Raw genomic sequence first — 57,671 nt, 5'->3', positions numbered from 1 at the left:
GATGAGAACTCTATGGATATAGCTTCCTTGAAAGGAAATGAGGAGCAGATGAAACAAAATGTCAAGGGGTCCTTGAATGTGTCAGAGCCGGCATTGAAAGTATTCTTGGAGGCATGTGTGAAGAATAACAAAGGTCTGGTTTATCGCTATGTGGGGGATGTTTCCGGTGATAGTACGGAGTTTATGTTCAGTGTTGCTGAGATAACAATGCTCTTGAAATAGAGGATATTTTTTTGCATATAATACGCACTGTAAGAAATGCGCTGAGCTTTTTATACGTAAATATGGAGGAGAGGATTGAGAAAACTGTCGGTTTTGCAATCCTCTTTTTCGTGTTTGTGCGGATAAATCGCTATATTTGTCACATTATGGAAAAATTTGAGTTACATGTTCTTGGTTGCGGTTCCGCTTTACCCACAACGCGTCATTTCCCTACGTCTCAAATCGTGAATGTGCGCGACAAGCTGTTTATGATTGATTGTGGGGAAGGAGCGCAGTTGCAGTTCCGTAAATCGCATCTGAAGTTTTCACGTTTGAATCATATCTTTATCTCCCATTTACATGGAGACCATTGTTTTGGCTTATTGGGGTTGGTTTCCACACTTAATCTTTTAGGACGTACAGCCGAGCTGCATATCCATTCTCCCAAAGGACTGAGAGATTTGCTGGTGCCTATGTTGGAATTTTTTAATAAACAGATGACGTACCAAGTTCTTTTCCATGAGTTTGATGCTAAAGAACCGATACAGATTTATGAAGACCGTTCGTTGACGGTTACTACCATTCCCTTACGCCATCGTATGCCATGCTGTGGCTTTTTGTTTGCAGAGAAGCAGCGTCCTAACCATATCATCCGTGAAATGATAGACTTTTATCAGGTGCCGGTATATGAGTTGAATCGCATTAAGAATGGAGCCGATTATGTAACTCCGGAGGGAGAAATTATAGCAAATGCCCGTTTGACGCGTCCTTCTGAATCTCCCCGCAGTTATGCATATTGTTCGGATACAATTTATTTGCCTTCTATTGTAGAGCAGATAAAAGGAGTTGACTTGTTATTTCACGAGGCTACTTTTGCTGATGAAGATGCGCCGCGTGCCAAGGAGACATTCCATACCACAGCCACGCAGGCTGCATGGATAGCCAGGGAGGCAGGAGCAAAAAAATTGATGATAGGACATTTTTCTGCCCGTTATGAGAATGAAAATGTTCTGTTGAAAGAAGCTGTTGCCATCTTTCCGGACACACAGCTTGCTAAAGAGACACTTTGTGTATCGGTATGAATTAAACTTTTTGTATCTTTGGCAGTCTAAAAAATAAATGCGAATAGAAAAACATATGACCCCTTCCTATAATGAACGCGAAGTGTTGGCTCTTCTACAAGACGAAAGCACACAAAAGCGGGGATTTGAGATGATTGTTACCCAATATAGCGAGCAGCTGTATTGGCAGATTCGTCGTATGGTCCTCTCTCATGAAGATGCCAATGATTTACTTCAGAATACTTTCATTAAAGCATGGATTAATATAGATTATTTCAGGGCAGAGGCTAAACTCTCTACCTGGCTCTATCGCATAGCCTTGAATGAATGCCTCACTTTTCTGAACAAACAACGGGCTGCTTCCACAGTCTCTTTGGATGACCCCGAGGCAGATGCACTTCAAAAGCTTGAAAGTGATCCTTACTTCTCCGGTGATAAAGCAGAGATGGCTTTGCAAAAAGCCTTGCTTGCCTTGCCGGAAAAACAACGTATGGTGTTTAACCTGAAGTATTACCAGGAAATGAAATACGAACAGATGTCCGATATATTTGGTACTTCCGTAGGTGCCTTGAAGGCTTCCTATCACCATGCCGTGAAGAAAATAGAAAAGTTTTTGGGTGAGGAGTATTAAACCTTTGCCACAAAACAATGTCTAATTAAACAGAAAGGAGAAAGCTTATGAAAGAAGAAGATAAAATACTGAAAAAGATAGGGACGGAAAATCCTTTCCGCGTTCCTGACGGCTACTTTGAGAATCTTACTTCAGAGGTAATGAACCGGCTTCCCGAAAAAGAAAAACTCACTGCTGTGCAGACAGAGCCTACAATATGGCAGAAGGTAAGGCCTTGGTTGTATATGACCGCCATGTTTATAGGTGCTGCATTGATTATCCGCGTGGCTTCTTCGGAGCATACTCCCTCTGTGGAGCGTATAGCTGCTGATGATACGGAAACAGAAATGGAATATATTAATATGGCCGTAGAGAATTCCATGCTGGATGATTATTCATTGTATGTTTATTTGGCAGACTCTGATGTAGAATAAGGTAACAACACTCAACTATTGAAAAATGAAAAGACTGATTGTTTTATTGGTTATGATATGTGGCATGATGCCCCTGCTTTGGGCTAGTGATGGATGTGACCAACATCTGTCACCCGAAGAGTTCCGTGCCAGACAAAAAGCGTTTATCACCGAGAAAGCTGGACTGACAAGTGAGGAAGCGGACAAGTTCTTCCCATTGTATTTTGAATTGCAAGACCGGAAGAAACAGCTCAATGACGAGGCTTGGAAACTGCTCCGGCAAGGGAAAGACGAAAAAACAACCGAAGCCCAGTATGAGGAAATTATGGAAGGCGTATATGATGCCCGTATTGCTTCTGACCGGTTGGACAAGACCTACTTTGATAAATTCAAGAAGATATTGTCTTGTAAAAAGATTTATCTGGTGCAAAGAGCTGAAATGCGTTTCCATCGTGATCTGCTGAAAGGCATGCATAAAAAGGGGGATGCTTCTCCACGGAAAACACAAGGGAAAAGATGAATAGTGAATGAATACAAATTAAGAAAGGTTGCCACAATGATGTGAGCAACCTTCTTTTTAAATGATAGATACCTCGTTTTGGCCTTGCTAAACCTCTACTTTAGTTCCCTAAACCTTTGCTTTAGCCCGCTAAACCTGACCTTTAGAAGAATCATCTTGTTTGCTTTCTTTTTCCAGTGCTTTCGCTTCATTCCATAGCTTATCCATTTCTTCCAGCGTCATGTCATGGAGGTTTTTGCCCTCCTTGATGCTGTGCGCTTCTACATAGTTGAATCGGTTGATGAACTTCTGGTTGGTGCGTTCCAGCGCATTGTCCGGATTGATTTTGTAGAGGCGGGCAGCATTGATGAGGCTGAACATGACATCGCCGAATTCAGCTTCAGCCTTTTCTTTATCCATGTGGGCGACTTCAGCCTGGAATTCTTGGATTTCTTCTTTTACCTTATCCCACACCTGCTCGCGTTCCTCCCAGTCAAATCCTACATTACGGGCCTTGTCCTGGATACGATAGGCCTTGATGAGTGAGGGTAGGGCAGCGGGTACACCGCTCAGCACTGTTTTGTTCCCATCTTTTTCCTTCAATTTTAGCTGTTCCCAGTTTTCAGAAACCTGGCCTGCGGTTTCGGCCTTTACATCACCGAATACGTGCGGATGGCGGAAGATAAGCTTTTCGCAAAGACAGTCGCAAACATCCTTCATGTCGAAATCATCGGATTCACTGCCTATCTTGGCATAAAATGCTACGTGCAGCAGTACGTCGCCCAGCTCTTTGCAGATGTCATTCTTGTCATCGCGTATCAGGGCGTCGCAAAGTTCATAAGTCTCTTCGATGGTATTGGGGCGCAGGCTTTCGTTGGTCTGCTTGCGGTCCCAGGGACATTTCTCGCGCAGCTCGTCGAGTATGTCGAGGAAGCGGCCGAAGGCTTCCATTTGTTCTTTTCTTGTATGCATGATTATATTGTTTAATGTACCATTTATATTGTTTATTCTTCCGGAATTACTTTCCCGTGGTTCTTCCATTCTTCGTAAGAGATAAGCAATCCTATTACTTCCGAATAGTTCTTGCGTCCGCTTTGAATCTTGTTTCCTTTAAGGTACAAGTCGTAGATAAAGTTCTGGATGTCTCCGATGAGCGGACTGTATTTCTCCATCCAGTATTGCTGGTTCTTTTGAGCCAGGTCCATGATTTCAGGACGTATCCTATTAAATAGTTCTGTATATTCTTCTTCGCTCATCAGTCGGCGGGCGTTACCCAGCACATGTGATAGCACGGAAAGATAGCCGCTGAAACGAATCTCTTTCACCTGCGAACGGGTGCAGACCTGGTAAGCGTAGAAGTTGGCTTCTGCCTCGCTGGTGATGCCTAAAAGGTGTGCCAGCTCGTGGGCATAAGTAGCGGGATATTGCGATGGTAGCAAATCACCGTTCAGTGTAAATTCGCAGAAGAAAGGTCCCATACTTCCCGTAACACCGACCATGGAAATGAACGGAGTGAAAAGCATGGTCTTTACGCGCGGAGAGGAGTGGGGAGGGCGGTGTATCCCCAGCGTATCGCTGATTTGGTTGTATCCGTGTACGCTTTCCCGGCAGACCAATGGTTCGTCAATGGAGGTGACATCTGTATAGGAAGCATTCAGCTTGTCGATATAGTTGTCTACAAATGACTGAAAGATTTCGGGAGTATAGGCAGTATAAGGAATGTTTGTCCTGCCATAAAAGTCCTTTTGTGAGTAGTTCAGTCCCCATGCCAGATAGAACCATGCATATATCCACAGCAAGTATTCCATTTCGTTCAGCAGAATCTGTTTCCACTTTTTCTTTTGGATATAGCGTGCCCTGATTGGATTGAAAAGAAGTCCGAGTACACTGAGGAAAATAAACAAGTCGCCTATGGCAAAAGGCATGAGTTTTGAAAAGGAGGACAAGAAATGGGAAATCACCGGATATACAGACTGTGCATATACTTCTCCCAATATTGGAATGAGCTGCGTTGCCCATACAACAGACAGTAATACGATTAATACGACATACCGGATTTTCAATTTGTCTCTCATTTTTATTTTCAACCTACCATTAAGAGGACTATCGACCTCTAACTCCTAAGCCCGGAGGGCGATAACTCCCTTTAACTCCTACTAACTCCTGACTCATTTTGTAGGGACAAAAATATATATTTAAATTTTAATTCATTAATTTTGCGCCCGTTATTCGCAATAAATTAATTATAGAGATTTAAAAACATGGAATTAGCAAGTAAGTACAATCCCGCTGACGTGGAGGGAAAGTGGTACCAGTATTGGTTGGACCACAAATTATTCAGTTCGAAACCCGATGGTCGTGAGCCTTACACCGTCGTCATCCCGCCCCCCAACGTCACTGGTGTGTTGCATATGGGACACATGCTTAATAATACCATACAAGATATTCTGGTACGCCGCGCCCGTATGGAAGGCAAGAATGCCTGCTGGGTGCCGGGAACCGACCATGCATCCATTGCTACCGAGGCCAAGGTGGTGAATAAGCTTGCCGCACAAGGCATCAAGAAGACGGACCTTACCCGCGACGAGTTCTTGAAGCACGCCTGGGAATGGACCGATGAACACGGTGGCATCATCTTGAAGCAGCTCCGCAAGCTGGGCGCTTCCTGCGATTGGGACCGTACGGCTTTTACTATGGACGAGAAACGCAGTGAAAGCGTGCTCAAGGTCTTTGTCGACTTGTATAACAAAGGTTTGATTTACCGTGGTGTCCGCATGGTGAACTGGGACCCGAAGGCGCTGACTGCTCTTAGTGACGAGGAAGTTATCTACAAGGAAGAACACAGCAAGCTGTACTATCTGAAGTACATGGTAGAAGGTGACCCCGAAGGACGTTATGCAGTGGTTGCTACCACCCGTCCCGAAACCATCATGGGAGATACTGCCATGTGTATCAATCCGAATGACTCCAAGAATACTTGGTTGAAGGGCAAGAAGGTGATTGTTCCGTTGGTAGGACGCGTGATTCCGGTCATTGAGGACGATTATGTAGACATCGAGTTCGGTACCGGTTGCCTGAAGGTAACCCCTGCCCATGATGTGAACGACTACATGCTGGGTGAAAAGTATAACCTGCCGAGCATCGACATCTTCAATGATAACGGAACGCTTAGTGAAGCTGCCGGCTTGTATATCGGCATGGACCGTTTCGATGTGCGCGAGCAGATTGAGAAGGACCTGGCTGCTGCCGGATTGCTGGAAAAAGTGGAAGCCTATACCAACAAGGTAGGTTTCTCCGAACGTACCAATGTGCCCATCGAACCGAAGCTTTCCATGCAATGGTTCCTGAAGATGCAGCACTTTGCCGACATGGCTTTGCCGCCGGTAATGAATGATGAATTGAAGTTCTATCCTGCCAAATATAAGAACACGTACAAGAACTGGCTGGAAAATATCAAGGACTGGTGTATCAGCCGCCAGTTGTGGTGGGGACACCGTATTCCTGCCTATTTCTTGCCGGAAGGTGGCTATGTAGTGGCTGCCACTCCCGAAGAAGCCTTGGCTTTGGCAAAAGAGAAAACGGGTAATGCCGGTCTTAAACAGGAAGACCTTCGTCAAGACGAAGACTGCTTGGATACTTGGTTCTCTTCCTGGCTGTGGCCTATCTCTTTGTTTGACGGTATCAATAATCCGGGCAATGAGGAAATCAGCTACTATTATCCTACCAGCGACTTGGTGACCGGTCCGGACATTATCTTCTTCTGGGTAGCCCGTATGATTATGGCAGGCTATGAGTACGAAGGCAAGATGCCGTTCAAGAACGTTTATTTTACGGGTATTGTCCGTGACAAGCTGGGACGTAAGATGTCCAAGTCGTTGGGTAATTCTCCCGACCCGCTGGATTTGATTGAGAAATACGGTGCCGATGGTGTACGTATGGGCATGATGCTTTCAGCTCCTGCTGGCAATGACATCCTCTTTGACGATGCACTGTGTGAGCAAGGACGTAACTTCAATAATAAGATATGGAACGCTTTCCGTCTGATTAAAGGTTGGGAAGTCAGTGCGGAAGTTCCGGTACCGGAAGCTTCAGAACTGGCAATACGCTGGTTTGAGGCCAAGCAGAATGAAGTGGCTGCCGAAGTGGCTGATTTGTTCAGCAAGTACCGTTTGAGTGAAGCGCTGATGGCTGTTTACAAACTGTTCTGGGACGAATTCTCTTCCTGGTATCTGGAAATGATTAAACCGGCATACGGCCAGCCCATCAACCGGAAAGTGTATGAAGCAACTATCGGTTTCTTTGATAACTTGTTGCATCTGCTCCATCCGTTCATGCCATTTATTACAGAGGAGTTGTGGCAGCATCTTTGCGACCGTACAGACGGTGAGAGCTTGATGGTAAGCCCGTTGTCAATGTCGGCATTGGTAGATGAGGATATCATCCGGGAGTTTGAAGTGGTGAAAGAGGTTATCAGCAATATCCGTTCCATCCGTTTGCAGAAGAACATCGCCCAAAAAGAGGCACTTGAGTTGCAGGTTATCGGTGAGAATCCGGTTGTGGCGTTCAACGCGGTTGTTACGAAAATGTGTAACCTTTCGTCCATCAATGTGGTGGAGAACAAGGCCGACGGTGCTGCTTCCTTCATGGTAGGTACTACGGAATATGCCGTACCTTTGGGTAACATGATTGACGTGGAAGCCGAGATAGCCCGTATGGAGGCTGAACTGAAGCACAAGGAAGGATTCCTGCAAGGCGTATTGAAGAAGTTGGGTAACGAGAAGTTTGTGAATAATGCTCCTGCCGCCGTTCTTGAGATGGAACGCAAGAAGCAGGCAGATGCTGAAAGTATCATCAAATCTCTCAAGGAAAGTATTGCAGCATTGAAAAAGGCATAACTGTCCATCACATAAAACAGAGAAAAAGCTCCGGAACCTTCAACTCCGGAGCTTTTTTTAGCGGTATAATGAACTGTTTATTTGAACAGTTCTGCTACGCACCACATCAGGCGTGCGGTGGTGTGTGTCCAGATTTCCTTGTAAGTGCAGTTATTTTGCATCGGGAAGTAGGGTTCGTCCTCATTTTCGAATGTTTCGATTCCTACGGGCACGGCTCCCACAACATTTCCGGCGTATGCCCCGTAAAGCGGCGGATAGTCATATCCGTCTCCATAAACGGTACTCATGGCAAACGGGTTGTAGCCTAATATGTATTCTACCTGGCGGGTTGCAATATCCCTTAACGCTTTGTCGTTGAATAGGCGTGCAAGAATAAAGGCTGCTTTGGCTTTGCCCATGACAACAGCGTGGAATCCCCTGAACTGATAGGCGACGGGGAAACGGCGCAGATAGAAATCCTTCGAGAGAGGGATGCCGTTGCGCACTTGTGTATTGTATTCTTCCAGGCTGGGAAGCCCTACCTGCTCTCCTTCGTGGTACAGATTCTTATAATCGGTATTATCCACCTCGTATACGGCGCTTGGCAGTATGCCGTACGGCTCAATCAGTTGTGAAATCCCGCGTAGATAGTCTGCATAGGCTTCACAGGATGCCTTCCACAACGGGGCGTCCGGATGGGTGGGGGCATCTGTCAGTAGCATCGAGAGTCCTTCGGCCATCAAGTGCTCTTGGCTTTGGTGATAATAGGCCAGAATACGCTTTTTCCGGGAAGATTCATAGAAGAAACCTCGCAGGGGGATTTTCCAGTCGGTACGCTTTTCCAACTGTTGGCCCGCCATGACGGTACGTGCCAGCCGGGTTGCCCAGTCCAGATAGTAAACATCTTGTGTAAGGCGGTACAAACGCATGGCTGTGACGGTGGCAAGGGCATAAAGTTCGGTTTCGTTCTGTTCCGTCCTTTGTGTATCCAGCAGGTCGATGGCGAATTGGAAATCCTCAATGGCACTGTTCCGGCACCACCGGGCAAACACCGGGTCTTTCTTTTCAAAATGAGGGGCGGCGAGTGCGCAACTGGAAGCGGCTTTCAGATTGTCCGTAGGCGTATTTCGTGCTTCTGTCTGCATGTCGTCTTTGTCACCACGGATATTCTTTGTCCAAATGCCGATAATCAGTCCGCCCAGTCGGTAGCCGTCACCGAAGCGGGTACGCAGAATCCAGTTCACTCCCCAGCGTGCCTCTTCCAGCAGGCGTTCGTAGAAGATACTGTCTTTGCCTTGTACGGCACCGGCCATTTCGAGGAGGGCGATGCACGATTCGGCTGTATTTCCCGTTCCTTGAGTCAGGTCGGCTGCATCGTGCCATCCTCCGGCAATACTCATGCTCCGTCCGTCGGGATGATAGGCGAATACATCCTGATGGCATTCCTGATGAATGCCGGGCTGGTCGAAACCGCAACGTTCGGAAAAGAAGAAGTTCAGCGTGTGCCAGGCGGTAGACAGGTAGGCATCATTTCCGATGGGGAAAGGCTTTGATTGTACGTCGCCGATGGAGAGGAAGTATTGTCCGGGCGTATTGAAACTGCTGAAGTCCAGCACAAGAAATCCTTTGTCCTGCTTCTTGTCCTGATTCAGAGGACTGGCCTTACCTTGATAAACGGTTTGTCCCGTGGCGGCATCGTGTAGGCTGAAAGTCCTTTCCGGTACGTGCTGCACCAAAGCCTGCTTGCGTGCTCCCGGCTTGTATCCGCTGTGGCAGTAGGCCATTGCATCTTTTCGCAGGTCGAATCCCCGGCTGTTTTCCGCTTCTACCTTTTCGATGCGCATGTCGTCTATGTATAGGCTCATGTGTTCGCTGGCTCCTGCAGGAGCACCTGCCAGCATGATGTTTACCGAAAAGCCGGTGACACAATCACGGTATAGGTCCGGTATTTCCCATATGATGTGCTGCCATTTGTTGGGATAGACAGTCTCGAAGTGTTGTCCTTCAAAGCGTCCGGGAGTCGGCATGATTTTCTCCCCTTCATTGTATAGGGTGAATCCGGCAAAGGTCAGATAAACGCCCGGTGCATCCACATATACCCAAACGGAAAAGCGGTTGTATTCCCGCAAGTCTTCCCGGTCGAGGGGACGGATAATCTCCGGGGTGGCGTAATTCCGGTTTGTTGGATTCTTCTTGCCCAAGGAGGCAGGAGTGTCCAGACGGACACTTCCTTTGCCTGAGACAGTGACTTTACGGTCTACATGTATGGTTCCGGGTCCGGTATGGCGCAGAGCACCGAAATCTTCGGCCAGAGGGAGTACCCTGCTTTTCAATACCTCTTTCTTTTCCCACCGCGTCAGTCCGGCGTGTGCGGGATTAGCTTTCATTATGCGGTGCACATGATTGCTTTGCTGTAATTGTTTCTCCAGTTCCGTATCGGGTTTCCACGGAGCTTGTGCTTGTGCCTGCATGCAGCAGCATGCCAGCAGCAGTGTTCGGATGATGTATTTCATGGTATTCAGTGTTTGGTTTCAGGGTAAGCATGAAAAGGAGCCTTGAACTCCGGACGTAATGTATAAGTATCCTTCAGTGGGAAATCTGTGGGAACTTCTTGGGTGACGGCACCGGTGGCAGCCCATTCGCATCCCCGGAGTAAAGTCACCTGGAAACCGGTGCAGCGCATGGAGTAAGTCATGTTCGGGTCGTTGCCGCAGTGCCCCAGGAGGTCGACGAATATGCGCCCTTTCCCGTAGCTTACTGTCCACATCAACGGTTCATGCCGTCCGCGTTCGTAGGCGGTGGCCAATATTTCCATGTTTCTTACCGGACTGCGTAGGCGGGTATATATCTCGTCCTTGAAGTGTTTCCATTGAGGAGGCAATCCTTGCAGGATAGGATGATGGGGGGCGCGATGTTCTATGACGGTTTCGTGCTGCAAGCCGTGGTAGCCGGCATACCCCGGAGAGTAGTCGTAGACGTATTGTCCGTCTTTCCAGTACAGATACGGACCGTCCTTTTCGTTTCGTCCGTCCCAGGCCCCCATGCCTATTATCTCGTTGTATTCTTTCCAGTCGGCCATCGGGACGACGGAGGAATGTATCACTACCACACCGCCTCCATCGGCAACGTATTTCTCGAAATTCTTGCGTACGGGTTCTGTCCATGTAGCTCCGCCGTAGTTGATGACGATTAAATCATATTGGTGGAAATCGGGTTTGAAGGTGGCGATGTCTCCACCAAAGTCGGGTGTAAAGGCAAAGTCCACTTTGAACATTCCGCTGTTTTCCAATATCTGCTTCATGGCTTCGCAGGCGCCTTGCCAGTAATGGCTGCCGTCCTGCCCGGCTATCATCATGGTTTTGATTACTTTCTTTTGCTGTGCGTGTGTGTGCGAGGCAGCTCCTATATAAATAAGGAGTACCAGGATAAGTGTCAGTCTTGTTTTCATTTTCCGGAAGATTTAAAGTTTTTGCCAATAGGGTTCCATTCTATACGGTCGTAGCAGCGTGTGGTGCGCAGATTGTAACCTTGTTCGTCTACGCTGAACTTTCCGTCTTTGAAGTAGGATATGTAGAGCTCGGAGATGCCGTCCTTGTTGCGGTCTTCTACAAGGAGATTGTACTTGTCGGTGACATAAATCTCGTCGGAAATGTATTGTATTTCTTTGGTATAGTTGTCTACGATTGCATAGTAGGCCTTGAAAAGGTCGAAAGTGGGGTAGTGTCCGTTGTCACGTCCGAAAAGCATTACTTCTTCAAGGGCATCGTCCCCGTCCATATTGGCAAGTACGGATTGCTGAAAGGAAAATCCCGGTTTTTGTACTTGTGGAGGGATATTGTCCCATCCTTCCTGATGGGCTGTCACTGAAAATTGCGCTTGTGCATGGATGACGTACACCAGCGCCGACAATAGGATAATCAGTTTTCTCATTGCGTGCATTTTGAGGTTATGATAATAATAGGGTTACTTCTTGCTTATATGACCGGTGGCCCGGAGTTTTCCCTAACTTTTTTTAGAATAATTAATGAATACGGGATGTATAGGGACTTAGTGCCTCTCCCATCAGGACTGAACCGGTCTGACCCGTATACTGAGAGGTCATAACATCCGCATCCTTTCCATTAAAACACCCGGATGTTTTTGGGTAATACATCCGGGTGTTTTGGGTGAAAACATCCCCATGTATTGGGGTAAAACATTCGGATGTTTTGACCTCTCAGTCCTATACTCTTTAGGGCTAAGTCCCGGTGTGTAGCCGGCACGGTATAGGGGACGTTCTGCTTGTGTATGGTCTTAATGCGAGGTGAGCAGGTGCATCAATATCAGTGGCAGATAATCTTTCAGCTTGACCCTTAATATCTTCAAAGCCTGCTGAATGCGGTAGTCTACCGTTTTGGGGGAAACGTTGAGTAGTTCGGCAGCTTCCTTGTAACTCAGATTCTGGAAACGATGCATGATGAAAGCTTCCCTATAAGTAGGCGGCAGTTCGTTGATGGCCCTTTGTATATGCTTGCTTAATTCGTTGATTTGATAGATATCCACCTCCTGCAGCATGGCGAACATTCGTTCATAGTAAGCGGTGTCTGCCCGTTGCTTCACTTCATTTTGGGCAATCCGGGTCATGCAACGATGGTAGACAGCCTTGAACAGATATTGCTTGAGCGAATATTCGATAACGGGTCTTTCTCGGTTTTCCCAAAGCCATAGCATGACGTCCTGAACAATCTCTTCTGCATCTTCCAACCGGACAAAACGATAGCAGTAGGTGCAGAGCACTGAATAGTACTTTTGAAATAACACATCAAAAGCACTTCTATCTCCTTTTTGTATGGCGGATAATAAAGATGTATCTTCTAATGGTATGTTTCTCATAGGGTGGGGGTTCATTATTGTTGGGCAAAAATAGCTTTTTTTCCTATTATAATCTAAGTATATAAAATATTTTTAGTTTTTTGTTTAGGAGTTCTTTTCACCCGTTTGTCTTTAGATTAAAGCTAGCAATAAAAATTATGGTAAAAAGAGAGGGAATGGAGAACCTGCTTCTCAGCTATTATGAAGGAGAGACAACGGAGGATGAAACTGCTCTGGTAGAGGAGTGGCTGGAAGCATCGGAAGAGAACCGCAGGACAGCCCGCCAGGTTCAGACACTCGGTCTGGCGGCGGACATGGCGCAGATTTCATCCAGGCTGGATGTAAAGAAGGCCTTGGAGGATGTACATCGTAAGATGAAACAGAAAAAGGTCAATAGGTATCAGGTATTATTTAGAGGGATGCAACGGGCGGCCGCCATTTTATTCATCCCTTTGATGGTATCGTGGTCTATCCTTTATTGGGACAAGGATAAAGAAGAGATACATATGATGGAAGTCAGGACAAATCCGGGAATGACTACTTCTGTCGAATTGCCGGATGGAACGGAAGTCGTTCTGAACTCGTCGTCGTCGTTGCGCTATCCTTCCCGATTTGCCGATGATAAAAGGGAAGTGAAGTTGGTGGGTGAAGCATTCTTTTCTGTCGCAAAAGATGAAAAGAAGTTCATTGTCGGCACGCTGAACAATTCCAAGATAGTGGTACATGGAACGGAGTTCAACGTAGAGGCTTACAAAGGGAGCAGGACGGTACAGACCACTTTGGTTTCGGGTAAAGTCAGTTTCTCCTATGTGAATAACGGCAGGAGAAATAATGTAATGATGATACCGGGGCAAAAGGTTATTTATGATATCGTGCGGGAAAAGGTCGTTGTGAAAGAAGTCAATGTAGACGTGGAAACATGTTGGAAGGACGGACGTTTGATTTTCAGGAACACTCCGTTTGAAGATATATTGAAGAGTTTGAGCAAAAGATATAATGTGGAATTCATTCTGAAAAAGGCTTCATTGAAGCAGAATTCCTTTACGGCTACATTTACCAAACAACGTTTGGAGCGAATATTGGAGCACTTCCGAATATCCTCGAATATTCATTTCAAGTTTGTTGAAGATGGTGATGTGGATGCCGAGAGACAGGTAATAGAAGTTTATTAACCCTTTAAAAAGTAGTATGATGAAACACAAGTCCGTTTAGAAAAACATGCAGGAAAATGTTGGCGCATTTTCCTGCATGAAACACAGTAACTTTTAAATATCTGTTTGGCGACAGATAAAGTAACTTTATTTTTTCACTAGAAATCAATACAAAATTATGAAAAAACACTATTGTATCCAATCATTTAGGGCAAAAAGTGTCCTGATGAGATGCATGAAAAAAATTCCTCTTGCTATGAGATGCACATTATTTATGTTGTTTTGTTTGGTTGGTATGACTTTTGCCAATGAAGGTTATGCTCAAAAGACAATGGTAAACATTGCTCTTGAGAACAAGACTGTTGATGAAGTACTGACGGAGCTGGAACAAGGTACCGAATTTGTTTTCTTCTACAACAACAAGCAGATTGACGTTAAGCGCCGTGTATCGGTCCGGGCAAATAACAAAACCATATTCAAGGTTCTGAACGATGTATTCAAAGGAACCAATATAGGCTATAAGATATTGGACCGTAATATAATCCTTTATGATAAAGCTGTAGGAGCTGATGGGGTACAGATGGCTTTGCAGGCTGCGACGGTGAAAGGTTCTGTGGTCGATGCAACCGGTGAACCGGTGATTGGTGCCAGTATCTTGGTGCAGGGAACTACCAACGGTGTCATAACAGACATTGACGGTAATTTCATTCTGACCAATGTGGGCTCTGATGCTACTCTTATAATAAGCTATGTAGGTTATAAGACACAAAACATAAAGGTTGCAGGCCGAAATTCGTTCAAGATAGTTTTGGTAGAAGATGCTGAGATATTGGATGAAGTGGTTGTTGTAGGATATGGTGTACAGAAGAAAGAATCACTGACCGGTGCCATTGCAGCCATTGGTGCTGATGAAATAGCTACGACCAAGACCGAGAATCTGATTAGCAATATTCAAGGTAAGATGCCGGGACTATTGATTCGCCAGAAAACCGGAGAGCCGGGAACTTTCGACAATATGGTGAGCATTCGCGGTTATGGTGACCCGTTGGTGGTAATTGATGGTATCACGCGTGAAGGTACTGAAGAACTTGCACAGCTGAATTCTGAGGATATAGAAAGTATCTCTATTTTGAAAGATGCTTCTGCCGCTATTTATGGTATGAATGCGGCTAATGGCGTAATCATTGTTACTACCAAAAAAGGTGTGGCCGAAAAGACCAGAGTATCTTACTCGGCATTGTTCGGTATGAAGAATGCCACGGGTATGGAAGAAACGGTAGATGCTTATACTTATCGCATGTTGGCCAATGAAAGGGCACGTAATGACCAGGCTGCCCCTGAATACACTGACGATATTCTGGAACTGTATAGAACCGGGGCTAAGGGTTATACAGACAATAACTGGATTGACATGTTTATGAATAAACTGGCGTTCCAGCAATCGCATACTGTTTCTGTGAGAGGTGGAACGGATAAGGTGAAATATTATGTGAGCTTCGGCTATAATGGCGATAATGGTTTGCTGAAGAGTGGTATCCAATACTATCATAGATATAATCTGAGAAGTAACCTGACTGCAGAGCTTACGAAAGGGCTGAAACTGAATGTGAATCTGTCCGGGCGTTGGGATGAAACCCAAAGGCCGAGAGAGGATTTTATGTGGACTTTTAAGACTTTGATGGTTAATGACCGTGGTATCGGTACTCATACGATTAATAATCCCAATCATTTGTCTGCAATCGGTCCTGAAAACAAGAATCCTTTTGCGTTGGTTGATCCGGATATAGACGGTTATCGCAAGAACAGAGGCCTGACGTATTCTGCCGATGTGGAATTGAATTGGCAAGTTCCTTTTGTAAAAGGGTTGGCATTGAGTCTTTTGGGGTCATTTGACGGTAACAATCGTAACAACTCTTCTTTAAATCGTTCTTATCCGTTGTATGATTATTATACAGATGCGCCTGCCGGTACGGGAGGTAGTACTGATGCTTATTCCAATACGATGAGAATATATCAGAAGATTTATGGTAGGTTGCAGGCTAATTATATGCGTTCTTTCAATCAGCACAATTTGAATGTGACAGCTGTGGCAGAGTTGAGCAGTACACGACGCGATGAATTATCCGGTTCCCGGCAATATTCAGAGTTATTTACTAATGATATTTTGAATCAGGCAAGTCCGGGTACAGCTACCAATTCAGGGTATCGTAGTTTTGGCCGTTTAGCAGCCTATCTGATGCGTGCGAACTATGATTATGCCGGTAAATACTTGTTGGAAGTAGTAGGGCGTTATGATGGTTCTTATCGTTATGCTCCTTCTAAGCGTTGGACGTTCTTCCCGTCGGTAAGTGCCGGATGGCGACTTTCGGAAGAAAGTTTCATCAAGGACAATTTGCCGTTTATTACTAATTTGAAAATCAGGGGTTCTTTTGGGCAAAGTGGATATGATGCCGGTGATCCTTTCCAATATGTATCTGCTTATAATTCGGCTTCCAATGGTTATGTTTTTGATGGTACCAGCCAGATTATGGGTATGGTAGCTCCTGGTGTAGTGACCGACCGGCTTTCTTGGGTTACATCTTCTATTTCCAATGTAGGTCTGGATTTTGACTTATGGAATGGTAAGTTGAGTGGTACTATCGAGTGGTTCAATCGTAAGAATGAAGGCATTTTGGCCGACCGTGCACAATCTGCTCCTGATACATTTGGTGCAAGTTTCCCGAAGGAAAATCTGAATTCTAACCGGAACCGGGGTTTTGAGATTGAATTGGGACACAGAGGACAAATCGGTAAGGACTTCTCATATTCAGTAAGTGCTAATTTTACGTATGCACGTGAAAGAAGTCTGCATGTGGAACATGCCGAATATACCAGTTCTATGGATAGATGGCTGAATGGAAAGGAAAACCGTAACAGTAATGTGATGTGGTTGTATAAATACGATGGCCAATATACTTCTTTGGAACAGTATGAAACGGCTCCTTTGATTGGTGGGAACTTGGGTAACTCTAAGATGCTTCCGGGTAGTTACAGATTGCTTGACCTGAATGGTGATGGTAGAATTAACAGCAGTGACCGTGTTCCGGAGTTTTGGGCAACCGGTGCAAATCCTCCTATCCAGTATGGGTTGACTTTGGCGGCTTCTTATAAGAATTTTGATCTCAATATGCTGTTTCAAGGAGCTTCCGGTTACTCCATCGGATATGCCAATGATGATGTTTGGGGATATGGTGGCAAGACAAATAAATCTTATTTAATTGCGAAATATGTAGATCGTTGGCATCCTGCAAATATAACAGATGATCCGTATAATCCTGCCACACAATGGGTAGCCGGCTATTATCCGGCATTACGCCACAATTTCTCTAATACTTCGGATAATGGTAGTAGATGGAATTATGGTATTTCCGTTTGGCTTCCGCAAGCTACTTATCTCCGTTTGAAGAGTATGGAGATCGGTTACAATCTGCCAAAATCATTTATGAAAAGAATCGGGTTGAACAGTGCCCGTATCTTTGTCAATGGTTCAAATCTGCTTACGTTCTGTAACAAGGCTTTGAAGGATGCTGACCCCGAACGTGAGGAAAGGGATTGGGGAGCCAACCTGGCATATCCGTTGATGAGAACTTATAACTTTGGGTTAAACATAAACTTTTAATTCTGAAATACCATGAAAAAAAATATTTTATCGATATTCTCGTTATGTGCATTGATGGGATTGTCCGGTTGTAATGCCTTCTTGGAACTTGAACCGCTGGATAAAGTGTCTCCCGAGCAGTTATTGGAGACAGAAGGTGGTGTAAAGGCACTATTGGCAAACATATATACCATGATTCCTATGGAAGATTTTAATTATCGTCCGAACAATGGTTTTAATCAACGCGGTTATGATGGTGTGAATGAAACTACTAATTTGGCATTTCTCACCGACGAAGCTACCCGTAGTGACGGAGGAGTGGGTATAGGTTATGAAGGATTCAATTATTGGCCCTATGGAGATATTCGTCAGGTGAATATTTTTATGCAGAATGTAGAGAAAGCCAAAGAAGCCGGAACAATTTCTGTTGCAGATGCGGATCGTATGACTGGTGAAGCCCATTTTGCACGTGCTTATATGTATTATGGGCTTGTAAAAAGATATGGCGGCGTTCCTCTGATTGACAAAGTGCAGGACGATGATTATGCCGATGGTGGACCGGGTGCTGTGGCAGTTCCCCGCAGTACAGAGTTGGATACTTGGAAATTTGTATTGAATGAGTGCACCCTTGCTGCCGCTACTTTGCCCGATGCGACTTCTGGTTCGGATTTGTATCGCGTAACCAAGTGGGCAGCTTATGCGTTGAAGTCAAGAGTTGCACTTCATGCAGCTTCTGTAGCCAAGTATTGGAATCTGGCACCTTTGGCTGGTGAGGCTGTCACTCAGAAACTGGTGGGTGGAATGACTTCTGCCGATGCCGATGCATTCTATAAAGAATGTATTGAAGCATCTAAGTTCCTTATAGAGAATTCCGGTAAATCCCTTTATAAGCCTGCTCCGGCTACTGTTAAGGAGGCTGCATCAAACTTCCAGGCCTTGTTCCTGAATGACCAGAATGAAGAGGTCATTTTCAGTAAAGCGTATCTTAATGGAACAACCAATACTAATCAGGGACATAGCTATGCCCAGTTTAATATCCTTCCTCAAGTCAATCCGGGCGCTCTGAAATATGGACGTTTCAATCCGATGTTGGAAATCGTTGATTTGTTTGAAGATTATACGGATGACGGCACGGGAAAAAGTGCAAAGATTGTAACTCGTACGGATGGGAATGAAGATGCTTATATCGCTAATTTCCATAATATGAATAATGCTTCTGTAGTGAACACCTTGATGTCGGTACCTTTTGTTAAATACAACGATTTGTATGAACCGTTTGCCAACAAGGATGCACGTCTGCTGGCAAGTGTGGTTGTGCCGGGTTCATCTTATGCCGGCACTGAGATTATTATCCAGGGCGGATTTATCAAGGACAATAATAGCTATGTGGCTTATTCAAACGAGTCTACTCAGAAAAATGGAACAACATATTATGCTTTAGGAGCCGAAGGTGAAACCATGTTCTCCGGATTTAATAATGTGAACAGTGGTGAGGATGCCAATTGGACTGCTACAGGTTTTGGAGTTCGTAAGTATATGCCCGAGGGCGAGAGCATGTCTCCCGACCGTCTTTCGTCCACTACCTCTTATATTGATATGCGTTTGGCAGAAGTCTACCTGAATTATGCTGAGGCTGTTGTGGAAAATGGTAGTGGATTGGGCGATAAGGAATTGGCTGGGAACTGTTTGAATGCTTTGCGACGTAGAGCCGGACACACCGACCGGATATCTTTGACATTAGAGAGTGTTTTGAAGGAACGTCGTGTGGAGATGGCGTTTGAAGGAAAGCGTTTTTGGGATATGAATCGTCGTAGGGAATTCCATACTGAGTTCAGCAATAATAGAATTCGTAAAGCTTTGGTGCCGATGCTTGACTTGCGTGGTGTAGAGCCTAAATATGTCTTTGCAAGGGTGAACTACTTTGGTGACGAAACAAGAGGAGGGCGTACTTTCCAGAACATCAACTACTATAGGGGCATACCTAATATTGCCACGAATGGTTTAGTTCAGAATCCAGGTCATTAATTTGAATAATATTAAGTAGAAAGTTATGAAAAAGATATTGTTATTTGTGTCATGCTTCTTATTCGCATTGACATCTTGTGAAATTGATAATTATGAGGGACCGGATGCTTCCATACATGGTTCTATCCTTGACGAACAGACTGGTGAACTTGTAGGTTCTGATATGGAAAACGGTAATGCAATTAAAGTGAGGGAGCATGGATTTACTAATGCTACGGATCAAACCTGGTACATCACAAATACCGGAGAATACCGTAACAATATGGTTTTTGCTGCCACTTATGATGTCCGTTTTGAAAATGGGAATTTTTATCCATTTGAAGTGAAGGATTTTGTTGTTAAGTCAGGGGATAATGTGTATGATTTCAAGGTTATTCCTTATATTCGCGTTAAAAGTCCAAAAGTAGAAAAGAATGGCAATGTGATTACTGCTACATTCTCGTTGGAAGCTGGTAAACAAGAAGTGAAATTGAAAGAGGTTCAGTTGTTTGCTTTTTCAGATATGTGGGTAGGTAACAATGTGAAATTGACGTTGAATGGAGGGACTGATAAGCAAGTGTTTAGTCCGAGTACTGCTATAAATAGCGCTGATATTTATACATTGTCCATCGATCTGGGACAAAATGCTGATGTCTTGAAATACAGCAAGAATTATTATTTCCGTATTGGCGCTCTGGCTGATGTTTCGGGTGTGGGTACTGTACGGCATAATTATGCGCCGGTAGTAGTTATAAAATTGTAATTTATAGCAGAGGGAGACGTTCTGCTTGACGGCAGAACGTCTTTTTTTATCCATACATTAAAAATAAGACCATGAAGAAATTGAACACGATTATTTTAATTTTGCTGGGGATGATATGTACTCAGTTGTATGCTGTACAATTGAATTCGATTTATCCTCTAAAACCCAATGATCCCGAAGCTTTTTATTTCACTCCCGAGAACTATCCTATAAAGGCGGATGGAAAGATGGATGTATCGGATGCTTTGCAGGCAGCGATTAATCAAGTGAAGAAAGAAAAGAATTTCGGAATCCTTTTTATCCCTGAAGGTAAATATAAAATCAGCAAGACCATTTATATTCCTACGGCTATTTGTTTGATTGGCTATGGAAAGAATCGCCCGGAATTTATTCTGGCTAAGAATTCTCCGGGTTTTCAGGAGGAAGTAGCTGATGATAAAGGAAAAGCTAAATACATGTTCTGGTTTACGGGAGCCGTTGTCAAGGAAGGTGAGAAACCTCGTGATGCCGGTGCCAGTACGTTCTACAGTGCCATGTCGAATATCAACTTGCGCATAGAAGATGGTAATCCGCATGCAGTGGCGCTACGCACACACTTTGCCCAACACAGTTTTATCAGTTATGTGGCCGTATACATAGGTAAAGGCAAGGCTGGTCTGTTCGATGTGGGCAATGAGTTGGAAAACGTTGCTTTTTACGGGGGAGATTATGGCATTTATACGACAAAAGCTTCTCCCGGATGGCCGGTAATGATGGTCGACTCTTATTTTGAGGGACAACGTGTAGCTGCTCTTCGTTGTCAGGAGTCCGGTTTGGCAATGGTGAATCTGTATGCCAAGAATGTTCCGGCTGTATTTGATATTGACCCTAATTATTGCGACAAGTTATTTTTGGAAAACAGCTATTTTGAAAATGTAAGTGGTCCGGCAGTGGTGATTACCAACGAGAACAACAGCAACAATCAGATAACCTTTCGCAATGTATATTGTAAGAATGTACCGACCTTGGCGAAATATACCCGTAGCAATACGGCCACCCATGTTTCTCATAAAATCTATAAGGTAAAGTCATACGACCACGGCTTGCAGATGGATGACATGGTGGATATGCCGGAATATGAAACGTTGGTTGATATTGAACCGATACAGAAGATGCCGGTTGCCCAACTGATGGACATCCCTGCACTGCCTGCAATGGCAACATGGGTAAATCTGCGCGAACTCGGTGCAAAGGGAGACGGGGAAACGGATGATACGAAGGCCATCCAGGAGGCTATTGACAAGTACGATAATATCTATGTGCCCCAGGGCTGGTATCGCATTACCGAAACTTTGAAGATGAAGCCCGATACCAAGTTGATAGGCCTGCATCCTTTTGGCACTCAGTTCCGGCTGGACGAAAGTACTGCTGCATTCAGTGGTTTTGGCGGTCCGAAAGCGATGGTGGAATCTTCGGAAGGCGGTGCAAATATGCTGATGGGCATTGGTATCAATACCGGCGGTTATAACTATCGTGCTGTAGGTGTGAAGTGGATGGCAAATGCAGATTCTTATATGAATGACGTGAAGTTTGTAGGCGGGCATGGCGGTTTATGGAAACCTAAACCGGGTGTTGAGGAACCACGTGGCCGGTGGAACAGACCGGCTCGTATCAGTTCTCCCGATAATCCGGTAGCGGCTTCGGGCATGGATCTTGCTTGGGACAACCAGTATTGGAGTCTGTGGGTGACCAACAACGGTGGTGGCACCTTTAAAGATATCTGGACAGCAAGCACATATGCCACCAATGGTTTCTATGCCAACAATACTTCTACTCCGGGGCGTATCTATGCCATGTCCATCGAGCATCATGTAAGAAATGAAGTACGTTTCAGCAAGGTGTCCAACTGGAAGGTGTATTGCATGCAAACCGAGGAAGAGAGCCGTGAAAGTACCGATTGCCAACCGATAGAGATGGACGACTGCAAAGATGTGACCTTTGCAAACTTGTATATGTTCCGCGTTATCCGTGTCAATGAACCGTATCACAGTTCTGTACGTATCCGCAATTGCGAGAACATCGCATTTCTGAACCTGCATAACTATTCTCAGATTAAATATACGAATAACATTGCAGTGTTCGATGTCAACAAAGACATTGACATCCGCCCGTGGGAACTTTCTCGCTTGATTGTAACCGGAAAAGAACCTCATCAGCAATCGTTAGGCAATGAAATAGGTAAGGTGAACCAATTGGCTTCCGATTTGGAATTTGCCGAAGGCATTGCGCGCGACAGTAAAGGTAACATTTACTTCTGCGACCATCGGATGCGTCGTATCTTTAAGTGGTCGGTAGAGACAAACAGCTTGTCGCTGCTGGCAGATTTCCCGTGGAAACCCTCCAACCTGGCTTTTGATTCAGAAGATAATCTATTGGTATTGTTCAGATATGATGCGCAGCCGGGATATCTGATTAATGGTAAGCCGGAGGAAATGCCGGTAATGCCTGATACAAAAGGTACTTCTTTCAGCGGATATGGTAATTCCGCATATACAATGAGAGTCTACTCCATTGACCCGGAAAATCCGGAAGAGACCATCAAACTGTTGCCGCGTGTTCCGATGGGTCAAGTGAAGAACGTGTATAAGGCTCTTTATCCTTCTAACCGTTGGAGAGACTTCCACGATTTCAATGCGGTGTCGGTCTATGTTCCTGAAATGTGCTTCCTGGCACCGGATGGAAAAACTATCATTCCTCATTATTTCGACTTGTCACGTAGTTCTTCCCTGCTGGAAGCCTATCCGGGAAAGCCTTTCTATACATCTGATGAATATGACCGCAGAATGGTGAAGATGGATGTGGCCAATGACGGCACGCTCTCCAACTTGAGCTATTTTGTGGAGCAGGGCGAATTTGGTTCTGCTGTAGATAAGGAAGGGAACTTGTATGTGGCTGACGGAGAAATATATGTATTTGATAAGGATGGCAAGAAGAAAGGGATGATTCGTGTTCCCGAACGTCCGTCCACATTACAGTTTGGCGGTAAGGATGGCAATACATTGTTTGTCACAGGCCGTTCCAAGTTCTTTGGTGTACGTATTAAATAAGGAAAATCCATATTAAAACAATCTGTGTAATGAGAAATTATCAAATAATGAGATACCTGCTGATAGTCTGTTGGATTATCGGTAATATGCCGTCCGGGTGGGCGGCAGAGGGTGGTTCCACCTATACGCAAAGACCGGACGATCCGGAAGCATTCTACTTTACCCCGGAGAATTACGGCTTCAAGGCTGATGGAAAGTCCGACGTGACCGATGCACTTCAAGAGGCAATCAATCAGGTGAAGCGCGAAAAGAACTTTGGGATACTGTTTCTGCCGGAAGGAAATTATCGTATTAGCAAGACGATTCAAATTCCCTCATCCATTCGGCTGATTGGTTATGGGAAGAAACGGCCGGTGATTTATTTGGGAGCCGATACACCCGGTTTCCAGACTACTCAAAATTATATGATATGGTTTACGGGAGGGCTGGCACAAGAGGGTAGGAAGCCTTCGGATGCCGGTGCAGGTACTTTCTATAGTGCGGTGTCCAATGTAGATTTCCGTATAGACAAAGGTAATCCTCAAGCCGTCGCCATTCGTGCGCATTTTGCCCAGCATGGATTTATCAATCATTGCGACATTCGGATTGGTTCGGGGAAAGCCGGCATGTATGATGTTGGCAATGAACTGGAAAACGTCAGGTTCTATGGCGGTGAATATGGGATAATTTCCTCCAGGACTTCTCCGGGGTGGCCTATGATGATGGTCGATACTTACTTTGAGGGGCAGAGAAAGGCGGCTGTCTATTCAAAAGAGGTGGGATTTGCCATCGTCAATATGCATGTGAAGAATACGCCCGTTGCCTTTGAAATGGCAGAGAATCTGGCAGACCGTCTTCATGTGGAGAATTCGTTGTGGGAGAATATTTCGGAAGCCGGTGTCAGGGTAAGCGTAGAGGGAAATACTTTTTCGCAATTGAATCTGGTGAATGTGGATTGCAGGAATGTTCCCGTACTGGTGGACTATGCTCAAAGTGGAAAGAAAGTTGCCGGAAAAGCAAAAATGTACAGAGTCAAGGAGTTTACTTACGGTCTGGTGTATCAGGATTTGAATGATGCTTCTTCTTTCAGGGAAATATGTGAAATAGAGCCGGTGGCAAAACTGCCGGTTACACTTGGCAAGGACCTTCCGGTTCTTCCGGCAATGGAGACATGGGTCAATATCCGAGACTTAGGGGCAAAAGGTGATGGCGAGACTGATGATACGGAAGTTTTTGAGAAAGCTGTCTCTTTGCATAAAAACATCTATGTGCCCCAGGGTTGGTATCGCCTGACGAGAACGTTGAAGCTGTCTCCCGGTACTAAGCTGATTGGGCTGCATCCTTTTGGGACTCAATTTCTGTTGAAGGAAAGCGAGCCTGCATTCAGTGGTTTCGGCGTGCCTGTGCCTTTGGTTGAATCTTCCGAAGGCGGCGACGACGTACTGAATGGTATAGGTATTAATACCGGTGCGTATAATTACCGTGCTGTCGGCTGTAAATGGATGGCGGGTGAGCGTTCGTACTTGAATGATGTGAAGTTTGTAGGCGGGCACGGCACCTTGCGCAAACCGGCTCCGAATGCTTCCGGACAGTCGTCTTACCGCAGGGGCGAGCGTCGAATTAGTTCTCCGTCTTCTCCGGTCATGGAGACCGGTAAGGATATGGCTTGGGACAACCAGTATTGGAGTTTGTGGATTACAAACAATGGTGGCGGGACAATTAAGGATGTTTGGACAGCCAGTACGTATGCTGCCAGTGGGCTTTATATTAGCGAAACGAAGACTCCGGGACGTATTTATGCCATGTCTTTGGAGCATCATGTCCGTACTGAAGCCCGTTTCCATAATGTGGCCAACTGGAAAATTTATGCTTTCCAGTTTGAGGAAGAAGGTCGTGAAGGGCCTGATTGTTATATGGCAGAAATGTCCAACTGTCAAAATATCGAAATGGTAAATGTATGGATGTATCGCGTCATCCGTGCCTTCATGCCCAAGGAGATAGGCTTCCGCATCTGGGATTGCGAGAACATCACCTTCCGCAATATGCACAACTATACGCAGATATTGCCGGTCATCGAGTTTCCGGTCTACGATATGAACAAGGCGTTGCCCGTTTATTCATGGGATTTTGCTCGTCTCACAATCTCGGGCAAGGAGAAGAGCAACCGCCCCGCTTGCGATGTCATCGACAAGCCCGTAAAGCTGGTTACCGGCTTTGAACTTGCCTCCGGAGCTACTACCGACAGTAAAGGAAATATCTACTTCTGTGAAAACCGTCTGAAGAAAATCTATAAATGGTCGGCAGACACGGAGCAGATTACTTTGATAGCCGATTATCCCTGGAAGCCTTTTACATTGACTACTGATACGCAAGACAATCTGCTGGTTATTTTCCGCTATGACCCTCAGCCGGGTTATCTGGTGAACGGCAAGCAGGAAACGGTAGTGCGCTTGCCGGATGATAATCCGATGTACAGTGGTTGGGGTAACAGTGGCTGGAGTGCTTGGGGGTATTCTTTTAATCCGGATAACGTGGATGCTACGATGAAGCCTATGCCACGTGTCGTTACAGCCGTTATGAAGAATATACAGAAAGTCATTCACCCTTCCAGTCGTTGGAGAGGTGACTTTGACAAGGTGGTTGCCAGTATGCCTGAGTATAGTTTTGTCGCTCCGGATGGCGTGACAATTATTCCGGATACCTATGATTTGGGACGTTCTTGTGCTTTGACTGTTACAGTTCCCGGTCAGTCAGAACCGGTTTATATTGTAAATGAGATGAATAAAACGACAGTACAACTTTCCGTTGGTGGGGATGGCCGTTTGACAGAACAAGGAATAATATGTCCTTATGGTCAATACAGTAATGTGACCGATGCTGACGGAAATGTCTATGTTGCTGATGGTGAAATATTTGTCTATGACAAATATGGTAAAGAGCAGAGACGTATTCAGATAGAAGAACGCCCGATTTCCTTGGCAATTGGTGGAAGGCAGAAGGATATGCTTTTTGTTACCACCTCAAGTTCTTTCTATGGAATTAAGATACGTTAGGTATTGTATAGGTAAAAAAGAATTAGCCCCTGCGGTCGTTTTATATCGCAGGGGCTAATTTATTATAAGAAGGTCTCTTTTCCTTATAGGCTGATTGTTTGGAATATTATTTTTCCAGCAGCTCTTTCAGAAAAGAATCCAGTTCCTCATCCAATCCTTTCAGTAGCTCTTCATTGACCAATAGAGTATCATCATCCATCAGCAGCAGCTCAGCGATTGTTTCTCTATCGTCATCCACCAGTACAAAAGAGAATGGTTTCAGAATCGTCAGCTTGTCAAATTCTCCTTCATTTTTCATGTTACAGAGCAATGAGGACAGGATACGCTCTACATTTTCATAGAAACCATTTCCCTCGTAGGCCATCCATTCTTCAATGGAAGTATTGGCAAGTTCCTTATCCTCGTCGTCAAAGATAGACAGTGCGCCCGAATTCAGATTTGGTTGCAGATGAATGTCTGTAACGACAGTCTGTTTGCAACCGCAGTTGTACTTGTCGATTGCTTTTTTAAGAGTCTCTTCCAGAAGTGCTAATGACGATTGACTGAGTTTCATAATAACTTTCTTTTCTTAATTGTTGTTCAAAGGTATAAAAAAAACGGTTATCTCTGCATCATTTGACTAAAAATCATCATCAAATCGGTTCATTTGCATGTTCAAGCGTGCCATCCCCTCTTTTCGATTCTTCAATTCGTCTACATACATGCTGATGAAAATATAATAGGAAATGGCTCCATCATGTATTTCACTTGTATTTTGGGGGACTGTTTTGCTTTTTTCGCGGGCAAGGGTTTGCGCTTTCAATGCCCATTCCAAAGCGGTATCTATGCTGTCTTGCATTTCGTAGCCCAAAGCCGCGTTATAGGCGGCATACATTTTCTGCTTCCCTTTTTTTGTTTCGTAGGTCTGCTGCCAGAGTTCTACGGCTTTACCCCAGTTTTCTTCTTTGGCATATATGGCTGCATCACGCATATTGACAGAACCACCACTGAAAAGATAGCGGTTAGCGGTTTTCCAATAGGGTAGCAGATGTTTGACCGGAACGGTTCCTGCAAATTCAGACGCTTGTTTTACCATATCTTCTTCGCTAATGAGACGAGAACGTGCTGACATTTCACTGTTTCCTGTCTCTTCCCAGAAAATGCTGTCATTACTGTTGACAGTTACCATAGGACCTTTGCGGTTAGGCAGATATATTCTGACGGTAGGATATACCTTTACGTCTACCGTACCAAGAAATACACCCCAGCCGGGCATATAGCTTGTTTTGCGACTGGAACGTATTTGTATGTTCTCCAGGGCTATCAGAAAATCCACGTCCAAATTCTGTGTAAGTTCCAGTACCTCATTCCTTGATAATGTGCTTTCGCGAGGATTAATGTCTTTGCTCCGTAAGGCAGAGTCGCATATCACTACTTCCTTGAAATAATTTTCATTAGCAAGGGATTCTGCAAGGGCTTCGGTGGTTATGACGGCATCTCCATTGTAGTAGTTGGTGAGACGTGCCAGCTCGTTCCTGCTTTTTTTCTGTTCTTCCTCACTGACGATGAGTTTGTTGTCCGGTATATCCGGCATGTTGTTGACAACGGCCACACGTTTTAGGGTTGCCGGGAAACTGACTTCTGCCGGAAGCATGTAATCAATGGATAGTTGTTCTACACTCTGGCAGCCGCCTAACAACAGCCCCCCCATTAATAACAGGCAATAGTGATATTTGGTCATGGTCTTTGGTTTTATTCTTTGGAGCAAAAGTACTCTTTTAGCTGAATATTCAAAAGTTGGAATGAATAAAAAAATGTGATAATGTGGTGGGAGGAAAAGTGATAGGGTGATAAAAGATGCCTGACGGTATCATCTTATCACCCTATCGTCTTATCATTTTATAGCTTTATTGCTTTGGCCTACGCATTCCTTCCGTGGCAATTTTTGTATTTCTTACCGCTTCCGCAAGGACAAGGGTCATTGCGCCCTACGGTCTTTTCGGCACGGATAGGTTCGCGTCTTGGTTGTTCGCGCGTATCTTGTGCCGCAGCGGCCTGCTGGTTCGGGTCGTTCAAATCAACCTTCTGTTCGCGATACTTGCTCATATCCTGACGCTGTTCCGGAGCAGCCTGGCGCACCTCTACCTGGCGGGGAGCCTGGGGAGCCTCAGGGGCTTCAGCCGGAGCCTCCTGTACCGGGATTTGTCCACGCATCAAGATAGAAATAGTCTGATTATTAATCTTATTCACCATGGCATCAAACAAGTTCACAGATTCCAGCTTGTAAATCAGCAGCGGGTCTTTCTGTTCGTAACTTGCATTCTGCACGGAGTGTTTCAGCTCGTCCAGTTCACGCAGGTTTTCTTTCCATGCTTCGTCGATGACGTGCAGCAAGATGGATTTCTCGAATGACTTCACCACCTCCTTACATTCTGTCTCATAAGCTTTCTTCAGATTGCAGGAGATGTTGTACATACGTTTTCCGTCTGTGATAGGGATAAGTATGTTTTCGTACATGTATCCCTGCGTTTCGTATACTTGCTTGATGACCGGATAGGCTATCTGTGCCATACGTTCTGTCTTGCGTTTGAAGAGTTCCATGGCAGCGTCAAAAGTTCTGTCTGCCAGTTTTTCTTTCTTCTCATTACGGAATTCCTCTTCGGTGAAAGGTACTTCCATGGCAAGCGTCTGGAGTACATCCATCTTGCAGTTTTCGTAGTCGGGCGCTTCGACGGCGTTGGCACAACGGTCCCAAATCATGTTCACGATATCCATACCGATACGTTCGCCCATCAAAGCGTGGCGGCGTTTGGTGTACACTACTGTACGTTGTTTATTCATCACGTCGTCATATTCCAACAGGCGTTTACGGATGCCGAAGTTGTTTTCCTCCACTTTCTTTTGCGCACGCTCAATGGATTTGGAAATCATGCCGTGTTCAATCATTTCCCCTTCCTTGAATCCCAGTTTGTCCATCACACTGGCAATGCGGTCGCTGGAGAACAAACGCATTAGGTCATCTTCCAAGGATATGAAGAATACGGAAGAGCCCGGGTCACCTTGGCGTCCGGCACGGCCGCGCAACTGACGGTCTACACGGCGTGATTCGTGGCGTTCGGTACCGATGATGGCAAGACCGCCTGCAGCCTTCACTTCCGGACTCAGCTTGATATCGGTACCACGACCGGCCATATTGGTAGCAATAGTCACGGCACATTTCAGACCCGCGGTAGCCACAATGTCCGCTTCTTTCTGATGCAGCTTGGCATTCAAGACACTGTGCTCAATCTTACGCATGGTAAGCATCTTGCTCAGCATTTCGGATATTTCAACGGAAGTGGTACCCACCAGTACGGGGCGTCCTGCTTCTACCATTTTTTCAATCTCTTCGATGACAGCTTTGTATTTTTCGCGTTTTGTCTTGTAAACGCGGTCGTTCATGTCGTTACGGGCAATGGGGCGGTTGGTCGGGATAACCACTACGTCCAGTTTGTAGATGTCCCACAACTCGCCGGCTTCTGTTTCTGCCGTACCGGTCATACCGGACAGCTTGTGGTACATACGGAAGTAGTTCTGCAACGTAATGGTAGCAAAAGTCTGCGTGGCAGCTTCTACCTTCACGCCTTCCTTGGCTTCGATGGCTTGGTGCAGGCCGTCGGAGTAGCGGCGTCCTTCCATGATACGTCCCGTCTGCTCATCCACAATCTTCACCTGACCGTCGATTACCACATATTCGTCATCTTTCTCGAACATGGTGTATGCCTTCAGCAGCTGGTTGATGGTGTGTACACGCTCGCTCTTAATGGCATAGTTGGTCATCAGGGCATCTTTCTTTTCAAGGCGTTGTTCGTCTGTAAGGTCTGTTTCGTTTTCCAACGCAGAGAGTTGGGCAGTGATGTCAGGAAGTACGAAGAAGGTGGGGTCTTCCACATTGCTGCTAATCAAGTCCACACCCTTATCTGTCAGGTCCACACTGTTCATTTTCTCTTCGATAACGAAATAGAGTGGTTCTGTCACTTCGTGCATGCGCTTGTTGTTCTGCTCCATATAGATTTCCTCGGTCTTCAGCATGCCGGCCTTGATGCCTTGCTCGCTGAGGAACTTGATGAGAGCCTTGTTCTTGGGCAGGCACTTGTGGCTGCGATACAAGGCGAGGAAGCCTTCTTCCTGGTCTTTCTTGTCGTTCGATGCAATCAGGCGCTTGGCATCGGCCAGGTATTGGGTAGCCAGTCTTTTCTGGGCTTCTACCAGGCGTTCTACTTGCGGGCGGAGCTGTTCGAAGAGTTGGTCGTCGCCTTTGGGCACCGGTCCGGAGATAATCAGCGGAGTACGGGCATCATCAATCAATACTGAGTCCACCTCATCGACAATGGCATAATTATGCTGGCGCTGTACTAGGTCTTTGGGGCTGATGGCCATGTTATCACGCAGGTAGTCGAAACCGAATTCATTGTTTGTACCGAACGTGATGTCTGCCAGATAAGCTTTGCGGCGGGCATCGGAGTTGGGCTGGTGCTTGTCTATGCAATCTACACTCAAACCGTGGAACATGTAAAGGGGACCCATCCATTCGGAGTCACGTTTTGCCAGATAGTCGTTCACTGTTACCACATGCACACCGTTACCGGTCAGGGCATTGAGGAACACCGGCAGGGTAGCTACCAATGTCTTACCTTCACCAGTTGCCATTTCGGCAATCTTGCCTTTATGCAGAACCACACCACCGAACAACTGTACATCATAATGTACCATGTTCCATATGGTATCGTTACCACCTGCTATCCAATGGTTCCGGTAGATGGCTTTATCGTCTTCGATGCGTACAAAGTCTTTGGTGGCAGCCAGTTGGCGGTCGAAGTCGTTGGCTGTAACCACTACTTCTTCGTTTTCAGAGAAGCGTTTGGCCGTTTCTTTTACGATGGAGAAAGCTGTAGGTAATACTTCGTCCAGCGCTTTTTCATAAATCTCCAATATTTCTTTTTCGATTTTGTCGATTTGGTTGAAGAGGTCTTCGCGTTTTTCCAGTTCGGTATCTTCAACGCTGGCTTTCAGTTCTTCTACTTTGGCGCGTTGTTCGGTTGCCGAATCGTGGATGTAGGCTTTCAGTTCTTCTGTCTTGGCGCGTAAGGCGTCGTTGTCGAGTTTAGCTACTTCCGGGTAAGCGGCTTTGATTTTCTCCACCCACGGTTGTATTTCCTTCATGTCGCGTGTGGATTTGTTGCCGAAAATCGAGCTTAAAAATTCATTAAATCCCATTATATATTTATTTTATTATTATTACTGAGTTAGTTGAGCGTGCAAAGTTACTGATTTCTATACAGATTACCCAGATTTGCACGGATTATTTTAGAATCAAAAGTCAAGGGGGGATGCCGTGCTTCCATTAGGGGCACGGATGCGCATCACACTTGCTAGGGTAGGGGCAATGCAGTCAATGCTTATAGGTATACGGATGGTTTCAGCCTTCATTCCACCTCCCAACAAAATAAGGGGAGCAGGAATATCAGCTGTACGTACTACACGGTTATCGGTACTATTTTCCTGCATGACAGTCCAGCCAGGGAGTATTTCAATAAGCAAGTCACCGGAACGCTTGCGATGAAATCCATTGCGTATGCGTTCTATTTGCGGCGACCAGGGACCCAGCAGCAGGCGATGGGCTGAATATACTTCGCTCACGCCACTGAACTGCACCAGAAATTCAGCGGACTTTTCTTGAATTTCAGTCAGGCTCAACTGCTTGTTCTCAATGAGTTTATGGTTGAGATAGATTTGTTGGTTATAATAGGCTTCCACATATTGTCCCTCGCCATAGGATGCCATGAGGTACATGTTCAGCAGGGCGGCACAGCGGTTCAGGTGGAATTCTCCGCCCGGTATCCGGTATATGCCCGGGTCGGCGGTTTCCGGGTCGGCATAGCCGGTGGAGGTGATGCAGAAAAGTACGTTATGGAGTCCGATTTTACGTTCTATGAGTTCTAATAAGGAAGCTATGCTACGGTCCAGTCGTACGTAGGTGTCTTGCATTTCCATGGCACACTCCTGCGTACTACGATGGTTATAATTTCCAGCATAATAGGTCAGAGATAGCAGGTCGGGCACGTCATCTTGTCCGATGGTACTCTTGTTCAGCAGCTCTTCGGTCAGCAGGTTGATTTCCTCGTTGATGAAAGGGCTGGTAATCAGACGGCGGAACTTATTTGTGCGTTCACCGTCCAGTTTGTATTTGAAGGGCTCGTTGCGCCATTCGGGCAGAAATGTATAGCTGGTAAAGGGAAGTGCGGGTGTCCATACCATATCCTTGATACGGTAGTCGGGAGATTTCCGGTCGTTGTATTGACTCAGCCACCACGGAAACTCGTTATAGTAGGTTGTACTACACCATTTTCCAGTATTGTTATTAAGCCAGAAAGCTCCGTTTCCCGCGTGTCCTGCACCCAATATGGCGGCATCGCGGAAAGGCGCGATGGCATAGACCAAGCCTTTGTTGCGGGTGGCTACTTTCAGCTCGTCGGCAATGGTGGAGGTCAGTAATTGGGAGGGGGAAGTGCTTTCGTCGGTATAGTTGCCCATGAAGTTGGGGTCTTCCACGCAGTTTATGGGGCGCAACGTACCTGCATCCAGCCACTGTTCTGCAATGATGCCGTTCATAGACGGTGTTGTTCCGGTGTAGATGGCGGCAATAGCCGAAGCCCGGTCTGTTCCGCAGAAGGGAAATTCTGCTTGGCGGAATACTTTACCTTCACGCAGTAAGCGCTTGAATCCCTTTTCTCCGTATAAGGACGAGAATGCTTCCATATAGTCTGTGCGCAACTGGTCAATGGTCAGCGCCACCACCAGCTTTGGGGAAGCGGGCAACGGTTGGGCTTGTATACTGCTGAATGTAAGTGCGAGTATGGAAGTTATCAGTCCTTTTTTCATTATTTTCGTTTGTATGTCAGAATGAGGTGGTTTGCAGAACGTATCAGCAAACATAGTGCCAAAGGTAATACTGCTGGTGGAATTCTCTGCGGAATTATTGCCCAAATCTCTATAAAAAGTATTAAAATAATGAAATTGGCCAGCATATAGCGGCTTGACTTCCTTTTCCGCCCCCTATATAGCATCCATGGAAGGCAGAACAGGTGGAGCGGATGGAACACAAACAGCAGGTAGTTGGGGCTTACTGCCGGGTGTTGTGAACACAGTACTAGGAAGGCCAATATACATCCGGCTACTCCTGCTGCAAGGAAAAGTACAAGGTCTGTTCCCCAAAATGTTTTTCCTCTTCGTATGCCATAAAGGCTGATACCTGCTGTGAGTACCAGTAATAATGAAGCTGCCTGCATGGGCGTGATGTCTTCGCTGACGAAATCGGCAGGCGTTTTTCCCGTCACTACGATTCTCTCTTCCCGGGTCACCAAGGGTCTTTTTTGCCCCTTTTTGTCTGCAATCTGTGCTTTGTTGAAATACGCTTGCAGGTAGAAGGGGACAAACATGGCCAGCCGTTTGCTGATGGGCTCGTCTGCCTTGCTGCCCATGCACAAGTCCATGCCGAAGCGCGACCACGGATGCCCTTCGCTGTATGCGTGCAGCAAATCTCTGAAGGAGAGCCCCGTGTTGCAGTCGGTCATGTTGTCGGCATAGTGCAGGGTGCCGTTGATGGCACGCTCTATCAGGTCTCGCGGGCGAGTGGCGCAATTGTCGTAGAAGAAGTTGTAGCGGTACACCCGGTTTTCAGGGCGATAATTCTCTTCCAGCAGTGCCGCCAGGCGTTCTTTCTCTTCCTGCGTCAGGTTGAGTGTCTGTTGCCAGACGTCGCGTCCCAGATAGTTGTATTCGGCGGCGAAATGTCCATAGTCGGTCACTCCTAGTTGATAATCCGTTTCTCCCAAGGCAAAACGAAGGATGAAGTTAGGGGCGTTGAAGTTGAACATGCCGTAATTGAAGACGGCGTCAATACCACGCGTATAATTCTCGTACCGTATGGCGGTGTGTCCGAACAGGGAATAAATTTCTCCTCCTGCAGCACAAGTCAGTAGGCTGACGCGTATGGAGTCTGTTGTGGCTGTCTTTTGCTGTTGCGCCACCTGGGCATTCGCCGCAGGCAGGTAGAAAAAAAAGATTACTATATATATATGTATAAGCAGGCTTCGTTTCATGCCGCAAACTTACGGAAAATCTCCGGAAAAGGCTAATAAAAGGTGGAAAACTCTTTGTAACGCCTGTTAATAAGGCGTTTGCGAGGACAAAATAGGACATACGAAAAAAACGGGATAATGCAAAGAAAAGCGGATGTATGAAGCCGTCAGGTTTTCAGATCATTACCTGCTGAAGTGTAATCTTTAACACGTGGCACTGATTGAACTGGCTGCACACCTGTATGCTACCGACAAATTAACACAGTTCGGCTATAGATTTCATTCCTGACCATATTTTCTGACGAATAAATCCCGATTTGCTTCTCCCCATGTAATCATGGCATCAAGTATTGGCAATAGCGATTGCCCGAGTTCTGTAATGGAATATTCCGAGCGTGGTGGAAGCTCAGGGTAGATGGTTTTAACTACAAGGCCGTCATCCACCAGTTCTTTTAGTTGTAAATCGAGTACACGTGGTGTGGCTTCAGGTAAAGCCTTGTGTAATTCGCTCGGACGCATAGCTACATAGCGAAGTTCGTCCAGTATGCAAGACTTCCACTTAGAATCTATCAGGCTCATTGTCAGCCGAAGCGGACAACTTAAACGGAAGTCCACGTATGAAAGGCAATACGATAGGACTGGTGGAAGCCTTCAAGCAAGGTGCGGAAGAAGCTGGACATACGGTGGAAGTTTTCAATTTGCAACGGATGGACATTCATCCTTGTTTGGGATGTCTGGGCGGTGGACGCGATTCAAAAAGCCCTTGTCTGCAGAAATTGCGTTTTACTCATGGCAGCAGAAGGCAATACACCGGATAACTTTGAGCCTGTGGAGCATTACTATCATGCTTTGCTTCGTCACCTCGGCTGGGAAAATTTAGGCGAAGTATATGCTGGCGGCGTTATGCAGATTGGCGATATTGCTGGACATCCTTCGTTGGAAAAAGCATATTCATTAGGTAAAAGCATCTGAAGCTATGAAAGCGTTATTGGTAAACGGCAGCCCTCACAAAGCCGGATGTACTTTTACAGCATTAACTGAGGTTTGCATGAGCATGATATTGAAACTGATATGCTGTATCTTGGTAAGAAGCCAATTCTGGATGTATCCGATTGGTAAAAGAGGGAATTGGAAATAGTCACCATGCGAGACGGTCGTTTATTCAGATTGGTTGTTTGTTTTTAAATTATGAACCTGATGTAATTCTTGATTCACATTATTGGTTGTCTTCAATCAACTGCCGAGTACAGGTGGAAAATGTTTTATATTTACAAATGATACGAGTGTAAGATATAGTGGTATATTGAATAGGGTTCAGTCGTATGCTGAATGCAATGTGTTTTAATCATACTGATAATCAGGTAGTTGTGGTACGGTGTTATGGCTTCAATAAATCTCAACAGATTGTCGGGGTGGTATTGTGCTTGTTCAGTACGGAATGAATAAGGATTCTCGTGTGATTGCTTTCTAATAAAGATTTGGTTTCTGCTGGATTTTAATATTAATGTTATATCTTTGCGCCGCTAAAATTATGCAATACGGTGAATCTCATTGTTGATATAGGAAATACCACCGCCAAGATGGCAGTGTTTGATGATGGACGTATCGTGGAGGTTGTGTATGACTCCAATCGGACGTTGGGACGGTTGCCTGAAGTATGCCGTGCATATACGATTGAAAAAGCGATAGTGGCTACTGTCATTGATTTGAGCAGAGAGGTGTTGTCGCAGCTGGAAGGTCTGGCTGCCCCCGTTCTGTGGCTCAATCAAAATACTCCTCTTCCGGTAGAAAATCTCTATGAAACTCCCCAGACTTTGGGGTATGACCGCATGGCGGCGGTGGTGGGAGCCAATGAGCAATTTCCCGGCAGAGATATACTGGTGATTGATGCCGGTACCTGTATCACTTACGAATTTGTTGATGCGGCTGCTCGTTATCATGGCGGTAATATCTCTCCCGGCCTGCAGATGCGTTTCAAGGCGCTTCATCAGTTTACCGGACGGCTTCCGTTGGTGGCTTCTGAAGGGCGTATGATGTCTATGGGAAAGGATACCGATACGGCTATCCGCGCCGGAGTGCTGAAGGGTATTCAATATGAAATTTCAGGTTATGTTACGTCTATGAAGCATAAATATCCTGAACTTTTGGTTTTTTTAACGGGCGGGGATGATTTTTCTTTTGATACAAACTTAAAAAGTATCATCTTTGCAGACAGATTTTTAGTGTTGAAAGGATTAAATAGAATTTTAAACTATAATAATGACAGGCTATAGACAAACACTGTTAGTGCTCTTGCTCACGATGTTAGCGGGAACGTCAGTTGCTCAAAATAATACAAATTCTCCCTATACACGATATGGATATGGACAGTTATCTGAACAAGGCTCAAGTAACAGCAGGGCGATGGGTGGTATTGCCTATGGCTTGCGAGATAAGTACCAGACCAACTTTGTTAATCCAGCATCCTATACGGCGGTAGATTCACTGACTTTTATCTTTGATGGAGCAGTCTCCTTGCAGAATACAAACCTCGGTAACGGTACTCTGAAGCGAAATGCCAAGAATTCCAGTTTTGATTACATTACGATGCAGTTTCGTGCAAGTAAATGGGCTGCCATAAGCTTGGGGCTGTTGCCTTATTCGAATGTGGGATACAACATGGGAGAGTATCGGGAGAATGCGGAATTTCCAGACAAATCTACTACAGTGAGCTATTCGGGGGAAGGAGGCCTGCATCAGCTTTATTTAGGCGCAGGCTTTAAAATAATTAAAAATCTTTCTGTCGGTGCGAATTTTTCGTATCTTTGGGGGGATATAACAAGAACCGCTGCGGAAACTTTTCCGTCCAGTTCAAGTGTATTTCCTATTACAATACAGTCTAATGTAGCTGTAAAGAGTTATAAAGTGGATTTTGGAGCGCAGTACACCCATCAGTTTGGGAAAAAGCATGTGGCAACGCTAGGAGTTGTTTTTTCTCCGAGGCACGATTTGAGTAACGATGCATACGAAGTTATGCAGACAGGTAATAGCAATACGGGAATTACCTCGACAACGAAAGACACTATTGTCGCTTGCGGCATTCCGACAACATTTGGCGTAGGTGTGACGTATGTGTACGACAATCGTCTGACGGTAGGGGCGGATGTGATGTTCCAGAATTGGAGCAAAGTGAGCTATATGAACAATGACGAGGCGTTTTGCGACCGTAGAAGAATATCCGTTGGTGCAGAGTATTTGCCGAATCCTATGGGAAGAAGTTATTTGTCTCATGTGAAGTATCGTTTGGGGGCTTATTATTCCAAACCTTATTATAAGATAGACGGTGTACGTGCCGCTGATGAATATGGTGTTACTGCCGGTTTTGGATTACCCATACCGAGAACCCGTTCCGTATTGAGCCTTTCTGCACAATACGTGCGAACCAAAGGAACCCAAGCTACGTTCTTGAATGAAAATACCTTGCGTATTTGTGTTGGAGTAACCTTTAATGAGCGTTGGTTCTTCAAACGTAAAGTGGATTAATGGAGATTGAATAGACAAAAATATAACAACTAAAATTTAAATACAATGAAAATTAAGACGCTTGTGGCAGTTCTGCTCCTTTCGGGTGGAGTGACCAGCACTTTCGCACAGACTGAAAATTGTAATTCGAACAGTAGTATCTCTCATGAAGCAGTGAGAGCTGGTAACTTTAAGGATGCATACGCTCCTTGTATGGCTGTATTGAAGGATTGTCCTACACTGCGGTATTACACATTTACAGATGCTCAGAAAATCTTGGCGGGCTTTTTGAGTCAGATAAAGGATAGAAATTCTGCTGATTACAAGAAGTATTTTGATGAATTGATGGATGTATATGACTTGAGAATGAAGTACATTCCTGAATTCATTAGTAAGGGAATGAAGGGCGTGCCGAGTGTAGCTGATGCCTTGGGCGCTAAAGCTGTGGATTATCTTCAGTTCGCTCCTGCTCCGGACCTTAATACAGCTTACAATTGGCTGAAAGAATCTGTTCAAGCTGAAAAGGGTGGTTCCAAAGGTGCGGTTTTGCACTATTTTCTGGATGTCTCTATGCAGAAGGTAAAGGCAGATGACAATCATACTGACCAGTTCTTCCAGGATTATATTGATGCTTCCAAGTATGCGGATGACGCACTTGCTGCTGAAACCAAGGAAGCTAAGAAGGCTAACTTGCAAGCTATCAAGGATAACCTCGTGGCCATGTTCATTCAGAGTGGTGTAGCCGATTGTGAATCTTTGCAGAATATCTATGGTCCTAAGGTAGAAGAAAATAAGACGGATTCTACTTTCTTGAAGAAAGCATTGAATATCTTGAAGTTGATGAAGTGTAACGAAAGTGAAGTTTATTTCAAGGCTTCCGAATACATGTATCAGATTGACCCGACTGCCGATGCAGCTGTAGGTGTAGCATATATGTACTATAAGAAAGGCGACTATGACAATGCCGTGAAATACTTTGACGAAGCATTAATTAAGGAAACTGATAATGACAAGAAAGCTGAAATGGCATATGCCACTGCTGCTGCCTTGATGCAGGCTAAGAAACTCTCTCAGGCAAGAGCATACTGTCAAAAAGCTATCGGCTTTAAGGAAAACTACGGTGATCCTTATATCTTGCTGGCACAGCTTTACGGTTCTAATCCTAATTGGACTGATGAACCTGCTCTGAATAAGTGCACTTACTTTGTGGTAATTGACAAGTTGCAGAGAGCTAAAGCGGTAGATCCTTCAGTTACAGAACGTGCTAACGAATTGATTGGTACTTATTCTCGTCACACTCCCCAAGCTAAAGACCTCTTTATGTTGGGTTACAAAGCCGGTGACCGTATTACTATCGGCGGATGGATAGGTGAATCTACAACTATCAGATAAAAACCATGTTGCTACAACTCATCAACGTTGTTTATCATAAAAATGTGAGCATAACCATTGTCCTTGGGGCAGTGGTTATGCTTCTTTTATTTTCTTCATGTTCCGGAAAGAAAAAGGAACTGGGCGATGCCATTACCGAGCGTGATTCTATGGCGGTGATGGACACCCGCGGAGTGACTACGCTGGTGTCCGATTCCGGTGTGACACGTTATCGCATCAATACGGAAGAGTGGCTGGTTTTTGACCGCAAAAATCCTCCTTACTGGGCTTTTGAAAAGGGGGTTTATTTGGAGAAGTTTGACTCTATCTTCCAAGTGGAGGCAAGTATCAAGGCCGATACAGCCTATTTCTTTAATAAGGAAGAATTATGGAAACTGATGGGAAATGTACATATACAGAATTTGAAAGGTGAGCAGTTTGATACAGAGTTGCTGTATTGGGACCAGCGGGCACAAAGAATCTATTCGGATGAATTTATCCGTATCGAGCAGCCTGACCGTATCATTATGGGACATGGTTTTGAATCCAATCAGCAAATGACTGTTTATACGATTCGCAAGCCGGAGGGCATCTTTTATGTTGACGAGGAAACTGCTGCGACCGACAGCTTGCAGACTGATACCATAAATTGATAAAATGGATACCGTTATTTTTTTATTGATAACCATGGCTTTGTCCGCCTTCTTTTCGGGGATGGAGATTGCTTTTGTTTCCGTAGATAAACTGCGCTTTGAGATGGAAAGGAAGGCTGGCGTCACTTCCTGTATCATTTCCTATTTCCTTCGCAATCCGAACAACTTCATCTCGACCATGCTGGTAGGTAACAACATTGCACTTGTCATTTACGGTATCCTGATGGCGCAGCTCATAGAGGTGAATCTCCTTGCCGGAATTATTTCCAACCATTTCGTAATGGTGTTGGTACAGACTATAATTTCCACTCTTATTATTTTGGTGACCGGTGAGTTTTTACCAAAGACTTTGTTTAAAATTAATCCCAATCTGATGCTGAGGGTGTGCGCTATTCCTTTATTTATATGTTATGTCATTCTCTTTCCTATTTCAAAGTTTGCATCGGGATTGTCCTATCTGTTCCTTCGGGTGTCTGGAATGAAAGTAAACAAGGAGGCGTCAGCCAAGGCTTTTGGTAAAGTGGATTTGGACTACTTCATCCAGTCGAGTATAGAGAATGCCGAAAGCGAGGAAGAACTGGATGCAGAGGTCAAGATATTCCAAAATGCGCTTGATTTTTCGAATATAAAGATACGTGACTGTATTGTGCCGCGTACAGAGGTGGTAGCTGTAGACCTGACCACTACATTGGAAGAATTGAAATGTCTTTTTGTGGAGTCGGGTATTTCCAAAATCATAGTATATGATGGAAATATAGATAATGTGGTGGGATATATTCATTCGTCAGAGATGTTCAGAAATCCGGTGGACTGGAGGAACAACGTGAAGGAAGTCCCCATTGTGCCTGAAACGATGTCGGCTCATAAACTGATGAAATTGTTTATGCAGCAGAAAAAAACCATTGCTGTAGTGGTCGATGAATTCGGCGGTACGGCGGGTATCGTCTCTTTGGAGGACTTGGTGGAAGAGATTTTCGGCGATATTGAGGATGAGCATGATAATACGTCCTATGTATGTAAGCAGCTGGGTGAACATGAATATGTGCTTTCGGCACGTCTGGAAATAGAAAAAGTAAATGAAACCTTCGGGATTGACTTGCCGGAATCGGATGATTATCTGACTGTGGGCGGTCTGATTCTGAACCGCTATCAAAGCTTTCCGAAACTGCATGAAGTGATTGAAGTAGATAACTATCAGTTCAAAATAATTAAGGTGACAGCCACTAAAATAGAGTTGGTGAGACTGAAAGTTGTCGAATAATTTCATTTAGGCGCAAATTTTTAAAGAATAAATGGATGCGTATTAGCATTTTTTGTATCTTCGTGCGCTAAAATGAACATGTTAGGAAAAATAATAATAAACAAATAAATCATATTAACTAAAATGGCAACATTACAAAACATTCGGTCTAAAGGACCTTTATTGGTGATTGTTATTGGTTTGGCGCTGTTTGCTTTCATCGCAGGTGATGCGTGGAAAGTGCTTCAGCCACACCAGTCACAAGACGTAGGTGAAGTGAACGGGGAATCAATTTCCGCTCAGGATTTTCAGACATTGGTAGAAGAATATACAGAAGTCATCAAGTTCTCCAGTGGCAACAGTGCATTGAGCGATGAGCAGACAAACCAAATCAAAGATGAAGTATGGAGAACATACGTCAATAATAAGCTGATTGAAAAGGAAGCAAAGAAGCTCGGTCTGGTTGTGTCGAAGGCTGAGATTCAGGCCATCATTAATGCCGGTGTGCATCCGATGCTGCAACAGACTCCGTTCCGTAATCCTCAGACCGGTGCGTTTGATAAGGATATGTTGAAGAAGTTCTTGGTGGACTATTCAAAAATGAATAAGGCACAGATGCCTTCACAATATGTGGAATACTATGAATCCATGTACAAGTTCTGGTCTTTCCTCGAAAAGACTCTTATCCAGGCACGTCTTCAGGAAAAGTATCAGGCTTTGATTACAAAGTCCCTTTTTTCCAATCCGGTAGAAGCACAAAATGCTTTTGATGCAAGAGTGGATCAGTCAGATTTGCTGCTTGCTGCAGTTCCCTATTCTTCTATTGTTGATTCTACTATCGTTATCAAGGATTCCGATTTGAAGGCTGCATACGACAAGAAGAAAGAACTGTTCAAGCAATATGTGGAAACTCGCAATATCAAGTTCATTGATGTACAAGTTACTGCAAGTGCGGAAGACAGAGCTGCTCTTCAAAAGGAAATGGAGGAATACACCGAACAACTTACTGCCAATCCTTCTGATTATACTACTTTCATCCGTTCTACCGGTTCTGAGACTTCTTACACCGATTTGTTTTATACAACTAAATCTCTGCCTGCCGATGTGGCGGCTCGTCTGGATTCTGTTGCAGTGGGTGGCGTATTCGGACCTTATTATAATGTATCGGACAATACCCTCAACTCTTTCAAGAAGTTGGCTGTTGCTTCCATGCCGGATTCTATTGAGTATCGCCAGATTCAGGTAGTTGCTGAAGATGCGGAAAAGACAAAGACTTTGGCAGACAGTATCTACAATGCTATTAAGGGTGGTGCCGGTTTTGCGGAAATCGCCAAGAAGTATGGCCAGACCGGTGAGCCTACTTGGATTTCCTCTGCTAATTACGAAGGTGCGCAGATTGATGGCGATAACTTGAAATATATTACTGCTGTTACGACTTTGGGACAGAATGAACTGACTAATCTGGCTTTAGGACAGGCAAATATCATTTTGGAGGTAACCAATAAGAAAGCCGTCAAGAATAAATATAAGGTAGCCGTTGTCAAGCGTCCGGTAGAATTCAGTAAGGAAACTTACAGTAAGGCATACAATGAGTTCAGCCAGTTTATCGCTGCAAACAATACTTTAGAAAAAATGACTGCCAATGCGGAAGATGCCGGTTATAAGTTGCTGGATAGAGCAGACTTGTACAGTTCAGAACATGGTATCGGTGGTATCAGGGGTACCAAAGATGCTTTGAAATGGGCATTTGAGGCAAAAGCGGGTGAAGTTTCCGGTTTGTACGAATGTGGCGAGAGCGACCGTATGCTGGTAGTAGGTGTTGCAAGTGTTGTTCCTGAAGGTTATCGTCCACTGGCTTTGGTAAAGGACCAGTTGAGAGCTGAAATTCTCCGTGACAAGAAAGCTGAGAAGATTATGGCTGACATGAAGGCTGCCAACGCAACTTCGTTCGAGCAGTACAAGAATATGGCAAATGCTGTCAGTGATTCTGTAAAGCACGTCACTTTCTCGGCTCCTGCCTATATCCCGGCATTGCGTAGCAGTGAACCGCTGGTAGGCGCTTACGCTTCTATTGCCGAGGTGAACAAGCTGAGCGCTCCTATCAAAGGCAACGGTGGTGTGTTTGTTCTTCAACCTTATGCAAAAGAGAAACTGAACGAAACATTCAACAAGGAAACGGAAGAGGCTAACTTGGCCAACATGCATGCACGCATGGCAAGCCAGTTCATCAACGACTTGTATCTGAAAGCCAACGTAAAAGACCAACGTTATTTATTCTTCTAAGAATAGAAAGCCCATATTGAAAAGCCGTCCGGTATTTCCGGGCGGCTTTTTTCGTTGTCTATACATTTCATTTTCCATATTCTCCGTTGCCTTTGTGCAACTTTATTCCTACCTTTGCAATCTTGAAAGAGTTTTGTTCTTAATGAAAAAAGATATGCAGAAACGACCTCTATTGGGCTTGACGCTCTCTGAATTGCAGAATGTGGTGAAGAATCTGGGAATGCCCGGTTTCTCTGCCAGGCAGATAGCTTCTTGGCTGTATGACAAGAAAGTGACTTCTATAGACGAGATGAGCAATCTTTCGTTGAAACATCGGGAATTGCTGAAAGAAATCTGTGAGGTAGGCGCCGAAGCGCCGGTAGATGCCATGCGCTCTTTAGACGGTACGGTGAAATACTTGTATCGGGCAGGCGAGGGACATTTTGTGGAAGCTGTCTATATACCCGACGGAGACCGGGCTACGCTTTGTGTCTCTTCCCAAGTAGGCTGTAAAATGAACTGCAAATTCTGCATGACCGGCAAGCAGGGTTTTACCGCCAATCTGACATCCAACCAGATTATCAACCAAATCAATTCCTTGCCCGAAAGGGACAAACTGACCAATGTGGTAATGATGGGTATGGGCGAACCGCTTGATAATCTGGACGAGGTCTTGAAAGCGCTGGAAATAATGACCTCTTCTTACGGGTATGCGTGGAGTCCCAAGCGTGTTACACTTTCTTCTGTGGGATTAAAGAAAGGCTTGCAGCGTTTTATTGAGGAATCGGACTGCCACCTGGCTATCAGCCTTCATTCGCCGATACCATTGCAACGTCGCGAACTGATGCCGGCAGAGAAGGCCTTCTCCATCACGGAGATTGTGGAAATGTTAAGAAACTATGATTTTAGCAAACAGCGCAGACTATCTTTTGAATATATTGTTTTCAAAGGTGTGAATGACTCGTTACCGTATGCAAAGGAACTTCTGAAGTTGTTGCGCGGGCTGGACTGCAGGATTAACCTGATTCGTTTTCATGCCATACCTGGAGTGAATCTTGAAGGGGCTGATATGGAAACCATGACTGCGTTCCGTGATTATCTGACTTCGCATGGCCTGTTTACCACTATACGGTCATCGCGTGGAGAGGATATATTTGCCGCTTGTGGCATGTTATCTACTGCAAAGCAGGAGGAGAATAAAGAAGAATTAATATAAATTATTAATTTAGGTAAGGAGGATACTGTGTATTCTTCGTAGCTTTGTGAAAAACTAAAAGTGATAAAGATATGAGAAAGCACGTGTTTTATTTAAGTATGGTTCTTATACTGACGCTTTTTTCTGCTTGTGGTGGTGGCAAAAAGGGTATGTTTACTCCGACTTCCAGTGGTCGTGCGTATGAAGTCCTGGTAGTGGTTGATCCCGGTCTGTGGGAACGTCCTGCCGGTAGGGCGCTTTTCGATGTGCTTGATTCTGATGTTCCGGGGCTTCCCCAGTCAGAACGTTCATTCCGAATCATGTATACTGCCCCTTCCAATTATGATGCCACTTTGAAACTGATTCGCAATATCATTATTGTTGATGTGAACAAGAATCTCTATACTCAGCCTAAATTCAAGTATGCAAGGAATGTATATGCTGCTCCCCAGTCTATTCTCACTATTCAGGCACCGGACGAGGCTTCATTCGAGAACTTTGTGGAGGAGAACAGGCAGGTAATCATTGATTTCTTTACCCATGCGGAAATGAACCGTCAGATTTCAGTATTGAAGGACAAGCATAGCGACTATATAGCAACGAAGGTGAAGAGCTTGTTTGATTGCGATGTATGGGTGCCTGGAGAACTGACATCTACCAAGGAGGGGGAGAACTTCTTCTGGGCAGGTACGAATGCGGCTACCGGCGACCAGAATTTTGTAATCTACTCTTATCCTTATACGGATAAGGATACGTTTACTAAAGAATATTTTGTTCATAAGCGCGATTCCGTGATGAAAATCAATATCCCGGGTGCCCAAGAAGGCATGTATATGTCGACGGATTCTTTGATGACTGACGTACGTCCTATCAGTGTGCAGGGTGACTATGCACTCGAGGTCCGCGGTTTGTGGCGTGTGAAGGGCGACTTTATGGGCGGCCCGTTCGTATCGCATGTACGTTTGGACAAAGCCAACCAACGAATTATCGTATCGGAAATATTTATTTACTCACCTGATAAAATGAAACGTAATCTGGTACGCCAGATGGAGGCTTCGCTCTATACCTTGAGACTGCCTGGCAGCAAGCAGGAAGATGCGGAAATTCCGGTAGGCATAACCGCAAAAGATACTACTAATAATAAGTGATAAAAATGGAAGACAACAAAATAAGAGTCGGCATTACACAAGGCGACATTAATGGTGTAGGGTATGAAGTGATTTTAAAGACATTTGCAGACCCGGTGATGCTGGAATTGTGCACGCCGATTATTTACGGTTCGCCTAAGGTGGCAGCTTATCATCGTAAATCATTAGACCTGCCTATCAACTTCAGTATCGTCAACTCCGCTTCCGAAGCGGATCCTAATCGCTTGAGTGTAGTGAACTGTACGGATGATGAAGTAAAGGTTGAGTTTTCTAAACCTGACGTTGAAGCAGGTAAAGCTGCACTTGGTGCACTGGAAAAAGCTATTGAGGAGTATAAAGAGGGTATAATAGACGTGATTGTCACAGCCCCCATCAACAAGCATACCATCCAGTCGGAGGAGTTTGCCTTCCCTGGGCATACGGAGTATATAGAACAGAAACTGGGAGATGGCGAGAAGGCCCTTATGATTCTGATGAAAGATGATTTCCGGGTGGCATTGGTGACTGGACATATTCCCGTCAAAGAGATAGCTGGGAGCATCACCAAAGAACTGATACAAGAAAAACTGAAGATATTCAACCGCTCCTTGAAGCAGGATTTTGCTATCGGAGCACCGCGTATTGCAGTGCTTTCGTTGAATCCGCATGCAGGAGACGGCGGATTGCTGGGTACTGAAGAGCAGGAGATAATCATTCCGGCCATCAACGAAATGGTTGCTAAGGGTATACTTTGCTATGGCCCTTATCCGGCAGACGGGTTTGTGGGTTCAGATAACTTTACTCACTTTGACGGTATATTGGCCATGTATCACGATCAGGGGCTGGCACCGTTCAAGGCATTGGCTATGGACGAGGGCGTGAACTACACTGCCGGATTGCCAGTGATACGCACTTCGCCTGCTCACGGTACAGCCTACGATATTGCAGGGAAAGGAATAGCCTCTGAAGATTCATTCCGGCAAGCTATTTATGTAGCTATAGATGTGTTTCGTAATCGCCAGCGTGAGAAAGAGGCACATGCAAACCCGTTGCGCAAGCAATATTACGAGAAACGTGACGATAGCGACAAATTGAAACTCGATAGTGTAGAAGAAGATTTGTAGAATGACAAAAGCGGAAATACAACAAGTAAAATTACGTTTTGGCATCATCGGTAACAACGAAGCGTTGATGCGTGCCATTGATATCGCTATCCAAGTAGCGCCTACCGACTTGTCTGTACTGATTACCGGAGAGAGCGGTGTGGGAAAGGAGAGCTTTCCGCAGATAATACACCAGTACAGCCGGCGCAAGCATGGACAGTATATTGCCGTGAACTGTGGGGCCATTCCCGAAGGGACAATCGATTCAGAACTGTTTGGTCACGAGAAAGGCGCGTTTACCGGTGCTATCGGTGAACGGAAGGGGTATTTCGGTGAAGCCAATGGCGGAACAATCTTCCTTGATGAAGTCGGCGAATTGCCTTTGCCTACCCAGGCACGCCTGTTGCGTGTGCTTGAGAGCGGTGAGTTCATTAAAGTAGGTTCTTCTAAGGTAGAAAAGACCGATGTGCGTATTGTTGCCGCTACCAATGTAAACTTGACACAAGCTATTGCTGACGGACGTTTTCGTGAAGACTTGTATTACCGTTTGAACACAGTACCTATTCAGGTTCCTCCATTGCGCGAACGCGGTGAGGACGTTGTGCTGCTGTTTCGCAAGTTTGCTTCGGACTTTGCGGAGAAATACCGTATGCCTGCCATTCAGCTGACGGAAGACGGTAAGCAAGTGTTGCTGGGCTACTCATGGCCGGGTAATGTGCGCCAGTTGAAGAATATCACCGAGCAGATATCCATTATTGAGACTAATCGTGAAATCAATGCATCCATACTGAAGGGTTATCTGCCTGAGCAGAACAACATACAGCGCCTGCCTGCCCTGTTTGGAGTGAAGGAAGACAAGAGCTTCGGGAGTGAACGGGAAATTCTTTATCAGGTTCTGTTTGATATGCGTCAAGATGTAACGGATTTGAAAAAGCTGGTGCATGAGATTATGGCTGAAAGGGGAACTGTAGCCAATTCGGCGGTTGCTGCGTCGGCTTATTATGCACCGGCTGCGTCGACGGTGGTGCCTCCGGTGACGTCCAGTGTCCCTACCATTATACATCCTTCGGTAAAGCCGGTTACTCCGGTGGACGATGATTTTCAGGATACGGAAGAATATGTGGAGGAATCACTCTCTTTGGATGAAGTGGAGAAAGAAATGATACGTAAGGCGCTTGACAAGCATCATGGCAAGCGTAAAAGTGCGGCTCAAGATTTGAATATCTCTGAGCGTACGTTATACAGAAAGATAAAAGAATATGGATTGGATTAAAAAAGCGGCATTTGCTTTCTTGTTGGCAAGCTTGTCATTTTTGGTGAATTCGTGTAGTATGAAGTTAGGACTTGCCCCGATAAGTTCTATTGACTATACAAAGGTAAAAACGATTTCCATAGCCGATTTCCAGAACCGGGCAGAGTATGTATATGCACCGCTGGCAACAGAGTTTAACCAGAAAATGAAGGATATGTTCATTCAGCAGACCCGTCTGCAACTGGTGAACTCCGGCGGAGACTTGGACATAGACGGAGAAATCACCGGCTACAACCAATATAATGAATCGGTGGATGCCAGCGGCTATTCTTCGAAGGTGAAGGTGACACTGACAGTCAATGTGCGCTACACCAACAACACGAACCATGAGGAGGATTTCGAACAGCAGTTCTCGGCTTTTCAGACCTATGATTCCTCAAAATTGTTAACCGAAGTGCAGGATCAGCTGATAACCTTGATGGTGAAGGATATTGCCGAACAGATTTTCAATGCAACTGTAGCTAACTGGTAAACTTATGACATCTACCCATTTGCAACAATGGATTCAGCATCCCGAGACGCTGAATAGGGATACTTTGTACGAGCTACGCACATTGATGGCACGTTATCCTTATTTCCAGTCACTCCGTTTGCTCTATCTGAAAAACCTCTATCTTCTGCACGATATCAACTTTGGCGCGGAGTTGCGCAAGTCCCTGTTGTATGTGGCAGACCGTCGTGTGTTGTTTTACCTTATAGAGGGTGACCGCTATACCTTGAAATCCCGGAAGGCTTCGTCGCTTTTTTCCGGCAATTCTGAGAAAGAGCCGAGTGTGGACCGTACTCTTTCCTTGATTGATGCATTTTTGGCTACTGTTCCTGAAGAGCATTCACAGCATACGGAGCTGGATTATGCGGTAGATTATACGGCCTATTTAATGCAGGAAGAATCCGATGTGAATGCGGAAGATGAGCCGGAAGTACCTAAACTGCGCGGGCATGAATTGATAGATGATTTTATCCAAAAGAGTGAGTTTTCGGATGCTTCTGATACGAGAAGGGGGTTTCTTGTAGAGAAGGAGGAAGAGACTGAAGAAGAGGAAGAGCCCTCTGTATCGCCGGTAACGGAAGAGTTGGACGATAGCTGTTTTACGGAAACTTTAGCCAAAATCTATATAAAACAGCACCGATATGACAAGGCACTTGAAATTATTAAAAAATTAAGTTTGAATTATCCAAAAAAAAATGCTTACTTTGCAGACCAAATCAGATTTTTGGAGAAATTGATTATTAACGCTAAATCAAAATAACAAAATGTATTTATTATTAATTATCTTAATGCTGATTGTGTCTGTGCTGATGTGCTTCATTGTATTGATTCAAAATTCTAAAGGAGGCGGTCTGGCATCAGGCTTTTCATCATCCAACCAGATTATGGGTGTGCGCAAGACTACGGATTTTCTGGAAAAAGCAACCTGGACTCTGGCTGCTGTCATGGTAGTCTTCAGTATTGTTTCTGCTTACACTATTCCTTCTTCCACAGGCAAGGGCGGTGATGTGATTCTGGAACAGGCGCAACAAGAAGAAAAAACTAATCCTTATAACATGCCCGTAGGTACAGAAGCTCCGCAATCGGAAGCCCCTGCAGTTGCAACTCCAGCAGAAGCTCCTGCTCCTGCAGCAGAGGCCCCTGCGGCAGAATAAGATAAGGGATATTTCGGATGATTCCCGCTTGGAAAAATAAGAGAAAGGTTGATACTGAAAAGGTATCAACCTTTTTTTCGTTTTAATGAAGTATTTATTTACCTTTGTCAGCAATTAATGTGATTTGATTAATAAATTGAAATCTAAATAGTACGATGACAGAACAACTCAAACTTAAATTGGATGATTCCAAGGCTACCCGTTGGGGAGCATTGGTGATTGTTGCCTTCACGATGATGGCAGCTTATTATGTAAATGACGTGGTAGCACCGTTGAAGACAATGTTGGAAACGGACTTGGCTTGGTCCAGTACCGATTTCGGATTCTTTACCGGTGGTTATAGTTTCCTGAATGTTTTTTTCCTGATGTTGATTTGGGGAGGATTAATCCTCGACCGTTTTGGCATCCGTTTCACCGGAAAGCTGGCAACTATCCTGATGGTAGGTGGTACAGCACTTGAATACTACGCAATGACGGGACTTGCTGGTGCTGATGCGACTTTATTCGGAATCAATGAGATATTTGGCTATAAAACCGGTGTGTTCGTTGCTTTTGCCGGTTATTCCATTTTTGGGGTCGGAGCTGAGGTTGCCGGTATTACAGTTTCCAAAATCATAGCCAAGTGGTTTAAGGGAAAAGAGCTTGCCACGGCTATGGGCGTACAAGTTGCTTTGGCGCGTATCGGTTCGCAGGCCGGTTATGCCGTAGCCATTCCTCTGGCCCGTGCTTTCGGTATTTCCACACCGGTGTTGTTGGGCTTGGTGCTGCTGTTGGGCGGTATGGTTGCTTTCTTCATCTTTGCAGTGATGGACAAGAAGCTGGACAGACAGATGGAAGTTGCTGCCATTGCTGCCGGTGCGGAAGATGAGGAAGAGAAGTTCTCCTTTAAGGATGTGAAGAATATTCTGGTCAATCCCGGTTTCTGGCTGATAGCATTGCTGTGCGTATTGTTCTATTCTTGTGTATTCCCATTCCAGAAGTTTGCTTCCGAGTTGATGATTATCAAATACGGTATCAATGAGAATGTGGCCGGTACATTTGCCGGACTTCCGGCACTGGGGGCGCTGATTCTGACTCCGGTCTTTGGTGGTTTCATTGACAAACGGGGCAAGTCCGCATCTATCATGCTGCTGGGTTCGGCCATGCTGATATGTGTGCATTTCATTTATGCTATTCCCGATATAAACTATTGGTTGGTAGCTATTGTGCTGATGATAATTTTGGGTATTGCCTTCTCGCTGGTACCTTCTGCCATGTGGCCGGCTGTGGCCAAGATATTCCCAGTAAGCCAGCTGGGTACGGCGTACGCATTGATTTTCTTTATCCAGAACATCGGTCTTTGGGGTATTCCTACATTGATTGGATGGGTGCTTGATGCCTATTGTATATCCGGTAAGAAACCTGATGGAACGAATATGTATGACTATATGGTTCCGATGTGTATTTTTACCGGCATTGCCTGTTTGTCCCTTGTAGTGGCCCTATTGCTGAAAAAGGCAGACAAGAAGTATGGTTACAAGCTGGAAGAACCTAATATTCAGAAATAATAGGAAAAGCGGATATTGTATGATGGAAATACCCGAGGGAAAAGTAAGTCTGTTGGACGCTGTTCCGGTTCGCTGCGGACATATAACAACCGAATGGGAAGGTGAGTACGCTGTACTCGCCTATCCACGGTTTAAATACGAATGGATGCGTCGTTTGTTATTGCCGAAGGGGATGTCTCCTGACATCCGTGTGAGGCTTGAAGAACACGGTACAGCCGTCTGGAATCTGATAGACGGACAGCGTACCGTGCGCGAAATCATCTCTTTGCTTGCCGGGCACTTTGGGGAGGGAGAGAATTATATTCCCCGAGTCACCACCTACGTAATGCAGTTGCGTAAGGATGGATTTATCCAGTTGACAATTCGGGATTAGAATCCCTTTATTCCCTATCCACTTTTATCAATCCTCCCGTTGCCGTATCAAACAGCACTTTGATGGTCGAATTCTTGTTGAATAGCACCGGTGCGAGATATTCTACGCTGCCGAATTGGGTAATGGGAAGTTGGTCATCAAACAATTTCTTATTGTTATATACTAATGTAACCTGCGCCTTTCCCGGAAGATTATAGGCCACACCGTCCACTTTCTTTTTGCCTTCCTCGGCTGCAGGCACATCGGGACTTTTGAGGTCGGTGACGCTGATATAATACGGTTCACCGGCAAGGTCATTATTGGCCACCACTCCCAGCTTTCGGGAAAAACGGAAAGCCACCTCATCTTTCATCTCTTTAGGCGTCAGCCGGATGGTGAATGTCTTAGGGGTTTTCTTTGTTTTGCCCGAGAACATTTCTGTCATAGCCGTTTCCTGTTGGTTCAGATTGTCGAGCATCAGCTTGAGCTGGGCGCCATCCTTGGGCATATTGTCTGCTTCGCCACGCAGGAGGGCGTTCTTGCTTTCACGGATGCTATAAATTTCCTTGGCCACCAGCTCGGCCATCTTGGCACTGGAGTTGGACATCAGTATTTCTTCTGTCAGAAAACTGCGTGGGTCAATGTTGCTTTCGGTGTTTTTGGTTTCAGGCATCTTGGCAGTCGGCTTGCCACTGAACGGAATATTGATGGAGCGTACAATCCCGTCTTCAGTAAGCTCCATAAGGGGTGCCACGGTCTTGTCTTTCATTTTGACGAAATAGACGTTGTCCTTATCCGGTACACCGGCTATACGGGTTTCTATCTTATCCAGTGTCCAGAACTCTTCCGGTTCGGCAGATACGTTGTTGAGACGCAGATAGCGGTCGGCATATCTGCAAAATTCTCCGGGAGTGTAGGTGTGCTTGGTGGCTTGCAATACGATTTCTATTTCTGTTTTGGGCAACATATAGGTTATCCCGTAGTCTTTGCCACGCATCACGCCGGCGGTTACGTCTGTTTGTGCTATGGCAGTGGTAGACAAGAACAGAGCTGAGAGCATCAATATATTCTTCTTCATAATGTACATTCGTTTAGACGGATTTAGCTGAGGGACAAAGTTAATGAAGTTATCTTTGCTAAATATTGCTTTATAAATTATTAACAGAGCTGACGAACTGTATGCAAACCGGCATGTCGACCACAATGTCTTGATGGGTGTCTTCCAAGAGTCCGGTAACTCCGTTTCGTTTATATACTTGAATGACATTACTGTCACGGCAGGCGGCAAGCAAGTATTTGCCATTGGGCGTAATGTTGAAGTTACGGGGATGGATGCCGGTTGGCTGATACCCCACCTTTGCCAGAGTCCCGTTTTCGGGGTTCACGGCAAAGATGGCAATGCCGTCCTCTTTCAGCCGGTTGCTGGCATAGAGGTATTTCCCGTCCGGACTGAGGTGGATGTCTGCGCTTCCGCGGGCAGCTACGGTGTCGGCTGTAATGGTCTGTATTTGTTTCAGGCGGCCGTCATTGTAGCTGAAGGCAATGACTTTGCCGGACAACTCGGTGATGAGATAGGCAAATTTTCCGTCGGGGCTGAATGTCAGGTGGCGCGGACCGGAATCCGCCTCAATGTCAACGGCTTCCGGGGAAGTCTGAGGAATAGGATTGTTGGGGTGCACGACGAACCGCAGGATGCGGTCGGCGCTGAAATCGGTGGCGAATATATACTTTCTGTCCGGTGAAAAGACAGTGCAATGGATGTGGGGAGTTGCTTGCCGTATGGTGTCGGGCCCGGTGGCCTCGCCTTGAAAGAGGGTGTCTGCAGGGACCAAAGTACCGTCTTTCTGTAAAGGAAAGACGGACATGGTTCCCCCGCTGTAGTTGGCTGTCAACACTTCCCGGCCATTGGTGGCCACGTAGCAGGGGTCGGCGCCGAGGGTGGGGACGGTGTTCAGCAGGCGCAGTTCTCCCGTTTCTTTGTCGAAGGAAAAGGAACTGAGGGCTGCTGTACTGTTGTTCATTTCACTGACGGCATAGACAAATTTGCCATTTTCCGAGGGGACGAGGTAGGAGGGATTGGGCAATGCCGCTGAACTGAGCGGAACTGCCGTTCCCGTCTCTTGGTTGAAGCGGAAAGTATAGATACCTTTGCTTGAACCATTGGTATAAGTACCCACCAGCATGGCGAGTTCGTCTTGGTTACTGTGAGCGTTCTTTGGAGAAGAGCCACATGCAGTCAGACCTAATCCGAGCATACAGAAAAGAAGTGTTTTCATTATTTTTAGCACGTTAAAATTTTACTTCCGCCACACCGACGCGGTCATCGTTCAGCACGATGCGGAGGTCGCTGGCAGTAGTTCCTTTGAACGGATAGGAAATCAGCTTGCCGTATTCGCCGACGGTACCCGAGTATACGGTAAGGAACTGTCCGCCACCGCCCGAGAGCTGGATTTCGAAAGTTGCCGGCAGGTTGTTGTCGCGTGTAAAGGCTATGGCGACTTTGTCTGCCTTGACTCCGTTCTTCAAGGCAAAGGTAATATAATCTCCTTTATTTCCTTGCCATACGGTATTGATTTTTCCATCAAGCACGTTTTCGGCATCCTCCTGGTTGGTGCTGGCGCTCACACGCTTTGCCGGTTTTTGGGCTTCGACGGCTTTGGCTCGCGTCTGATAATCTTCTACGGTCAGCGTCCCGTTCAGCCGGATGTCTTCGGACGAGGCGCCTGCCATGAGTACGAAGTCACCCGGTTCCACTATCCATTTCATGTCGGCATCCGGAAGCTCCAGGTGTTTGCGGTCGATGGTAAATGACAGTTCCTTCGTCTCGCCCGGTTCCAGATGGACACGCTCGAAGCCTGCAAGGTTCTTTTCGTAGGTGATGATGCTGCTCACTACGTCTCTGATATAGAGTTGCACCACTTCGTCTCCGGCACGTTTTCCGGTATTGGTCACTTTCAGACGGACGGTGGCCGATTCGTTCGGGGTGATGACTTTGGGGCTGATGTCGAGGTCGGAGTATTTAAATGTAGTGTAGCTCAAGCCGTATCCGAAGGGGTAGAGCGCTCCGTTGATACGCGACATGTTACCGTCGGGGCCCGGATTCTTGCCGCCATCTATCTGTGAAGAAGGCTTGCAGGGGAAGTTGAAGGGAATCTGGCCTACGGTCTTGGGGAATGTCACAGTCAGCTTTCCGCCGGGATTGTAGTCGCCGAAGAGGATGTCTGCAAGGGCTGTTCCGCCTTTGGAGCCGGGATACCAGGCCTCGAGAATGGCTGGGACGAACCTGTCTGCCCAGTTGACGGACAGCGGGCGTCCGTTGATGAGTATCAGTACGACGGGCTTACCCGTGGCTTGTATGGCTTGGAGCAGTTGCAGTTGGCGGCCGGGCAGGTCGAGGCTGCTACGCGACTTGTTCTCGCCGCAGGTGCGTTGTCCTCCACCCAAGACCACTACGGCAACATCGGCCTGACGGGCGTTTTCCACCGCTTTGTCTATTTCGCTCTGTTCTTCTTCGGTCAGCGGGTAGTCTATGATTTCGCTTTCGGGCCAGTGGGCGTCTACCAGGTCACAGCCTTTGGCGTAGAGCACTTCTGCCTTGCCTTTCGTTTTCTCTTGAATGCCTTCCAGTACGGTAGTAACGTCCACGGCAAGGGGGCCGTAATGGGTCAGCGCGTAGCCTTCTTCATTGGCGTTGGGACCACATACGGCAATCTTCCTGATGGAGTTGATGTCCAAAGGCAGCAGTCCACCGGCATTCTTCAGCAGAACGACGGACTCGCGGGATGCCTGCAAGGCGATGGTTTCGTTTTCTTCTTTTTCCACTTCACGGTCGGCACCGGCAAGGTCTGTCTGATAGGGAGCATCGAACAGGCCGACGAGGAACTTTACCCGGAGGATATCGCGCACACGGTCGTCGATGACTTCTTCACTCAGCCCGCCTTCTTTTACCAGTTCGCGGAGGGGAAGGATGAAGGAGTCGGGAGAACGGAATGTACAGCGTACGTTCAGTCCGGCCTCCACGCTTTGACGGACGGCCTCTTTCATGTCTTTGGCGGTGCCGTGCTTGGTGTAGAGGTATTCTACGGCATCACTGTCGGATACTACATAGCCGCGGAAGCCCATTTCACCGCGCAGGCGGGTGGTGAGCCAGTAGTAACTGCCTTGAATGGGAATGCCGTCGTAGTCGTTGTACGAACTCATTACGCCCAGCAGTCCGGCTTCCCGGATGACCCGTCTGAAGGGATAGATATGTATGTTTTCCACTTCTCGCGGTGACATTTGCGGGTCGACGCGCGCCATGCCTTCGCGGGCACCTTTGTTGTTGCTGTAGGCGGCGAAGTGCTTGCCGGTGGCGGCCACTTGATGGTTATGCTGGAGGCCTCGCACCATCGCGATACCCAGTTCGGCTACAAGGTATGGGGATTCACCGTAAACTTCCTCGTAACGTCCCCAGCGCTGGTCGCGTCCTACGTCGAGGATGGGGGCGTAGACGTTGGTGTAGCCCAGCATGCGCGCTTCGCGCCCGGTGATGAGTCCTACTTGGCGAATCAGTTCGCGGTTCCAGGTGTGTCCCAATCCCAATTGGGTGGGGAAGTTGGTGGCACGGTAACTCTCCACGCCACGTATGCCTTCGTTGGTAAAGTCTACGGGGATACCGAGACGGGTGTCTTCTACAAAGAAACGCTGCACCTCGTTCAGTGCCCAGGCATGGCGCGATGCGGGCCAGACATTTTCGTTGTCCGAAGGCGGCAGTCCCCATTGCTGGAAGCCGTTCAGATGTTCGTCGATGGCGCCGATGCCGTCTTTCCACAGCATTTGTTTCCATTCGGGGGTGGGAAGGTCGTCTTTCAGTACACGTTTGTATCCATAAAGAGTGACCATCTGGCAGGTCTTCTCGTCCAGTGTCATCTGCTGCAAGAGGTTTTCTATGCGGGCGTCGAGCGGAGCGGCCGGGTCTTCGTACACATCCTTTACCCCATTTTTGTTGAAGTCTATCCAACCTTTGTGGTACATCTCGCTTTTTGTCGGTTTGTACGTGGCCGGTGTTTCAGGCCTTTTCTGTGCCGATACCAAAGTACCGCTGCTTAGCAACAAGGTAGCTACAATAAGTTTTCTCATGACAATTTATGCAATTTTATCTTTGACGCAAAGATAGGAAAATTGTATGGCAGACAGTGGCGGAAATCGTTCATATTTAGTTCCAATATCTTCCAGAGGATAGGTTTTGGAGGAAGAGGTACCGCCTGCATGAGGCTGCCGGGACGGGTATGGTTGGTAAGGCCGTTTCAGTCTGCTTGCAAGGCCCTTTCAGTTCCTTGGCAAGGATGTCTGAAGTAGGGGATAAGGTTTATCTTTAGATTGAAGGAGGTTGTGTCAAAATGCTGGCACAACCTTTTTTTATGCGCAAAGCCCGGACTTTCCCAAGCCCAGGCTTTGTTATTACCCAAAGTTTATGTAACTTTAGGCATCATTTTTTTCGTTATGGCAAAGTTACATTTTCGTCCTTACATTCCCAACCAAACCGTTCTTTTTCCACAAAGAATTGATGAAAACATAGCTGCGGACGACCCTGTCCGCATAGTCAATGCAGTTGTTGATAATCTCAATCTTGATAATTTCAAGAAGCTTTATAAAGAAACGGGGCGCTCAGCTTATCATCCTAAAATGATGCTCAAGGTAATTATCTACGCTTACATGAATAATATCTATTCCTGTCGTAGAATAGAGAAGCTTCTTTTGCGTGACATTCATTATATCTGGCTTGCCGGTCATGAGCATCCGGATTTCATAACCATCAACCGTTTCCGTAACCGTGTAAAGGAGGAGATAAACAACGTTTTCACGCAGTTGGTTCTTGTCCTTGCCGATAAGGGTTTCATCAGTCTTGACGTGGAGTATATCGACGGCACCAAGATTGAGTCCAAGGCCAACAAATATACTTTTGTCTGGCGCAAGACAGTCGAAAAGAACCGTACAAGGTTGCTGAATAAGGTTCGCATCCTTCTAGAGCAGGTGGATGAAGCCATTGTACAGGAGAACTCTGTAAAAGACACCTCCGTTGAGTTGACTCCCTCCATGCTCTC

The 57,671-nt window shown here is 45.8% G+C and carries 45 protein-coding genes (1 of these 45 running past the window's edge); 30 read left to right on the top strand and 15 right to left on the bottom strand.

Features of this window, described 5'->3' with window-relative positions; genetic code table 11:
* The 5 genes from M1B78_RS03335 to M1B78_RS03315 form a co-directional block, all read left to right on the top strand.
* Positions 1-222, top strand: partial view of a hypothetical protein gene (locus M1B78_RS03335; protein ID WP_257939888.1) — the 3' end only. 576 nt of this gene lie to the left of the window's left edge; only the last 222 of its 798 coding nucleotides appear in the window; the start codon falls outside the window, past its left edge; the stop codon is at positions 220-222.
* A 146-nt stretch (positions 223-368) separates the two neighbouring features.
* Positions 369-1,283 carry a ribonuclease Z gene (locus M1B78_RS03330; RefSeq protein WP_176468449.1) on the top strand — a complete coding sequence of 305 codons (915 nt, stop codon included), beginning with the start codon at positions 369-371 and terminating at the stop codon, positions 1,281-1,283.
* A gap of 55 nt (positions 1,284-1,338) precedes the next feature.
* Complete coding sequence (locus M1B78_RS03325; RefSeq protein ID WP_257939887.1) at positions 1,339-1,893, top strand: RNA polymerase sigma factor; 555 nt, start codon at positions 1,339-1,341, stop codon at positions 1,891-1,893.
* 47 nt (positions 1,894-1,940) lie between these two features.
* A complete protein-coding gene (locus M1B78_RS03320; RefSeq protein ID WP_257932114.1) occupies positions 1,941-2,306 on the top strand; it encodes a hypothetical protein in 366 nt (121 codons plus the stop codon).
* A gap of 25 nt (positions 2,307-2,331) precedes the next feature.
* The gene (locus M1B78_RS03315) at positions 2,332-2,805 is read left to right on the top strand and encodes a hypothetical protein (RefSeq protein WP_176468451.1); all 474 of its coding nucleotides are present in this window, start codon (positions 2,332-2,334) and stop codon (positions 2,803-2,805) included.
* Positions 2,806-2,934: 129 nt separating this feature from the next.
* Here the strand turns inward: M1B78_RS03315 and mazG are convergent, their stop codons facing one another.
* The gene (gene mazG / locus M1B78_RS03310; protein WP_257939926.1) at positions 2,935-3,759 is read right to left on the bottom strand and encodes a nucleoside triphosphate pyrophosphohydrolase; all 825 of its coding nucleotides are present in this window, start codon (positions 3,757-3,759) and stop codon (positions 2,935-2,937) included.
* Positions 3,760-3,788: 29 nt separating this feature from the next.
* A complete protein-coding gene (locus M1B78_RS03305; RefSeq protein ID WP_257932106.1) occupies positions 3,789-4,859 on the bottom strand; it encodes a DUF3810 domain-containing protein in 1,071 nt (356 codons plus the stop codon).
* Between the two features lie 186 nt (positions 4,860-5,045).
* Between M1B78_RS03305 and M1B78_RS03300 the strand changes: the two genes are divergently transcribed.
* On the top strand, positions 5,046-7,679 hold the full coding sequence (locus M1B78_RS03300; RefSeq protein ID WP_257939886.1) for a valine--tRNA ligase: 2,634 nt from the start codon (positions 5,046-5,048) through the stop codon (positions 7,677-7,679).
* Between the two features lie 77 nt (positions 7,680-7,756).
* On the opposite strand, the gene M1B78_RS03295 is transcribed toward M1B78_RS03300, so the two are convergent.
* From M1B78_RS03295 to M1B78_RS03280, 4 genes are all read right to left on the bottom strand, one after another.
* Complete coding sequence (locus tag M1B78_RS03295) at positions 7,757-10,171, bottom strand: glycoside hydrolase family 9 protein (protein ID WP_257939885.1); 2,415 nt, start codon at positions 10,169-10,171, stop codon at positions 7,757-7,759.
* A 5-nt stretch (positions 10,172-10,176) separates the two neighbouring features.
* On the bottom strand, positions 10,177-11,106 hold the full coding sequence (locus M1B78_RS03290) for a ThuA domain-containing protein (RefSeq protein WP_257939884.1): 930 nt from the start codon (positions 11,104-11,106) through the stop codon (positions 10,177-10,179).
* A complete protein-coding gene (locus M1B78_RS03285) occupies positions 11,103-11,597 on the bottom strand; it encodes a hypothetical protein (RefSeq protein ID WP_346015106.1) in 495 nt (164 codons plus the stop codon). Before M1B78_RS03285 ends, M1B78_RS03290 begins: the two co-directional genes overlap by 4 nt.
* 354 nt (positions 11,598-11,951) lie before the next feature.
* Positions 11,952-12,530, bottom strand: coding sequence for an RNA polymerase sigma-70 factor (locus tag M1B78_RS03280; protein WP_022401932.1), 579 nt, complete (start codon positions 12,528-12,530; stop codon positions 11,952-11,954).
* A gap of 137 nt (positions 12,531-12,667) precedes the next feature.
* Between M1B78_RS03280 and M1B78_RS03275 the strand changes: the two genes are divergently transcribed.
* From M1B78_RS03275 to M1B78_RS03250, 6 genes are all read left to right on the top strand, one after another.
* Positions 12,668-13,681, top strand: coding sequence for a FecR family protein (locus tag M1B78_RS03275; RefSeq protein WP_035457734.1), 1,014 nt, complete (start codon positions 12,668-12,670; stop codon positions 13,679-13,681).
* A gap of 235 nt (positions 13,682-13,916) precedes the next feature.
* Positions 13,917-17,318 carry a TonB-dependent receptor gene (locus tag M1B78_RS03270; protein WP_242364375.1) on the top strand — a complete coding sequence of 1,134 codons (3,402 nt, stop codon included), beginning with the start codon at positions 13,917-13,919 and terminating at the stop codon, positions 17,316-17,318.
* 12 nt (positions 17,319-17,330) lie between these two features.
* Positions 17,331-19,322 carry a RagB/SusD family nutrient uptake outer membrane protein gene (locus M1B78_RS03265; RefSeq protein ID WP_257939882.1) on the top strand — a complete coding sequence of 664 codons (1,992 nt, stop codon included), beginning with the start codon at positions 17,331-17,333 and terminating at the stop codon, positions 19,320-19,322.
* Positions 19,323-19,347: 25 nt separating this feature from the next.
* On the top strand, positions 19,348-20,064 hold the full coding sequence (locus M1B78_RS03260; RefSeq protein WP_257939881.1) for a DUF3823 domain-containing protein: 717 nt from the start codon (positions 19,348-19,350) through the stop codon (positions 20,062-20,064).
* 71 nt (positions 20,065-20,135) lie between these two features.
* On the top strand, positions 20,136-23,150 hold the full coding sequence (locus M1B78_RS03255; protein WP_257939880.1) for a glycosyl hydrolase family 28-related protein: 3,015 nt from the start codon (positions 20,136-20,138) through the stop codon (positions 23,148-23,150).
* A 29-nt stretch (positions 23,151-23,179) separates the two neighbouring features.
* Positions 23,180-26,182, top strand: a complete 3,003-nt coding sequence (locus M1B78_RS03250; RefSeq protein WP_257939879.1) for a glycosyl hydrolase family 28-related protein — start codon at positions 23,180-23,182, stop codon at positions 26,180-26,182.
* Between the two features lie 106 nt (positions 26,183-26,288).
* Here the strand turns inward: M1B78_RS03250 and M1B78_RS03245 are convergent, their stop codons facing one another.
* The 6 genes from M1B78_RS03245 to M1B78_RS03220 all read right to left on the bottom strand — a co-directional run bounded on the left by M1B78_RS03245 (position 26,289) and on the right by M1B78_RS03220 (position 34,860).
* Positions 26,289-26,735, bottom strand: a complete 447-nt coding sequence (locus M1B78_RS03245) for a hypothetical protein (protein WP_257939878.1) — start codon at positions 26,733-26,735, stop codon at positions 26,289-26,291.
* 66 nt (positions 26,736-26,801) lie between these two features.
* A complete protein-coding gene (locus tag M1B78_RS03240) occupies positions 26,802-27,902 on the bottom strand; it encodes a DUF6340 family protein (RefSeq protein WP_257939877.1) in 1,101 nt (366 codons plus the stop codon).
* Between the two features lie 179 nt (positions 27,903-28,081).
* Complete coding sequence (gene secA / locus M1B78_RS03235; RefSeq protein ID WP_257939876.1) at positions 28,082-31,417, bottom strand: preprotein translocase subunit SecA; 3,336 nt, start codon at positions 31,415-31,417, stop codon at positions 28,082-28,084.
* Between the two features lie 96 nt (positions 31,418-31,513).
* Positions 31,514-33,082, bottom strand: coding sequence for an alkaline phosphatase family protein (locus M1B78_RS03230; RefSeq protein ID WP_257939875.1), 1,569 nt, complete (start codon positions 33,080-33,082; stop codon positions 31,514-31,516).
* Entirely contained in the window at positions 33,082-34,302 is a 1,221-nt protein-coding gene (locus M1B78_RS03225; RefSeq protein WP_257939874.1) for a DUF4105 domain-containing protein, read from the bottom strand. Before M1B78_RS03225 ends, M1B78_RS03230 begins: the two co-directional genes overlap by 1 nt.
* A 258-nt stretch (positions 34,303-34,560) precedes the next feature.
* Entirely contained in the window at positions 34,561-34,860 is a 300-nt protein-coding gene (locus M1B78_RS03220) for a winged helix-turn-helix transcriptional regulator (protein ID WP_257939873.1), read from the bottom strand.
* A gap of 38 nt (positions 34,861-34,898) precedes the next feature.
* Between M1B78_RS03220 and M1B78_RS03215 the strand changes: the two genes are divergently transcribed.
* The 17 genes from M1B78_RS03215 (at position 34,899) to M1B78_RS03135 (ending at position 51,609) form a co-directional block, all read left to right on the top strand.
* Positions 34,899-35,099, top strand: coding sequence for a hypothetical protein (locus M1B78_RS03215; RefSeq protein ID WP_257939872.1), 201 nt, complete (start codon positions 34,899-34,901; stop codon positions 35,097-35,099).
* Complete coding sequence (locus M1B78_RS03210; RefSeq protein WP_210434528.1) at positions 35,071-35,253, top strand: hypothetical protein; 183 nt, start codon at positions 35,071-35,073, stop codon at positions 35,251-35,253. The genes M1B78_RS03215 and M1B78_RS03210 overlap by 29 nt, the downstream gene beginning before the upstream one ends.
* Before the next feature lie 569 nt (positions 35,254-35,822).
* Positions 35,823-36,554, top strand: a complete 732-nt coding sequence (locus M1B78_RS03205; RefSeq protein WP_136010470.1) for a type III pantothenate kinase — start codon at positions 35,823-35,825, stop codon at positions 36,552-36,554.
* A complete protein-coding gene (locus M1B78_RS03200; protein ID WP_257939871.1) occupies positions 36,541-37,803 on the top strand; it encodes an outer membrane protein transport protein in 1,263 nt (420 codons plus the stop codon). The genes M1B78_RS03205 and M1B78_RS03200 overlap by 14 nt, the downstream gene beginning before the upstream one ends.
* A 45-nt stretch (positions 37,804-37,848) precedes the next feature.
* The gene (locus tag M1B78_RS03195; protein ID WP_257931878.1) at positions 37,849-39,174 is read left to right on the top strand and encodes a tetratricopeptide repeat protein; all 1,326 of its coding nucleotides are present in this window, start codon (positions 37,849-37,851) and stop codon (positions 39,172-39,174) included.
* Positions 39,175-39,179: 5 nt separating this feature from the next.
* A complete protein-coding gene (gene lptC, locus M1B78_RS03190) occupies positions 39,180-39,806 on the top strand; it encodes an LPS export ABC transporter periplasmic protein LptC (protein ID WP_176468471.1) in 627 nt (208 codons plus the stop codon).
* A 4-nt stretch (positions 39,807-39,810) separates the two neighbouring features.
* On the top strand, positions 39,811-41,067 hold the full coding sequence (locus tag M1B78_RS03185) for a hemolysin family protein (protein ID WP_136010466.1): 1,257 nt from the start codon (positions 39,811-39,813) through the stop codon (positions 41,065-41,067).
* A 123-nt stretch (positions 41,068-41,190) separates the two neighbouring features.
* Complete coding sequence (locus M1B78_RS03180; protein ID WP_257939870.1) at positions 41,191-43,329, top strand: SurA N-terminal domain-containing protein; 2,139 nt, start codon at positions 41,191-41,193, stop codon at positions 43,327-43,329.
* A gap of 154 nt (positions 43,330-43,483) precedes the next feature.
* Entirely contained in the window at positions 43,484-44,524 is a 1,041-nt protein-coding gene (rlmN, locus tag M1B78_RS03175) for a 23S rRNA (adenine(2503)-C(2))-methyltransferase RlmN (protein WP_257939925.1), read from the top strand.
* Between the two features lie 71 nt (positions 44,525-44,595).
* Positions 44,596-45,651, top strand: coding sequence for a DUF4837 family protein (locus M1B78_RS03170; protein WP_136010463.1), 1,056 nt, complete (start codon positions 44,596-44,598; stop codon positions 45,649-45,651).
* Positions 45,652-45,656: 5 nt separating this feature from the next.
* Positions 45,657-46,754: a 4-hydroxythreonine-4-phosphate dehydrogenase PdxA gene (pdxA, locus tag M1B78_RS03165; RefSeq protein ID WP_136010462.1), complete on the top strand. Its 1,098-nt coding sequence runs from the start codon at positions 45,657-45,659 to the stop codon at positions 46,752-46,754.
* A 1-nt stretch (position 46,755) separates the two neighbouring features.
* Positions 46,756-48,006 (top strand): sigma-54 interaction domain-containing protein, encoded by a 1,251-nt coding sequence (locus M1B78_RS03160; RefSeq protein WP_257939869.1) that lies wholly within the window; start codon positions 46,756-46,758, stop codon positions 48,004-48,006.
* Positions 47,993-48,517 carry an LptE family protein gene (locus M1B78_RS03155; protein WP_136010460.1) on the top strand — a complete coding sequence of 175 codons (525 nt, stop codon included), beginning with the start codon at positions 47,993-47,995 and terminating at the stop codon, positions 48,515-48,517. Before M1B78_RS03160 ends, M1B78_RS03155 begins: the two co-directional genes overlap by 14 nt.
* A gap of 4 nt (positions 48,518-48,521) precedes the next feature.
* Positions 48,522-49,295 carry a tetratricopeptide repeat protein gene (locus M1B78_RS03150; RefSeq protein ID WP_257939868.1) on the top strand — a complete coding sequence of 258 codons (774 nt, stop codon included), beginning with the start codon at positions 48,522-48,524 and terminating at the stop codon, positions 49,293-49,295.
* Positions 49,296-49,299: 4 nt separating this feature from the next.
* A complete protein-coding gene (secG, locus tag M1B78_RS03145; RefSeq protein WP_136010458.1) occupies positions 49,300-49,689 on the top strand; it encodes a preprotein translocase subunit SecG in 390 nt (129 codons plus the stop codon).
* Positions 49,690-49,844: 155 nt separating this feature from the next.
* Entirely contained in the window at positions 49,845-51,236 is a 1,392-nt protein-coding gene (locus tag M1B78_RS03140; RefSeq protein WP_257939867.1) for an MFS transporter, read from the top strand.
* Positions 51,237-51,255: 19 nt separating this feature from the next.
* On the top strand, positions 51,256-51,609 hold the full coding sequence (locus M1B78_RS03135; RefSeq protein ID WP_136010456.1) for a PqqD family protein: 354 nt from the start codon (positions 51,256-51,258) through the stop codon (positions 51,607-51,609).
* A 7-nt stretch (positions 51,610-51,616) separates the two neighbouring features.
* Here the strand turns inward: M1B78_RS03135 and M1B78_RS03130 are convergent, their stop codons facing one another.
* From M1B78_RS03130 to M1B78_RS03120, 3 genes are all read right to left on the bottom strand, one after another.
* Entirely contained in the window at positions 51,617-52,666 is a 1,050-nt protein-coding gene (locus M1B78_RS03130) for a DUF4831 family protein (protein WP_257931872.1), read from the bottom strand.
* A 70-nt stretch (positions 52,667-52,736) separates the two neighbouring features.
* The gene (locus M1B78_RS03125; protein ID WP_257931871.1) at positions 52,737-53,864 is read right to left on the bottom strand and encodes a lactonase family protein; all 1,128 of its coding nucleotides are present in this window, start codon (positions 53,862-53,864) and stop codon (positions 52,737-52,739) included.
* Between the two features lie 13 nt (positions 53,865-53,877).
* On the bottom strand, positions 53,878-56,706 hold the full coding sequence (locus M1B78_RS03120; RefSeq protein WP_257939866.1) for a beta-glucosidase: 2,829 nt from the start codon (positions 56,704-56,706) through the stop codon (positions 53,878-53,880).
* Positions 56,707-57,069: 363 nt separating this feature from the next.
* On the opposite strand from M1B78_RS03120, the gene M1B78_RS03115 reads away from it, so the two are divergent.
* Positions 57,070-57,671: transposase (locus M1B78_RS03115; protein ID WP_257939865.1), on the top strand; the 602-nt coding region annotated here is incomplete at its 3' end.

Source organism: Bacteroides muris (ex Fokt et al. 2023) (assembly GCF_024704895.1).
Lineage (GTDB): Bacteria > Bacteroidota > Bacteroidia > Bacteroidales > Bacteroidaceae > Bacteroides > Bacteroides muris.
Note: the sequence above shows the minus strand (reverse complement) of the source record. Positions and strands in the feature narration are given on the sequence as shown.

What these genes read in the sequence shown, in the direction of transcription:
- M1B78_RS03290 (WP_257939884.1), bottom strand. Translation starts at nt 11,106, where the DNA reads ATGAAAACAAGACTGACACTTATCCTGGTACTCCTTATTTATATAGGA.
- M1B78_RS03140 (WP_257939867.1), top strand. Translation starts at nt 49,845, where the DNA reads ATGACAGAACAACTCAAACTTAAATTGGATGATTCCAAGGCTACCCGT.
- M1B78_RS03265 (WP_257939882.1), top strand. Translation starts at nt 17,331, where the DNA reads ATGAAAAAAAATATTTTATCGATATTCTCGTTATGTGCATTGATGGGA.
- pdxA (WP_136010462.1), top strand. Translation starts at nt 45,657, where the DNA reads ATGGAAGACAACAAAATAAGAGTCGGCATTACACAAGGCGACATTAAT.
- M1B78_RS03170 (WP_136010463.1), top strand. Translation starts at nt 44,596, where the DNA reads ATGAGAAAGCACGTGTTTTATTTAAGTATGGTTCTTATACTGACGCTT.
- M1B78_RS03180 (WP_257939870.1), top strand. Translation starts at nt 41,191, where the DNA reads ATGGCAACATTACAAAACATTCGGTCTAAAGGACCTTTATTGGTGATT.
- M1B78_RS03285 (WP_346015106.1), bottom strand. Translation starts at nt 11,597, where the DNA reads ATGCACGCAATGAGAAAACTGATTATCCTATTGTCGGCGCTGGTGTAC.
- M1B78_RS03160 (WP_257939869.1), top strand. Translation starts at nt 46,756, where the DNA reads ATGACAAAAGCGGAAATACAACAAGTAAAATTACGTTTTGGCATCATC.
- secG (WP_136010458.1), top strand. Translation starts at nt 49,300, where the DNA reads ATGTATTTATTATTAATTATCTTAATGCTGATTGTGTCTGTGCTGATG.
- M1B78_RS03275 (WP_035457734.1), top strand. Translation starts at nt 12,668, where the DNA reads ATGGTAAAAAGAGAGGGAATGGAGAACCTGCTTCTCAGCTATTATGAA.
- M1B78_RS03280 (WP_022401932.1), bottom strand. Translation starts at nt 12,530, where the DNA reads ATGAGAAACATACCATTAGAAGATACATCTTTATTATCCGCCATACAA.
- M1B78_RS03195 (WP_257931878.1), top strand. Translation starts at nt 37,849, where the DNA reads ATGAAAATTAAGACGCTTGTGGCAGTTCTGCTCCTTTCGGGTGGAGTG.
- M1B78_RS03120 (WP_257939866.1), bottom strand. Translation starts at nt 56,706, where the DNA reads ATGAGAAAACTTATTGTAGCTACCTTGTTGCTAAGCAGCGGTACTTTG.
- M1B78_RS03260 (WP_257939881.1), top strand. Translation starts at nt 19,348, where the DNA reads ATGAAAAAGATATTGTTATTTGTGTCATGCTTCTTATTCGCATTGACA.
- M1B78_RS03185 (WP_136010466.1), top strand. Translation starts at nt 39,811, where the DNA reads ATGGATACCGTTATTTTTTTATTGATAACCATGGCTTTGTCCGCCTTC.
- M1B78_RS03225 (WP_257939874.1), bottom strand. Translation starts at nt 34,302, where the DNA reads ATGAAACGAAGCCTGCTTATACATATATATATAGTAATCTTTTTTTTC.
- M1B78_RS03295 (WP_257939885.1), bottom strand. Translation starts at nt 10,171, where the DNA reads ATGAAATACATCATCCGAACACTGCTGCTGGCATGCTGCTGCATGCAG.
- M1B78_RS03155 (WP_136010460.1), top strand. Translation starts at nt 47,993, where the DNA reads ATGGATTGGATTAAAAAAGCGGCATTTGCTTTCTTGTTGGCAAGCTTG.
- M1B78_RS03130 (WP_257931872.1), bottom strand. Translation starts at nt 52,666, where the DNA reads ATGAAGAAGAATATATTGATGCTCTCAGCTCTGTTCTTGTCTACCACT.
- M1B78_RS03305 (WP_257932106.1), bottom strand. Translation starts at nt 4,859, where the DNA reads ATGAGAGACAAATTGAAAATCCGGTATGTCGTATTAATCGTATTACTG.
- M1B78_RS03300 (WP_257939886.1), top strand. Translation starts at nt 5,046, where the DNA reads ATGGAATTAGCAAGTAAGTACAATCCCGCTGACGTGGAGGGAAAGTGG.
- lptC (WP_176468471.1), top strand. Translation starts at nt 39,180, where the DNA reads ATGTTGCTACAACTCATCAACGTTGTTTATCATAAAAATGTGAGCATA.
- M1B78_RS03320 (WP_257932114.1), top strand. Translation starts at nt 1,941, where the DNA reads ATGAAAGAAGAAGATAAAATACTGAAAAAGATAGGGACGGAAAATCCT.
- M1B78_RS03325 (WP_257939887.1), top strand. Translation starts at nt 1,339, where the DNA reads ATGACCCCTTCCTATAATGAACGCGAAGTGTTGGCTCTTCTACAAGAC.
- M1B78_RS03255 (WP_257939880.1), top strand. Translation starts at nt 20,136, where the DNA reads ATGAAGAAATTGAACACGATTATTTTAATTTTGCTGGGGATGATATGT.
- M1B78_RS03220 (WP_257939873.1), bottom strand. Translation starts at nt 34,860, where the DNA reads ATGAGCCTGATAGATTCTAAGTGGAAGTCTTGCATACTGGACGAACTT.
- M1B78_RS03315 (WP_176468451.1), top strand. Translation starts at nt 2,332, where the DNA reads ATGAAAAGACTGATTGTTTTATTGGTTATGATATGTGGCATGATGCCC.
- M1B78_RS03245 (WP_257939878.1), bottom strand. Translation starts at nt 26,735, where the DNA reads ATGAAACTCAGTCAATCGTCATTAGCACTTCTGGAAGAGACTCTTAAA.
- secA (WP_257939876.1), bottom strand. Translation starts at nt 31,417, where the DNA reads ATGGGATTTAATGAATTTTTAAGCTCGATTTTCGGCAACAAATCCACA.
- M1B78_RS03250 (WP_257939879.1), top strand. Translation starts at nt 23,180, where the DNA reads ATGAGAAATTATCAAATAATGAGATACCTGCTGATAGTCTGTTGGATT.
- M1B78_RS03135 (WP_136010456.1), top strand. Translation starts at nt 51,256, where the DNA reads ATGATGGAAATACCCGAGGGAAAAGTAAGTCTGTTGGACGCTGTTCCG.
- M1B78_RS03125 (WP_257931871.1), bottom strand. Translation starts at nt 53,864, where the DNA reads ATGAAAACACTTCTTTTCTGTATGCTCGGATTAGGTCTGACTGCATGT.
- M1B78_RS03210 (WP_210434528.1), top strand. Translation starts at nt 35,071, where the DNA reads ATGGCAGCAGAAGGCAATACACCGGATAACTTTGAGCCTGTGGAGCAT.
- M1B78_RS03240 (WP_257939877.1), bottom strand. Translation starts at nt 27,902, where the DNA reads ATGACCAAATATCACTATTGCCTGTTATTAATGGGGGGGCTGTTGTTA.
- M1B78_RS03230 (WP_257939875.1), bottom strand. Translation starts at nt 33,082, where the DNA reads ATGAAAAAAGGACTGATAACTTCCATACTCGCACTTACATTCAGCAGT.
- M1B78_RS03270 (WP_242364375.1), top strand. Translation starts at nt 13,917, where the DNA reads ATGAGATGCACATTATTTATGTTGTTTTGTTTGGTTGGTATGACTTTT.
- M1B78_RS03150 (WP_257939868.1), top strand. Translation starts at nt 48,522, where the DNA reads ATGACATCTACCCATTTGCAACAATGGATTCAGCATCCCGAGACGCTG.
- M1B78_RS03330 (WP_176468449.1), top strand. Translation starts at nt 369, where the DNA reads ATGGAAAAATTTGAGTTACATGTTCTTGGTTGCGGTTCCGCTTTACCC.
- rlmN (WP_257939925.1), top strand. Translation starts at nt 43,484, where the DNA reads ATGCAGAAACGACCTCTATTGGGCTTGACGCTCTCTGAATTGCAGAAT.
- M1B78_RS03215 (WP_257939872.1), top strand. Translation starts at nt 34,899, where the DNA reads ATGAAAGGCAATACGATAGGACTGGTGGAAGCCTTCAAGCAAGGTGCG.
- M1B78_RS03200 (WP_257939871.1), top strand. Translation starts at nt 36,541, where the DNA reads ATGACAGGCTATAGACAAACACTGTTAGTGCTCTTGCTCACGATGTTA.